Annotated in this window: 55 protein-coding genes (2 of these 55 running past the window's edge); 39 read left to right on the forward strand and 16 right to left on the reverse strand. The window is 71.6% G+C overall.

Going from position 1 to position 56,145, the window contains the following annotated elements:
* From GA0070607_RS25570 to GA0070607_RS25580, 3 genes are all read left to right on the forward strand, one after another.
* Window positions 1-197: the end of a low temperature requirement protein A gene (locus GA0070607_RS25570; protein ID WP_089020452.1), read on the forward strand. 1,003 nt of this gene lie to the left of the window's left edge; only the last 197 of its 1,200 coding nucleotides appear in the window; its start codon lies beyond the left edge, outside the window; the stop codon is at window positions 195-197.
* 197 nt (window positions 198-394) lie between these two features.
* Entirely contained in the window at window positions 395-1,327 is a 933-nt protein-coding gene (locus tag GA0070607_RS25575; protein ID WP_089020453.1) for an acetyltransferase, read from the forward strand.
* A 129-nt stretch (window positions 1,328-1,456) separates the two neighbouring features.
* A complete protein-coding gene (locus tag GA0070607_RS25580; protein ID WP_089020454.1) occupies window positions 1,457-2,473 on the forward strand; it encodes an alpha/beta hydrolase in 1,017 nt (338 codons plus the stop codon).
* A 63-nt stretch (window positions 2,474-2,536) separates the two neighbouring features.
* Here GA0070607_RS25580 and GA0070607_RS25585 read toward each other — a convergent pair whose 3' ends face one another.
* Window positions 2,537-3,640 (reverse strand): aldo/keto reductase, encoded by a 1,104-nt coding sequence (locus tag GA0070607_RS25585; protein WP_089020455.1) that lies wholly within the window; start codon window positions 3,638-3,640, stop codon window positions 2,537-2,539.
* A gap of 134 nt (window positions 3,641-3,774) precedes the next feature.
* Here GA0070607_RS25585 and GA0070607_RS25590 point away from each other — a divergent pair, with 134 nt between their 5' ends.
* From GA0070607_RS25590 to GA0070607_RS25645, 12 genes are all read left to right on the forward strand, one after another.
* Window positions 3,775-4,380, forward strand: a complete 606-nt coding sequence (locus GA0070607_RS25590; protein ID WP_089020456.1) for a TetR/AcrR family transcriptional regulator — start codon at window positions 3,775-3,777, stop codon at window positions 4,378-4,380.
* 193 nt (window positions 4,381-4,573) lie between these two features.
* Window positions 4,574-6,229: an ABC-F family ATP-binding cassette domain-containing protein gene (locus tag GA0070607_RS25595; RefSeq protein WP_089020457.1), complete on the forward strand. Its 1,656-nt coding sequence runs from the start codon at window positions 4,574-4,576 to the stop codon at window positions 6,227-6,229.
* Window positions 6,230-6,295: 66 nt separating this feature from the next.
* Window positions 6,296-7,387 carry a LacI family DNA-binding transcriptional regulator gene (locus GA0070607_RS25600; protein WP_231930353.1) on the forward strand — a complete coding sequence of 364 codons (1,092 nt, stop codon included), beginning with the start codon at window positions 6,296-6,298 and terminating at the stop codon, window positions 7,385-7,387.
* Window positions 7,384-8,319, forward strand: a complete 936-nt coding sequence (locus GA0070607_RS25605; protein ID WP_089020459.1) for a carbohydrate ABC transporter permease — start codon at window positions 7,384-7,386, stop codon at window positions 8,317-8,319. The genes GA0070607_RS25600 and GA0070607_RS25605 overlap by 4 nt, the downstream gene beginning before the upstream one ends.
* A gap of 1 nt (window position 8,320) precedes the next feature.
* A complete protein-coding gene (locus GA0070607_RS25610; protein ID WP_089020460.1) occupies window positions 8,321-9,160 on the forward strand; it encodes a carbohydrate ABC transporter permease in 840 nt (279 codons plus the stop codon).
* A gap of 34 nt (window positions 9,161-9,194) precedes the next feature.
* A complete protein-coding gene (locus tag GA0070607_RS25615; RefSeq protein ID WP_089020461.1) occupies window positions 9,195-10,487 on the forward strand; it encodes an ABC transporter substrate-binding protein in 1,293 nt (430 codons plus the stop codon).
* 2 nt (window positions 10,488-10,489) lie between these two features.
* Window positions 10,490-11,683, forward strand: a complete 1,194-nt coding sequence (locus tag GA0070607_RS25620) for an ADP-ribosylglycohydrolase family protein (RefSeq protein WP_089020462.1) — start codon at window positions 10,490-10,492, stop codon at window positions 11,681-11,683.
* Window positions 11,680-13,032: an ADP-ribosylglycohydrolase family protein gene (locus tag GA0070607_RS25625; RefSeq protein ID WP_089020463.1), complete on the forward strand. Its 1,353-nt coding sequence runs from the start codon at window positions 11,680-11,682 to the stop codon at window positions 13,030-13,032. The genes GA0070607_RS25620 and GA0070607_RS25625 overlap by 4 nt, the downstream gene beginning before the upstream one ends.
* A 31-nt stretch (window positions 13,033-13,063) precedes the next feature.
* The gene (locus tag GA0070607_RS25630) at window positions 13,064-14,002 is read left to right on the forward strand and encodes a ribokinase (protein WP_089020464.1); all 939 of its coding nucleotides are present in this window, start codon (window positions 13,064-13,066) and stop codon (window positions 14,000-14,002) included.
* Window positions 13,999-15,978, forward strand: a complete 1,980-nt coding sequence (locus tag GA0070607_RS25635) for an SUMF1/EgtB/PvdO family nonheme iron enzyme (RefSeq protein WP_172899104.1) — start codon at window positions 13,999-14,001, stop codon at window positions 15,976-15,978. The genes GA0070607_RS25630 and GA0070607_RS25635 overlap by 4 nt, the downstream gene beginning before the upstream one ends.
* The gene (locus GA0070607_RS25640) at window positions 15,975-17,162 is read left to right on the forward strand and encodes a CaiB/BaiF CoA transferase family protein (protein ID WP_089020465.1); all 1,188 of its coding nucleotides are present in this window, start codon (window positions 15,975-15,977) and stop codon (window positions 17,160-17,162) included. Before GA0070607_RS25635 ends, GA0070607_RS25640 begins: the two co-directional genes overlap by 4 nt.
* Window positions 17,162-17,983 (forward strand): HpcH/HpaI aldolase/citrate lyase family protein, encoded by an 822-nt coding sequence (locus tag GA0070607_RS25645; protein ID WP_089020466.1) that lies wholly within the window; start codon window positions 17,162-17,164, stop codon window positions 17,981-17,983. The genes GA0070607_RS25640 and GA0070607_RS25645 overlap by 1 nt, the downstream gene beginning before the upstream one ends.
* On the opposite strand, the gene GA0070607_RS25650 is transcribed toward GA0070607_RS25645, so the two are convergent.
* The 6 genes from GA0070607_RS25650 to GA0070607_RS25675 form a co-directional block, all read right to left on the reverse strand.
* The gene (locus GA0070607_RS25650) at window positions 17,971-18,663 is read right to left on the reverse strand and encodes a DUF305 domain-containing protein (protein ID WP_089020467.1); all 693 of its coding nucleotides are present in this window, start codon (window positions 18,661-18,663) and stop codon (window positions 17,971-17,973) included. The two genes, GA0070607_RS25645 and GA0070607_RS25650, sit on opposite strands and share 13 nt — an antisense overlap.
* A 70-nt stretch (window positions 18,664-18,733) precedes the next feature.
* On the reverse strand, window positions 18,734-19,627 hold the full coding sequence (locus tag GA0070607_RS25655; RefSeq protein WP_089020468.1) for a DUF1996 domain-containing protein: 894 nt from the start codon (window positions 19,625-19,627) through the stop codon (window positions 18,734-18,736).
* Between the two features lie 243 nt (window positions 19,628-19,870).
* Window positions 19,871-20,530, reverse strand: a complete 660-nt coding sequence (locus GA0070607_RS25660; RefSeq protein ID WP_089020469.1) for a C39 family peptidase — start codon at window positions 20,528-20,530, stop codon at window positions 19,871-19,873.
* A gap of 686 nt (window positions 20,531-21,216) precedes the next feature.
* Window positions 21,217-21,645 (reverse strand): hypothetical protein, encoded by a 429-nt coding sequence (locus GA0070607_RS25665; RefSeq protein WP_089020470.1) that lies wholly within the window; start codon window positions 21,643-21,645, stop codon window positions 21,217-21,219.
* Window positions 21,646-21,809: 164 nt separating this feature from the next.
* On the reverse strand, window positions 21,810-23,693 hold the full coding sequence (locus tag GA0070607_RS25670; RefSeq protein ID WP_089020471.1) for a Xaa-Pro dipeptidyl-peptidase: 1,884 nt from the start codon (window positions 23,691-23,693) through the stop codon (window positions 21,810-21,812).
* A 140-nt stretch (window positions 23,694-23,833) separates the two neighbouring features.
* On the reverse strand, window positions 23,834-24,370 hold the full coding sequence (locus GA0070607_RS25675; RefSeq protein WP_089020472.1) for a helix-turn-helix domain-containing protein: 537 nt from the start codon (window positions 24,368-24,370) through the stop codon (window positions 23,834-23,836).
* A 199-nt stretch (window positions 24,371-24,569) separates the two neighbouring features.
* Between GA0070607_RS25675 and GA0070607_RS25680 the strand changes: the two genes are divergently transcribed.
* From GA0070607_RS25680 to GA0070607_RS25735, 12 genes are all read left to right on the forward strand, one after another.
* Window positions 24,570-26,174: an ABC transporter substrate-binding protein gene (locus GA0070607_RS25680; RefSeq protein WP_089020473.1), complete on the forward strand. Its 1,605-nt coding sequence runs from the start codon at window positions 24,570-24,572 to the stop codon at window positions 26,172-26,174.
* A gap of 10 nt (window positions 26,175-26,184) precedes the next feature.
* On the forward strand, window positions 26,185-27,270 hold the full coding sequence (locus tag GA0070607_RS25685; RefSeq protein WP_172899105.1) for an ABC transporter permease: 1,086 nt from the start codon (window positions 26,185-26,187) through the stop codon (window positions 27,268-27,270).
* Window positions 27,267-28,184: an ABC transporter permease gene (locus GA0070607_RS25690; protein WP_089020474.1), complete on the forward strand. Its 918-nt coding sequence runs from the start codon at window positions 27,267-27,269 to the stop codon at window positions 28,182-28,184. The genes GA0070607_RS25685 and GA0070607_RS25690 overlap by 4 nt, the downstream gene beginning before the upstream one ends.
* Before the next feature lies 1 nt (window position 28,185).
* Complete coding sequence (locus GA0070607_RS25695; RefSeq protein WP_089020475.1) at window positions 28,186-29,163, forward strand: ABC transporter ATP-binding protein; 978 nt, start codon at window positions 28,186-28,188, stop codon at window positions 29,161-29,163.
* Window positions 29,160-30,140 carry an ABC transporter ATP-binding protein gene (locus GA0070607_RS25700; RefSeq protein WP_089020476.1) on the forward strand — a complete coding sequence of 327 codons (981 nt, stop codon included), beginning with the start codon at window positions 29,160-29,162 and terminating at the stop codon, window positions 30,138-30,140. The genes GA0070607_RS25695 and GA0070607_RS25700 overlap by 4 nt, the downstream gene beginning before the upstream one ends.
* A gap of 9 nt (window positions 30,141-30,149) precedes the next feature.
* Window positions 30,150-31,388: an amidohydrolase family protein gene (locus GA0070607_RS25705; RefSeq protein WP_089020477.1), complete on the forward strand. Its 1,239-nt coding sequence runs from the start codon at window positions 30,150-30,152 to the stop codon at window positions 31,386-31,388.
* Entirely contained in the window at window positions 31,385-33,028 is a 1,644-nt protein-coding gene (locus GA0070607_RS25710; protein ID WP_089020478.1) for a DUF885 domain-containing protein, read from the forward strand. Before GA0070607_RS25705 ends, GA0070607_RS25710 begins: the two co-directional genes overlap by 4 nt.
* A gap of 41 nt (window positions 33,029-33,069) precedes the next feature.
* Window positions 33,070-33,444, forward strand: coding sequence for a nuclear transport factor 2 family protein (locus GA0070607_RS25715; protein ID WP_089020479.1), 375 nt, complete (start codon window positions 33,070-33,072; stop codon window positions 33,442-33,444).
* A complete protein-coding gene (locus GA0070607_RS25720; protein ID WP_089020480.1) occupies window positions 33,441-33,767 on the forward strand; it encodes a TIGR04076 family protein in 327 nt (108 codons plus the stop codon). The genes GA0070607_RS25715 and GA0070607_RS25720 overlap by 4 nt, the downstream gene beginning before the upstream one ends.
* The gene (locus GA0070607_RS25725; protein WP_197701168.1) at window positions 33,764-34,756 is read left to right on the forward strand and encodes an LLM class flavin-dependent oxidoreductase; all 993 of its coding nucleotides are present in this window, start codon (window positions 33,764-33,766) and stop codon (window positions 34,754-34,756) included. Before GA0070607_RS25720 ends, GA0070607_RS25725 begins: the two co-directional genes overlap by 4 nt.
* Before the next feature lie 120 nt (window positions 34,757-34,876).
* Entirely contained in the window at window positions 34,877-35,077 is a 201-nt protein-coding gene (locus GA0070607_RS25730) for a hypothetical protein (RefSeq protein ID WP_089020481.1), read from the forward strand.
* 185 nt (window positions 35,078-35,262) lie between these two features.
* Window positions 35,263-35,703, forward strand: a complete 441-nt coding sequence (locus tag GA0070607_RS25735; protein ID WP_089020482.1) for a DUF1801 domain-containing protein — start codon at window positions 35,263-35,265, stop codon at window positions 35,701-35,703.
* Window positions 35,704-35,722: 19 nt separating this feature from the next.
* On the opposite strand, the gene GA0070607_RS25740 is transcribed toward GA0070607_RS25735, so the two are convergent.
* Window positions 35,723-36,223, reverse strand: a complete 501-nt coding sequence (locus GA0070607_RS25740; RefSeq protein WP_089020483.1) for a DUF2231 domain-containing protein — start codon at window positions 36,221-36,223, stop codon at window positions 35,723-35,725.
* A gap of 129 nt (window positions 36,224-36,352) precedes the next feature.
* Between GA0070607_RS25740 and GA0070607_RS25745 the strand changes: the two genes are divergently transcribed.
* Complete coding sequence (locus tag GA0070607_RS25745; RefSeq protein ID WP_089020484.1) at window positions 36,353-37,015, forward strand: HAD family hydrolase; 663 nt, start codon at window positions 36,353-36,355, stop codon at window positions 37,013-37,015.
* 54 nt (window positions 37,016-37,069) lie between these two features.
* Here the strand turns inward: GA0070607_RS25745 and GA0070607_RS25750 are convergent, their stop codons facing one another.
* Both GA0070607_RS25750 and GA0070607_RS25755 read right to left on the reverse strand, forming a co-directional pair.
* On the reverse strand, window positions 37,070-37,759 hold the full coding sequence (locus GA0070607_RS25750) for a LysE family translocator (RefSeq protein WP_089020485.1): 690 nt from the start codon (window positions 37,757-37,759) through the stop codon (window positions 37,070-37,072).
* Window positions 37,756-38,502, reverse strand: coding sequence for a metallophosphoesterase (locus GA0070607_RS25755; protein ID WP_089020486.1), 747 nt, complete (start codon window positions 38,500-38,502; stop codon window positions 37,756-37,758). Before GA0070607_RS25755 ends, GA0070607_RS25750 begins: the two co-directional genes overlap by 4 nt.
* A 90-nt stretch (window positions 38,503-38,592) precedes the next feature.
* On the opposite strand from GA0070607_RS25755, the gene GA0070607_RS25760 reads away from it, so the two are divergent.
* Entirely contained in the window at window positions 38,593-39,198 is a 606-nt protein-coding gene (locus GA0070607_RS25760; protein WP_089020487.1) for a CGNR zinc finger domain-containing protein, read from the forward strand.
* Window positions 39,199-39,207: 9 nt separating this feature from the next.
* Here GA0070607_RS25760 and GA0070607_RS25765 read toward each other — a convergent pair whose 3' ends face one another.
* The 4 genes from GA0070607_RS25765 to GA0070607_RS25780 all read right to left on the reverse strand — a co-directional run bounded on the left by GA0070607_RS25765 (window position 39,208) and on the right by GA0070607_RS25780 (window position 42,256).
* Window positions 39,208-40,257 (reverse strand): SEC-C domain-containing protein, encoded by a 1,050-nt coding sequence (locus GA0070607_RS25765; RefSeq protein WP_231930354.1) that lies wholly within the window; start codon window positions 40,255-40,257, stop codon window positions 39,208-39,210.
* A 4-nt stretch (window positions 40,258-40,261) separates the two neighbouring features.
* Window positions 40,262-40,822, reverse strand: a complete 561-nt coding sequence (locus tag GA0070607_RS25770; RefSeq protein WP_089020489.1) for a GNAT family N-acetyltransferase — start codon at window positions 40,820-40,822, stop codon at window positions 40,262-40,264.
* Between the two features lie 24 nt (window positions 40,823-40,846).
* Window positions 40,847-41,683 (reverse strand): aldo/keto reductase, encoded by an 837-nt coding sequence (locus tag GA0070607_RS25775; protein WP_089020490.1) that lies wholly within the window; start codon window positions 41,681-41,683, stop codon window positions 40,847-40,849.
* A gap of 63 nt (window positions 41,684-41,746) precedes the next feature.
* Entirely contained in the window at window positions 41,747-42,256 is a 510-nt protein-coding gene (locus GA0070607_RS25780; protein ID WP_089020491.1) for a helix-turn-helix domain-containing protein, read from the reverse strand.
* Between GA0070607_RS25780 and GA0070607_RS25785 the strand changes: the two genes are divergently transcribed.
* Both GA0070607_RS25785 and nhaA read left to right on the forward strand, forming a co-directional pair.
* Window positions 42,255-43,160 carry an MBL fold metallo-hydrolase gene (locus tag GA0070607_RS25785; RefSeq protein WP_089020492.1) on the forward strand — a complete coding sequence of 302 codons (906 nt, stop codon included), beginning with the start codon at window positions 42,255-42,257 and terminating at the stop codon, window positions 43,158-43,160. The two genes, GA0070607_RS25780 and GA0070607_RS25785, sit on opposite strands and share 2 nt — an antisense overlap.
* Before the next feature lie 203 nt (window positions 43,161-43,363).
* Window positions 43,364-45,298, forward strand: coding sequence for a Na+/H+ antiporter NhaA (nhaA, locus tag GA0070607_RS25790; RefSeq protein WP_089020493.1), 1,935 nt, complete (start codon window positions 43,364-43,366; stop codon window positions 45,296-45,298).
* A 41-nt stretch (window positions 45,299-45,339) separates the two neighbouring features.
* On the opposite strand, the gene fxsT is transcribed toward nhaA, so the two are convergent.
* On the reverse strand, window positions 45,340-47,874 hold the full coding sequence (fxsT, locus tag GA0070607_RS25795) for an FxSxx-COOH system tetratricopeptide repeat protein (protein WP_172899106.1): 2,535 nt from the start codon (window positions 47,872-47,874) through the stop codon (window positions 45,340-45,342).
* 151 nt (window positions 47,875-48,025) lie between these two features.
* Here fxsT and GA0070607_RS25800 point away from each other — a divergent pair, with 151 nt between their 5' ends.
* Complete coding sequence (locus GA0070607_RS25800; protein WP_197701169.1) at window positions 48,026-48,628, forward strand: hypothetical protein; 603 nt, start codon at window positions 48,026-48,028, stop codon at window positions 48,626-48,628.
* Between the two features lie 101 nt (window positions 48,629-48,729).
* On the opposite strand, the gene GA0070607_RS25805 is transcribed toward GA0070607_RS25800, so the two are convergent.
* Complete coding sequence (locus GA0070607_RS25805; protein WP_089020495.1) at window positions 48,730-49,425, reverse strand: NAD(P)-dependent oxidoreductase; 696 nt, start codon at window positions 49,423-49,425, stop codon at window positions 48,730-48,732.
* A 65-nt stretch (window positions 49,426-49,490) separates the two neighbouring features.
* On the opposite strand from GA0070607_RS25805, the gene GA0070607_RS33885 reads away from it, so the two are divergent.
* The 7 genes from GA0070607_RS33885 to GA0070607_RS25840 all read left to right on the forward strand — a co-directional run.
* Window positions 49,491-50,075 (forward strand): TetR/AcrR family transcriptional regulator, encoded by a 585-nt coding sequence (locus tag GA0070607_RS33885; protein ID WP_089020496.1) that lies wholly within the window; start codon window positions 49,491-49,493, stop codon window positions 50,073-50,075.
* A gap of 87 nt (window positions 50,076-50,162) precedes the next feature.
* Entirely contained in the window at window positions 50,163-51,839 is a 1,677-nt protein-coding gene (locus GA0070607_RS25815; protein WP_089020497.1) for an ABC transporter substrate-binding protein, read from the forward strand.
* A 6-nt stretch (window positions 51,840-51,845) separates the two neighbouring features.
* Complete coding sequence (locus GA0070607_RS25820; RefSeq protein WP_089020498.1) at window positions 51,846-52,802, forward strand: ABC transporter permease; 957 nt, start codon at window positions 51,846-51,848, stop codon at window positions 52,800-52,802.
* Entirely contained in the window at window positions 52,799-53,686 is an 888-nt protein-coding gene (locus tag GA0070607_RS25825; protein ID WP_089020499.1) for an ABC transporter permease, read from the forward strand. The genes GA0070607_RS25820 and GA0070607_RS25825 overlap by 4 nt, the downstream gene beginning before the upstream one ends.
* Window positions 53,683-54,732 (forward strand): ABC transporter ATP-binding protein, encoded by a 1,050-nt coding sequence (locus tag GA0070607_RS25830; RefSeq protein WP_089020500.1) that lies wholly within the window; start codon window positions 53,683-53,685, stop codon window positions 54,730-54,732. The genes GA0070607_RS25825 and GA0070607_RS25830 overlap by 4 nt, the downstream gene beginning before the upstream one ends.
* Complete coding sequence (locus GA0070607_RS25835) at window positions 54,729-55,730, forward strand: ABC transporter ATP-binding protein (RefSeq protein WP_089020501.1); 1,002 nt, start codon at window positions 54,729-54,731, stop codon at window positions 55,728-55,730. The genes GA0070607_RS25830 and GA0070607_RS25835 overlap by 4 nt, the downstream gene beginning before the upstream one ends.
* Window positions 55,727-56,145 carry the 5' end (the start) of a gamma-glutamyltransferase family protein gene (locus tag GA0070607_RS25840; protein ID WP_089020502.1) on the forward strand. Its footprint extends 1,372 nt past the window's final position, so 419 of the gene's 1,791 nt are visible here — the first part of the coding sequence; its start codon is at window positions 55,727-55,729; its stop codon lies beyond the right edge, outside the window. The genes GA0070607_RS25835 and GA0070607_RS25840 overlap by 4 nt, the downstream gene beginning before the upstream one ends.

Below are 56,145 nucleotides of genomic sequence, written 5' to 3' on the forward strand. Positions count from 1 at the left end.
TGGAACAGTTGTCCCCCGCCGGGCCGCGCTGCCGGGTGCTGCTGCTCGGCGCGCTGGCGCTGGTCGTCGCGGCGCCGCCCATGGTGTTCCTTCCGCCGATCGCCGCGGTTGTCACTGCCGCGTCGATCCTGGCCGCGATCGCCATCTTCGACGGGTTCGCCCATCGGCGCGGACCGGAAACCAATCCGCCGCTGTAGCCGTTCAATCTGCCCGGCCCCGCCTGGCACGACAGCCCGAGCGCCGTCTTGCGGGCGGCGAGCACCTCGGATAGATTTTCCAGCACGCCGTCGAGCCGGGAGGAGGTCAGAACAATGTCCGATGTTCTGCGCCCCCTCCGCGCCCCGGCGTTTACGCGGATCTGACCCGGGGCGCTCGCTCCCCGGAGGATCAACCTATGACCAACCTGGTCATCCGTCCGCTCGTCGCGGGCGAGGAACACCTGTTCGACTCCATGCCCGATCCGCTTCCCCAACTGCGCAAGGTCGGCTACGCCGACGGGATCACCGGCGGCGGCTACCGACCCGAGACCACCTGGATCGCCCTACGGAGCGGCCGCGTGGTCGCCCGGGCGGCCTGGCTCCTTCCGCCGGGCGCCGTCGGTGCGCCCTGGTTGGAGTGGTTCGACCTGGCCGCCGAGCCGGAGGTGGGCGCCGCACTCCTGCGCGCCGCCCACGAGGCGCTGGGCGGTCCCGGCCTGTACTTCGCCGCCATGCCGGCGCACTGGCGGCGGCGGCCCGAGGTGCTGGCCGTGATGGAGGCGCCGATGGCGGCGGCTCGACTCGTCGGCCTGGTCGAGCAGGGCGAGCGGCTGAGATGCTCGTGGACGGGCACGCCGTTGCCGGCCACTTCCGGGCGGTACGCCTTCCGCCCGGCCGCCGACCCGACCGAGATCAACGCCCTGGTCGCCCGGATCGCCGAGCCGGACGTGCTGACCGGCGTGGAGATAGCCCTGGCGGTCAGCGGCGTCGACCTGGCCACCGACCCGCTGGCCTGGCTGCGGGGTCCTGCGGGGGACTGGCGGATCGCACTGGACGACGGCGTGCCGGTCGGGCTGGTCGGACCAGCGGGCGACGCCTGTTACCCGCTCATCGCCTACCTCGGTCTGCTCGACGAGGCCGTCCGGAGTGAGCTGCTGGTCGAGGCGGTCCGGGTGTTGGCAGCCGGTGGCGCCCGGGAGGTGATCGCCGACGTGGACGCCCACCGGGTGGCGGTGCTGGCGGAGTTGGAACGGACCGGATTCCGACAGCTGCGCTCGCGGGTCGTCTTCGCACCGGCGACCGACACGCCGCCCGAACAGGCGGTCGCCGCCGCCGACCGTCTGGGCTGACTGATCGGGGTACGCCCTGGCGCGACCAGGGCGTACCCCGTACCCACCGCCGCATCGACCGAACTGTCGGTGGGAGGATCTGGCGGTGCCCAAGATCGTTGCCAACCCCTGCCACCAGGCCTGACGTCGATGGACCTGTTCGGTGGGCACCACACCTTCTTCGACTACTGGGTCGCCCTCATCGGCGACGGGCTGACGCTCATCGTGGCGGCGGTCATCGGGCGCCTTCTCTGGCCGTTGGGCCGCAGTGAACCGCGTGGCGCACCTGCGGACCCGCTCGACTTCGCCGCCGCCACCCGCGTCGCCGAGAACATCGTCTCGGCGGAGGCCGCGGATCCGCTGCTCAGGCCGGAGTCACGCAGCCGGTTGCTGAGCCACGGCTCTCGTACCGGTAGGTCGGTGCTGCTGCTGCACGGATACACCCACGCGCCGGACCAGTACGACGAGCTGGCTGAGGAGTTCTTCGCCCGTGGCTACAACGTGTGGGTGCCGCGCGCTCCCCACCACGGCACCGTCGACCGGCGGGCCCATCACCAGGTCGAGGCCGGTGAGCTGACCACGTACGCCGCCGAGTCGCTCACCGTCGCGGCGGGTCTCGGGGACGAGGTCGGTGTCGTGGGGATCTCCGGCGGCGGGGTCCTGGCCGCCTGGCTGGCCCAGGTCCGCGGTGACGTCGTGCGGCGCGTGCTGCTGCTGTCGCCGTTCTTCGGCCCCGACCCTCGTCAGGCGCCGGCGTTCGCCGTCAAGCCGCTCATCCTGCTGTACGGGCGCCGCATCCTGCCCGACCGCGTCACCGCGCGCGGCTACTCCCTGTCCGCGGTCGCCCAGTACCTGGCGATCGCGCGCGGTCTCCCGCGCCGACCACGACGGACCGGTCTGCTGACCGCGGCGGTCGCGATCAGTCCACTCGACGGGGTGGTGGACCGTCGGGCGGCGGTGACGGTGCCGGCCAGGATCGCCGAGGCGAACGCGATCCCTCTGCGGGTCTGCGAGTTGCCGGAGTCGTTGGGCGTCCGCCACGACGTGCTGGACCTCGCCGCGCTCGGCACCGACGGATCCGACCTGCGCCGGCGGTACGTCGAGCTGTACGAGGGAGAGTCCCAGCCCACGTCCGGACTCGCCCGGACGGCCGGCGCGAGCGAGTAGCCGCCGGGCGTCGAGGAGGGCCTGGAGACCGTACTCGAAGGCCCTCCCCATCGTCGTGCTCGTTCAGTTGGCCGGCTGGGCGGCGCCGTTGAACACCGGCGGGGCGTAGCCCGCTGGCTTGTCGCCGATGCCGAGGCCGGGGCTCACGACCCAGGACTGGTACTGCGGGGTGAACATCCCGTAGGGCATCCCGACCTGCGGTGCGCTGGCCTCCTCGAGCCGGCGACGCGCGTCCGCCGGGATCTCGAAGTCGAGCGCACCGAGGTTGCTGTCCAGCTGCTCCGGGCTGCTAGCCCCGATGACCACCGAGGCGACCGCCGGCTGGGTCGCCACCCAGTTGATCGCGACCTGGGCCATGCTGCGCCCCAGCTCCGCCGCCACGCCCTCCAGCGCGTCGATCACCTGCCAGTTCCTGGGATCGATCTCTCGACCCGGGGCGTCGGGGTTGGTCAACCGGCCGGTCCCGCTCATGCCCTCGCCGGTCCGTCGGTACTTGCCGCTGAGGAGGCCGCCGCCGATCGGGCTCCACGCGGTGAGACCCATGCCGAGGCTCTGGGCCATCGAGACGTACTCCGCCTCGATGTCGCGCGCCACCAGGGAGTACGGAAGCTGCACGGTGATCATCGGGGCGAGCCCGTGCGCCTCGGCGTAGCTCTGTGCCCGTGCCGCGTACCAGGCCGGTACGTCGGAGAGTCCGGCGTACCGGATCTTGCCGGCGCGTACCAGGTCGTCGAGGGTGTGCACGACCTCCTCGACCGGCGTGATCCGGTCCCAGGTGTGCAGCAGGTGCAGGTCGATGTAGTCGGTGCCGAGCCGGCGCAGCGAGGCCTCCACGGCCCGCACGATGTGCTTGCGACCGTTGCCGCTGGCGTTCGGGTCGGTCGGGTCGATGGTGTTGGTGGCCTTGCTGGTGAGCATGAGCCGGTCCCGGACACCGGCCCGGTCGATCAGGCGGCCGAGGATGCGTTCGCTCTCACCGGCGGTGTAGAAGTCCGCCGTGTCGATGAGGTTCCCGCCCGCCTCGAGGTAGCGGCGGAAAAGAGGTTCCGCCTCCTGCTCGGTCCTGCCGTACGCGGCGTGGAACCCGTCCACGCCGAAGTTCATCGTGCCCAGCGCCAGTCGGCTCACCCGCAGACCGGACCGCCCGAGCAGGTAGTACTGGTTCATCGTTGCGTCCTCCCGATCGCTCGCCGGCCCGGAGCGGACCGCGTGGCCCAGACTGTTGCTCGGCAGAAATGGACCCGCAAGTCCAAAAGGCGAGCTAGGGTTGGACTGCTGGTCCAGACGAGGACGGAGGTGCCATGAGGCGCGCGTTGACCCGCAAGGGCGAGGCGACCCGGGCGCGGATCGTCGCCGGCGCCGCCGCCGAGATCCGCGAGCGCGGCGTCGACGAGACGCGCCTCGAGGACGTGATGGCCCGCACCGGCACCAGCAAGGGCCAGCTCTTCCACTACTTCCCTGATGGCAAGGACGAGCTGCTGCTCGCCGTGGCCCAGCACGAGGCCGACCAGGTGCTCATCGACCAGGAGCCGATGCTCAGCAACCTGACGTCCTGGCCGGCGTGGCTGGCGTGGCGTAACCGGCTGATCGAGCGCTACCTCGCACAGGGCGTGCAGTGCCCGCTCAACGGTCTGCTCGGCCAGGTGGGCCGGCGTGGGCCGGGCGCGCAGGCGGTGGTGACCGGGCTCATGCGGCGCTGGCAGGAGGCGATCGTCGAGGGCATCCGGCACATGCAGTCGACCGGGGACATCGCCCCCGAGGTCGACGCCGACCGTGCCGCCGCGGCGCTGCTGGCCGGCATCCAGGGCGGCGTCCTGCTGCTGCTCGCCACCGGAAAGATCGACCACCTTGAGGCCACCCTGGACGTCACCATCGACTCCCTTCGGGTGGGTGCCCGCACCGCCTGATCGAGCTATTCTTCCGCCGAGTTGTGGGAGATCGGAGCAAGCGTGGCAGGTGACGACGACATCTCCGGGTGAGAGCCCGGACCGGCCGCCGACGGGCGCGTGATCGCGCCGCCGTCGCCGCGGCCTCTGTCGTCATGCCCTGCTCCCGCCGGGCCGCCTGTGTGCGCCCGGATCTTCTTCTCCGAGGTCCTCCATGTCTACTCGACCCGCCCTCATCGCCCATGACCTCCTGCGCGTCCGGGGTGAACGCCGGGTGCTCGATGGTGTCTCCCTGACCGCCGCGCCCGGCCACCGGATCGGCCTGATCGGCGAGAACGGCACCGGCAAGACGACCCTGTTGCGGGTCCTGGCCGGCGTCGACCAACCCGACTCCGGCACCGTCGCCCGCCCACCGAACCTCGGCTTCCTGCACCAGGAGATGCCCTACGACCCATCCGCGACGCTCGCCGCGATCCTCGACGACGCGCTGCGCGAGGCCCGAGCGGACCTCGCCGAGCTGGACCGGCTCGGCGCCGCGCTGAGCGACGCGCCGGAGGGCGCCGAGCGGCACGCCCAGCTGCTGGCCGCGTACGGCGAGGCCCTGGAACGGGCACAGGACCGTGACGCCTGGGACGCCGACCGGCGTGGCGTGACGGTGCTCGCCGGCCTCGGACTCGGCGAGATGGCACACGATCGGACGCTGAGCGAACTGTCCGGTGGGCAGCGTGGTCGCCTCGCGCTGGCCGCGATGCTGATCCGCCGGCCGGACGCATTGCTGCTCGACGAGCCCACCAACCATCTCGACGACGCGGCGGCGGCGTTCTGCGAGGACCAACTCCGCGCGATGCCCGGAGTGGTCGTGGTGGCGAGCCACGACCGGGCGTTCCTGGACGCGGTGTGCACCGACGTCATCGATCTGGACCCGGCGGTCGAGGGTCCGGTCCGCTACGGCGGTGGCTACAGCGCATATCTGGCGCAGAAACGGGCCGAGGCCGAGCGTTGGCGCCGGCGCTACGACGACGAGCAGGTGCGGCTCGCCGACCTGCGGCAGGCCGCCGCTGTGACCGGGCATCAGGTCGCACCCGGTCGCGGCCCCCGCGACAGCGAGAAGATGGGGTACGGGCACACCGCCGGCCGGGTGCAGAACCAGATCTCCCGCCGCGTCCGCGACGCCACCCGCCGGCTGGAGACGCTGGAGCGCGAGCAGGTCGCTGCGCCGCCGGAGCCGTTGCGCTTCCACGCACCTGTTCTCGCCACCGGCGCCGGCGACGACGTCATCGCCACCCTGCGCCAGGTGCGGGTACCCGGCCGGCTGCGGGTGGCGCATCTCGAGGTCACGGCGAGCGACCGGCTGTTGGTGAGCGGCCCGAACGGTGCGGGCAAGTCGACTCTGCTCGCCGTCCTGGCCGGGCGCGTCGGCGGCACCGGCGCCGTCTGGCGGCGGCCGGACCTGCGCGTCGGCCTGCTGGCTCAGGACACCACCTTCGACGATCCGCTGCGCACCGCCCGGGACGTCTTCGGTCGTGCCGTCGGTGCGGAGCGCGCCGAGGCGGTGCCGCTGTCATCGCTCGGACTGCTCGCGCCCGCGGACCTCGACCGAGCGGTGGCGGAGCTGTCGGTCGGCCAGCGTCGTCGGCTCGCCCTCGCGGTGCTCGTCGCCGACCCGCCGGAGTTGCTCCTGCTGGACGAGCCGACCAATCATCTCTCCCCGCGACTCTGTGACGAGCTGGAGGAGGCCCTCGGCACCGGTCCGGGCGCCATCGTCGTCGCCAGCCATGACCGGCGACTCAGGTCCCGCTGGCCGGGTCGCCAGGTCACTCTCGCCGTCGGGCCGTCCACTGTTGGAAACGTTTTCGTAACGAGCCCTTGACCTCTCCGCCACCGGCGGCGCAGACTCCCGGAAACGTTTACAGCTATCCGGGTGGAGGTGCCGAACGTGGGTCGTAAACGTTTACAGGAACCGGCTGACGGCCGGCCCACTGTGCACACGGTCGCCGCCCGCGCCGGTGTCTCCATCGCGTCCGCCTCGCGAGTGCTCAACGGCATCGGCGGCAGCCCGGAGACGATCCGCAAGGTACGCGCCGCGGCGGCCGAGGTGGGCTATGTGCCGAACGCGATCGCCCGTTCGTTGCAGTCCCAGCGCACCGGCCTTGTCGCGCTCGCCGTCGAGGACATCGGCAACCCGGTCTACGTCGAGATGATGCGCGCCATCGAGTCCGTGGTCGCCTCCTCCGGGCGGCAACTGCTGGTGCACGCCACCGGCGGACGGATCGACAACGAGACCGCCCTGCTGCGCCGGCTGGCCAACCGCTACGTGGACGGGATGATCGTCTCGCCGATCCGGGTCACCGACGACCACCTGACCGCGCTGGTGGACAGCCCGGTTCCGGTGGTGGTGGTCGGCCAGCTCGGCGCGGACGCTCCGGTCGACAACGTGCGTACCGACTCGCGGCACGGTGTGGCGCTGGCCGTGGACCACCTCGTCGCCAGCGGCCGGCGCCGTATCGGCTTCGTCAACGGCCCGCTCGACACCGTCCCGGGTACCGCCCGCGACGCCGGCTTCCGGGCCGCCCTGGCGCGACACGACATCCGGCTCGACGAGGACCTGATCGAGGTCGGCGACTTCCAGTACGCCGCCGGCCGGGCCGCCACCGAGCGGCTGCTCGCCCGCACCGACCCGGACGCCCTGGTCTGCGCCAACGACCTCATCGCGGTCGGGGCGCTGCACGCCCTGCTCGCCGCCGGGCGTCGGGTGCCGCAGGACGTCGCCGTCGTCGGCATGGACGACACCGAGCTCGCCCGGATGATGTTTCCCCAGCTCTCCAGCGTCTCGCTCGGGTCCGCCGCGCGTGGTCGCCGGGCGGCCGAGCTGCTCCTGCAACGCATCGCCGACCCGACAGTGCCGCCGCGGCGCGAGCAGGTACCTCCCAGCCTCGCCATCCGCGCGTCCAGTGGCCCGCCGCTGCCGGCACCCCGGCCGGCCGCCCCGGCGACCACCCACCCGACCAGCGAAGGGGTGACCGCATGACCACGCTGGCCGAGCGGCCGGACGTCGAACGGGCCGGACCGGCCCGCCGGCCGAACCGGTTCCGTTCCGACCGGACCACCATCTACCTTCTGCTCCTGCCGTCGCTGCTGCCGATCCTGGTGCTGTCGGTGTTTCCGCTGCTGCGCGGCATCTATCTCGGCTTCACCGACGCCCGGGCCGGGCGCAACGTCGAGGTGTCCTTCACCGGCCTGGCCAACTACCGCGAACTCCTCGGCGACGAGCTGTTCTGGAACTCGTTCAAGATCGGTCTGCTCTGGGCGGTCGGGGTGACGGTGCTCCAGTTCCTGCTCGCCCTCGGGCTGGCCCTGCTGCTCAACCAGCAGTTGCGTTTCCGGGGTGTGGCCCGGGTGCTGGCCGTGGTGCCGTGGGCGATGCCGCCGGTCGTGGTCGGCATCCTCTGGAAGCTCGTCTACCACCCGGACGCCGGCCTGCTCAACGAGTTCTTCCACCGGGTCGGCGCCGACGGGCTGCGGACCAACTGGCTCGGCGACTTCAGCACGGCACTGCCCGCCGTGATCCTCGTCGGGGTCTGGGCCGGTATGCCGCAGACCACCGTCGTCCTGCTCGCCGGCCTCCAGGGGGTGGGCCGCGAGCTGCACGAGGCCGCCGCGGTGGACGGGGCCAGCACGTGGCACCGGTTCCGGCACGTCACGCTGCCCGCCCTGGCCCCGGTGATCGTGGCGATCACGTCGCTGGACTTCATCTGGAACTTCAACTCGTTCGGGCTGGTGTACGTGCTGACCGCGGGCGGGCCGGGCGGCAAGACCATGCTGCCGATGCTCTTCGCCTACGAGGAGGCGTTCCGCTACGGCAACTACGGCTACGCCGCCGCGCTCGGCAACGTGATGGTCGTGCTCATCATCGCGCTGCTCGCCGTCTATCTCCGGCGCCGGCTGAGGGAGGCGAACTGACATGTTCGGAAAGCCGAGCCGTACCGGGCGGGCGCTGCAGTACCTGGCGCTCCTCGGCTACCTGATCTTCCTCGGATTCCCGCTGATCTGGCTGCTCTCCACGGCCTTCAAGCCGCCGAGGGAGCTGGTGCGGCTGCACCCCACGCTGATCCCGAGCGACCCGACCGTGCAGAACTTCGTCCAGGCCTTCACCGAGCAGGAGCTGGGCCGGGCGGCACTGAACAGCCTCCAGGTCTCGCTGTCCTCGGCGGTGCTGACCGTCCTGGTCGCCATGCCGGCCTCGTACGCGCTGGCCCGGTTCCGCTCCAAGCTCGGCACCGCGGCGTTGGGCTGGGTGCTGCTGTCGCAGCTCTTCCCGTTCGTGCTGCTGATCATCCCGATCTTCCTGGTGCTGCGGCAGGTCGGCCTGGCCAACACGCACGCCGGGCTGGTGCTGATCTACGTGGTCTGGGCGCTGCCGTTCGCGCTGTGGATGCTGCAGGGCTTCGTCCGCAACATTCCTCGCGAGCTGGAGGAGGCCGCCTCGGTGGACGGGGCGAGCCGCGTGCAGGTCCTGCGCCGGGTGGTGTTCCCGTTGCTCGCCCCGGGCCTGGTCGCGACCGCGCTCTTCTCCTTCATCTCGGCCTGGAACGAGTTCTTCTTCGCCCTGGTGCTGATCAAGACGCCCGATCTGGCCACCTTGCCGGTGGCGCTGGCCCGGTTCGTCGGCATCGAGGGCACCGCCCGACTCGGGCCGCTCGCGGCCGGCTCGCTGCTGGCCACCCTGCCCAGCCTGATCTTCTTCGCGTTCATGCAACGCCGGCTCTCGTCCGGGTCGCTCGCCGGCGCGGTCAAGGGCTGAACCGTCCCCCAACCACCACCAAGGAGGTACCCCCATGCTCCGTACCCGATTCCGTCGACTGGCCGCGGCCACCGCGGTCGCGGTCGTCGGCCTCGGCGCGCTCGCCGCGTGCGGTGACGGCGGCGGCGACGAGGCCACGTCCGGCCCGGTCAAACTGCGCTTCCTGAGCCTCGCCTGGCAGAAGGAGTCGCTGCAGGTCAACAAGGACCTCGTCGCCAAGTGGAACGCCGAGCACCCCGACATCCAGGTCGAGTACGTCCAGGGTGACTGGAACTCGGTGCACGACCAGTTGCTGACCTCCTTCGAGGGCGGCGACGCACCGGACATCGTGCACTACGAGGCGTCCTCGATCGGTGAGTTCAGCAAGCAGGGTTACCTGGCCGATCTCTCCGGGCTCGTCTCCGACGACCTCAAGGGTCAGATCGACAAGGGCGTCTGGGACACCGCGACCTTCGACGGCAAGGTCGCAGGTGTGCCGTTCCTGCTGGAGTCGCAGGTCGTCATCGCCAACAAGAAGCTGCTCGACGCCGCCGGCGTCGCGGTGCCGCCGGCCGACGGCGGCTGGACCTGGGACGAGTTCCAGAGCAACGCGCAGAAGCTCACCAAGCCCGGCCAGTACGGCGTGGCCTGGGCGTTGAAGTCGCCGACCAACCGGGTGCTCAACCTGGCGCTCAACTACGACGGGAAGTTCTTCTACACCGACGGTGGGCGCACCGAGGTCAGGGTCGGTGACGCGGAGAAGGAGATCCCGAAGCGGATCCACGACATGATCTACACCGCGAAGTCGGCGTCCCCGGAGGCGCTCGGCATGAGCGGCGCGGACACCCTCCCCGGCTTCTTCGGCGGCAAGTACGCCATGCTGCCCGGCTCGGTGTCGCTGCGTCAGCAGATGGTCGAGCAGGCGCCGGCCGGCTTCGAGTGGGTCACCCTGCCGCCGGTCAAGGGGCTCTCCAGCAAGCAGGCCGCGAACCCGCAGACGCTCTCGGTCTCCGAGGACTCCAAGCACAAGAAGCAGGCCGCGCAGTTCCTCGAGTACTTCCTGAACCCGACCAACATGGCCGCCCTGGCCAAGGGTGACTGGCTGGTTCCGACCGGCAAGCAGGCCAACGAGGAGCTGGTCAAGGTCACCACCGGCAAGCAGGGCTGGGACGTCGCCGCGGACAGCGCCGCGGACCTGACCGTCGCCCCGTTCCAGCAGGCCGACGGCTACCCGGAGTGGAAGACCAAGTACGCCACCCCGGCTCTCCAGCAGTACTTCGCCAACAAGATCACCCTCGATCAGCTCGGTACGCAGTTGGTCGACGGTGGCAAGCAGGTTCTGAGGTAGACATGTCACTCTTGCTCGACACATCGGTCGGCTGCCTGGTCGGCGCCGCGGTCGGAGACGCCCTCGGCGGCGCCACCGAGACGGCACTACCGGAGCAGATCCGCGCACGGTTCGGCGGTTGGGTCGAGGGCATCGTGCCCCCGTACCACGCCGACTGGGCCACCGCGCGACCGCTCGCGCCGTACCACAAGGGCGACGGGCACATCACCGACGACACGTTGATGACCCACGCCCTGGTCCGCGCCTACGCGGCCAAACGCGACCACCTCGACGCGTACGACGTGGTGGAGCTGCTGGTCCCCGACCTGATCGAGCGGGTGGTCTACATCCCCGACCTGGAGCGGGAGGGGGTGACCTTCCACCGGCTCGCGGCCGCCGAGCGGTGGCTGGTCACCCGCCTGCACCACGCCCACGCGGACCCGCGCGAGGCCGGGGTCGGCAACATCGTCAACTGTGGAGCGGCCATGTACATGGCCCCGGTCGGCATCGTCAACGCGGGCGATCCGGCCGGGGCGTACGCCGAGGCGGTGGAGATCGCCGGGGCGCACCAGCACAGCTACGGGCGGGAGGCCGCCGCCGTCTTCGCGGCGGCGGTCGCCGCGGCGGCGACCCCCGGCGCCGGCGTCGAGGATGTCGTCACCGCGGCGCTGGACCTGGCCCGCGACGGCACCCGGGCGGCCATCGACGCGGTGGTCAAGGAGGCCCGGAGCCACCACGACTGGAAGCAGGCGATTCCGGCGCTGCGCGCGGCGGTCGCCCCCTACGACACGGTGGGGGAGGAGTACCGGAGTCCGGGCCTCGGTGCGCGGCGGCCCAGCCGGCTGCACGCCATCGAGGAGCTACCGGTGGCCATCGGCATGCTCGTGGTAGCCGGCGGCGAGTTCCGCCCTGCGGTGCTCGGCGCGGTCAACTACGGCCGGGACGCCGACTCGACCGCGACCATGGCCGCTGCCATCGCCGGGGCGCTCGGCGGCGCCGCCGCGGTGCCGACGGAGTGGTCCGAGGTGGTCGCCACCGCCTCCAGGACCGACCTGGTGGAGCCGGGCCGGATCCTCGCGGCGGTGGCCGGCGAGGTCTTCGAGCGGGACCAGGCCCGGTTCACCCGGCGCGCGGAGCGCTTCGCCGGCCTGGCCGGCCTGGCCGGTGGCGCCGGGCGGGCCGTGCCGGACGCACCGGACGGGGAGCAGACCCGGTGAGGTTCACCTGGGTCCAGCCGGAGGACCTGCTGCCCCACGAGTTGGCGGCCGGCCGGGACGAGGGCCGCGACGTGGCGGCCCTCGCCCGGCGGTGGACCGAGGCCGGCGGGGACCTGACCCCGCCGGTCAGCGGAGCGTCGCCCACCCCGGCCTCGCCCGCGCTGCGGGCGCTCGCGGCGGAGCTGCTGGACGCCGCCGACGCGCTGCCCGCCGTCGCCACCGACGACGAGCCGGACGACCTGGCCGCGCTCCGGGCCCAGTGGCCGGACGCCTGGTCGCTGTCGACCGACGTGACGTACGACCGGTTGCACGGCGCGTGGCTCGGGCGGGCGGCAGGATGCCTGCTCGGCAAGCCGGTGGAGAAGATCCCCCGCGAGGGGATCCGGGAGATCCTCACCGCCACCGGCCGATGGCCGCTGCGGGACTGGTTCACCGCGAAGGGACTGCCGGCCGACGTCGCCGCCCGCTGGCCCTGGAACCGGCGCAGCGCGCCGACCAGCCTCGCCGAGAACATCGACGGCATGCCCGAGGACGACGACCTGAACTACCCGCTGCTGGCCCTGCGGGTGCTCGAGACCCAGGGGCGGGACTTCACAAGCGCCGACGTGGCGCAGGCCTGGCTGGACTGGCTGCCCGGTGGGCGGGTCTTCACCGCCGAACGGGTGGCATACCGGAACCTGCTGCTCGGGCTCGCGCCACCGCAGAGCGCCCGCCGGCACAACCCGTTCCGGGAGTGGATCGGCGCGCAGATCCGCACCGACGTGTACGGCTGGGTCAACCCCGGCCGGCCGGACCGGGCCGCGGAGCTGGCCCTGCGGGACGCCACAGTCAGCCACGTCCGGGGTGGCGTGCACGGCGCGCTCTGGGCCGCCGCCCTGGCCGCCGCCGCGCCGGTCGCCGACACCGTCGACGAGGTGCTGGACGCGGCCGAGGCGGTGCTGCCGCCGCGCAGTCGGTTCGCGGCCACGGTCCGCGAGGCGCGCGCCCTCGGCGCGGGCACCGACGACTGGGAACGCGTGGTCGACGAGCTGTACGACCGCCACGGTCACCTGCACTGGGTACACGTGCGCAACAACGCCGCGCTGGTGGCCGCCGCACTGGCGTACGGCCGCGGCGACCTGGAGCGGTCCATCACCGCTGTGGTCAGTGGCGGCTGGGACACCGATTCGACAGGCGCGACCGTCGGTGCGGTGACCGGGGCGCTCACCGGGGCGTCGGGGCTGCCGGCGCGGTGGATCGCCCCGCTGCGCAACCGGCTGGCCAGCAGCATCGCCGGTTTCGACGGGATCGGTTTCGACGAGCTGGCCGAGCGGACCCGGGCCCTGGCCGAGGCGGGGAGCGGGTCATGACGCAGCACGGGTGGACGAAAGGGAGCACGGCATGAGCGCGCGTGTGGCCGTGGTGGGCAGCAGCAACCTGGATCTGGTGGTGACGGCGTCCCGGCTGCCCCACCCCGGCGAGACGGTGCTGGGCGAGAACTTCCGGACCGTGCCGGGCGGCAAGGGCGCCAACCAGGCGGTGGCCGCCGCGCGGGCCGGCGCGGCCTGCGACTTCGTCGGCGCGGTCGGTGACGACGAGTTCGGTACGCAGATGCGGGCCAGCCTGGCCGGCGCCGGGGTGGGCGTTCGCGGCCTGCGGACCGTCGCCGGTGCCTCCGGCATCGCGCTGATCGCCGTCGACCGGGACGCGGAGAACTTCATCGTCGTCGCGCCCGGCGCCAACGGCACGTTGACCGAGCTGGACGCCGACGACCGGGCGACCATCGCCGCGGCCGACGTGCTGCTGCTCCAGCTGGAGGTGCCGCTGGCCGCGGTGGTCCAGGCGGCCGGCTGGGCCCGGGGGGCGGGCACCACCGTCGTGCTGAACGCCGCACCGGCCGCCGTCCTGCCGACGGGGCTGTTCGACCTGGTCGACGTGCTGGTGGTCAACGAACACGAGGCGGCGGTCGTGGCCGGGGTCTTCTCCGAAGATCCGTCGGTGCTGCTCGACGCACTGCTGGAGCTGGTGCCCCGGGTGGTGCTGACCCGCGGCGCGCGCGGTGCCGCGTACGCCGACCGACGTGGTCTGCGCCTGGCGGTCCCCGCCCCGCGCATCGACGCGGTGGACACCACCGCCGCGGGCGACGCCTTCACCGGGGCGCTCGCCGTCGGCTGGGCCGAGCGTGGCGGCGCCACCACCGACGACACCGTCCTGGCGAGCCTGCGCTGGGCGTGCGCCGCCGGCGCGGCCTGCGCCCAGCGGCACGGCGCCTCCACCGCCCTGCCCGAGCGGTCCGCCATCGACGCCCTCTACGACGCGACCTACCGAGGTACACCGTGAGCTTCAACCCGTACGTCCCGCGCCCGATCGACCGGCCGACCGAGGTGCCGCTCGGCGGACACGCCGACCTCACCACTCTGGACGAGGCGAAGATCTTCGCCGCGCCGACCGACCCGGCCGACTGGCCGGCCTGGCGGGAGCAGCTCACCCGCTGGCGGGCCGACGCCCGCGAGCGCATCGGCTACAGCGGCGCGCACTACGACGAGATCCCCGGCGACTGCTTCAGCGTCTGCCTGGCGTGGCTCTGGGACGAGGCGCTCTACGACCACGAGCGCGGCGTCTTCACGGTCGACGAGTTCCTCGACGCGGCCGCACGGGACTTCGGCGGCTTCGACGGGGTGGTGCTCTGGCACGCGTACCCGGTCATCGGCCTGGACGACCGCAACCAGTTCGACTGGTACCGGGACGTGCCGGAGCTGCCCGAGGTGGTGCGGGCGTTCCAGGAGCGGGGGGTGCGGGTCTTCATCGACTACAACCCGTGGGACACCGGCACCCGCCGCGAGCCGGGCAGCGACGCCGAGGAGGTCGCGGCCCTGGCCGGCAAACTCGGTGTCGACGGGGTCTTCCTGGACACCCTGAAGGAGGGCGCCGGGGAGCTGCGCGCCGCGTTGGACGCCGTCCGCCCCGGCATGGTCCTCGAAGGTGAGAGCCGGGTTCCGCTGGCCCGGATCGCCGACCACGCGATGTCGTGGGCGCAGTGGTTCGCCGACTCCGAGGTCCCCGGAGTGCTGCGGGCGAAGTGGTTCGAACGGCGGCACGTGCTGCACCACACCCGGCGCTGGCACCGCGACCACCTCGACGAGTTGCACTCCGCCTGGCTCAACGGCGTCGGGGTGCTGGTGTGGGAGAGCGTCTTCGGGGTCTGGGTCGGCTGGAACGACCGGGACCGGGCGGTGCTGCGCGCGATGCGCCGGGTGCAGACCAGCCACGCCGCGTGGTTGCGCGCCGAGGACTGGGTCCCGCTCGCCGACCATCCCGGCACGGGCCAGGTGTACGCGTCCCGCTGGACGCACCAAGGCAAGCCACTGTGGACGGTGGTGAACCGGGGCGCGGACCACGACGGACCGTGGCTGATCACCGAGGCCCGGCCCGGCCGGCGCTTCGTGGACCTGGTCACCGGCGCCGAGCTGGACGTCACCGAGACCGGTGACGGGCGGCTGGCGGTGGGCGGTCCGCTGCCGGCCAGCGCCATCGCCGCCGTGGCGATGACCGGCGCCGCCGTCCAGCGGCACGAGCCACCCACCGGCGACCCGTCCTTCCCCGCCCGCGCCGCGGTGCGCGTGCGGACCCCGTGGGCGCCCCGGCAGCAGCTGCCGCGAGGCATGGCAGCCGTCGAGGCCGGCCGGCGGGACATCGTCGTCCGGCACCGCGTACGGGAGACCGGGCTGTACGGCGAGGCGCCCTACGTCGACGAGTGGAAGCCACTGCCGCCCCGGCTGCACCACACCGGCACGCTGCGGCGCAGCATCCGGCTCGGCCGGTACGCCATCGCCACCCACGAGGTCACCCACGGCGAGTACGCCGAGTTCCTGCGGGCCACCGGCTACCGACCGGTGCGCCCCGAGCGGTTCACCGCGGGGCAGGGCCCGGCCCATGCCCCGGTCACCGGGGTGGAGTTGGTCGACGCCCGGGCGTACGCGACGTGGGCCGGGCTGCGGCTGCCCACCGAAGACGAGTGGCAGGTGGCCGCCGAGGCGGGGCTGCTCGTACGCCGGGAACCGCTGGTGTGGAACCTGACCGAGAGCGAGCACTCCGACGGGCGCACCCGGTTCGCCATCCTCAAGGGTGGCGCGGACCACCGGGCCGACGGCTCCGACTGGTACCTCGACGGCGGCCCCCAGTCGGCGGACGTCTCGGTGAAGCTGCTGCTCACCGGCGCCGGGCTCACCCGCTCCGACCAGGTGGGCTTCCGCTGCGCCGTGGACCTGGTGCCCGACTCCCGTGTGGCACCCGACGCGACGGAGGTGACCCGGTGACCGCGCCCCTGGACGGGATCAAGGTCGTCGACCTGGCCACCCTCTTCGCCGGGCCGCTCGCCGCCGCGTTCCTCGGCGACTTCGGCGCCGACGTGCTCAAGGTGGAGCACCCCACCAAGCCGGACCCGTCGCGGGGGCACGGCCCGGCCCGGGACGGCGTCGGCCTCTGGTGGAAGGTGCTCGGCCGCAACAAGCGGACCGTCACCCTCAACCTGTCCGACCCGGACGGCGCCGCGCTGCTGCGCCGCCTGCTCGCCGACGCCGACGTGCTGGTGGAGAACTTCCGCCCCGGCACGCTGGAGCGGTGGGGACTCGGCCCGGCCGAGCTGCACGCCGTCAACCCCCGGCTGGTCATCACCCGGATCAGCGGCTTCGGGCAGGTCGGCCCGTACGCCCGCCGGCCCGGCTTCGGCACCCTCGCCGAGGCGATGAGCGGCTTCGCCGCGGCCACCGGGGAACCGGACGGTCCACCGACCCTGCCCCCGTTCGGGCTGGCCGACTCGGTGACAGCGCTCGCCGCCGCGTACGCGGTGATGCTGGCCCTGCGCGCCCGGGACACCACCGGCACCGGGCAGGTGGTGGACCTCGCCATCATCGAGCCGATCATGGCGATGCTCGGCCCGCAGATCACCTGGTACGACCAGCTCGGCTACATCCAGCCCCGGCTGGGCAACCGGTCCAACAACAATGCCCCGCGCAACACGTACCGGTGCGCGGACGGGCGCTGGGTGGCCGTCTCCACAAGTGCGCAGAGCATCGCCGAGCGGGTGCTGCGGCTGGTCGGCCGACCCGAACTGATCGACGAGCCGTGGTTCGCCACCGGCAGCGGTCGGGCCGCCCACGCCGACGAGCTGGACGCCGCGGTGAGCGCCTGGGTGGCGAAGCGGGACCGCGACGAGGTGGTGACCGCGTTCGAGGCGGCGCAGGCGGCGGTCGCGCCGGTCTACGACGTGCGGGACATCCTGGCCGACCCGCAGTACGCGGCGCTGGGCACCGTGCGCAGCGTCCCGGACGAGGAGTTGGGTGAGGTGCGGATGCAGAACGTGCCGTTCCGGCTCACCGACACTCCGGGGGAGATCCGGCACGCCGGCCGGCGACACGGCCAGGACACCGACGCGGTCTTCGGCGCGCTCGGCCTGAACGCCGACGAGCTGGCCGCACTGCGCGAGCGGGGAGTGCTCTGATGCTGCTCAGCTGGCTCTACGTGCCCGGCGACCGCCCGGACCGGTTCGCCAAGGCGGTCGCCTCGGGTGCCGACGCGGTCATCCTCGACCTGGAGGACGCCGTCGTCGCCGGGCGCAAGGCGTACGCCCGGGACGCGGTCGCCGAGTTCCTCGCCGAGACGCACCAGGTGCCGGTGCAGGTTCGGGTCAACGAGCTGACCGGGCCGGACGTCGACGCCGACCTGGCCGCGGTGTCCGGTCGACCCGGACTGGCCGGGTTGCGGCTGCCGAAGGTGGAGTCGTCCGCGACGGTGGCGGCGCTCGCCGACCGGGTGAACGTGCCGCTGCACCCACTGGTCGAGTCGGCGCTCGGGCTGGAGGCCGCGTACCCGATCGCTTCCGCCCACCCCGCGGTGGCCTCGATCGGTCTCGGCGAGGCCGACCTGCGCTCCGACCTCGGGGTGAACGACGACGACGGGCTGCTCTGGGCGCGCGGCCGGGTGGTGGTGGCGGCCCGCGCCGCGGGCCTGGTCCCGCCGGCGATGTCGGTGTTCGCCGATGTCACCGACGTCGCCGGTCTGGCCGCCTCCTGCGCCGTCGGGCGGCGGCTCGGCTTCCTCGGCCGCGCGGCGATCCACCCGCGTCAGCTGCCGGTGATCGTCGAGGCGTTCCGGCCCGCCGACCGGGAGGTGGCCCGCGCTGCGGAGCTGCTGGCCGCCGTGGCCGAGGCGCTGCGACGGGATTCGGGAACCGTGGTGCTGCCCGACGGCCGTTTCGCCGACCGGGCGATGGTCGCCGCCGCCCGGCGCACCGTGGACCTGGCCGCCCGCTACGCCGCCTGAGCGTCGCCGGCCGTGTGTTCCCCGGTGGCGGTCGATGGCCTGGTCAGGCAGATCACCGGCATGGACCCCCGGATTTCGTCCACCCCGGGGTCGAGCCGGTCGAGGCGCGCGAGGTCGGTGGTGCCGGCCCGGACCACGGCCGCGGCCAACGCGATGGTCTCCGGGTGTACGCCGCCCCGCTGCTCCGCGGCGGCGATCCGGACCGCCTGCGTCAGGTGCGCACGCAGGTGCCCGGCGAGCAGCCGCTGGAACGCCTTCCCGGTGGCCGACCGCAGCGCCGCCAACTCGTCGGCGCTGATCATGCCAGGCATGTCGTGGCCCTCGTGCGGGTTCGTCGCCGGCGCACCAGAGCTGCCCAGCAGCCGACGCGACACGGTCAGGTCGGCGCGGTGGGTCGCCTCGACCTGGGCGGCCAGGCGCCGCCAGGCCGGGTCGGTGGTCCGGGCGGGCACCAGGTCGAGCACCGGCAGCACCCGTTCGGCCATCGCCACCGTCAGCTGGAGCCAGGCGGTGTCGGTCGGGCTGAACGGTCCTGCCGTACTCACGGGTGCCGCGACGCTCGGCGGCGCGACCGCCGTCGGCGCGGTGGTGCCGGCCGGGTCCGATGACCCGGCAGCGCACCCGGCGACGAGCAGGACGGCGATGAGCAGCGTGGGTGGTGCGGCGACGAGGGCTCGCATCCGACCTCCTTTCCGCCCGGGTGGGCGGGCCCGGCGCGACCGGGCCCGCCCTCGGGTTGACCGTCTCGACTCAGATCGGTCGACCGTCGTGCCCGCACTTGATCACCGGACGGATGCAGTCCTGGACGCGCCGCGCCATCTCCGCCACCGGCCAGGCGTTGAAGAAGTCGCCGTGCATGGTGTAGCCCGGCCCGGAGGCCAACCGGAACTGCGCGGGGTTGCCGTTGACCGGGTACCGCAGCACCTGCCGCAGCTTCGGCACGTGCACCGGGTGCGTCGCCGGGCAGGCCTGATTCACCGGGTACGCCATGTGGCTCTTGTGGTCGGGCGAGTCCAGGTCGCGGCCGTTCCAGCACTGCGGGAAGTCCAGGTACGACTCCAGCATCGTCCCGGCCGGGCAGGTGACGAAGTTCTTCGACGGCGGCACCTGGCCCGCGTGCAGGCAGGACCAGCGGGCGATGCTCTCGTTCGGCCCGGCCGCCTTGGCGTTGCCCGCCACGATCCGCAGCCCCTGCGGGATGGGCTGGGTGGCCGCGACGACATCGGCGCGCACGCCCTCACCCAGGTAGTAGAACGTGGAGATGGCCGGCTCGACCGGAACGTTGTTGTTGTACAGGGTGGGCACCCAGTACGACGACACATCCGTCCGCGGATTGCAGGTGGTTGGCGAGTTGACCAGGTCGGGAAGCGTGGTGTGGGCGTTCGTCACCGTGCTGCCGAAGAAGCTGTGCATGTGCGAGGCCCCGGGCAGCCCGGGAAAGATGATCGGGTCGTCCGGCAGCCGGTGGCTGTACGTGCAGTCGGCGGGGAACTCCGCGACCCGGATGACGTTGACGCCCGGGGCGGCGTCGGCCCGGGCCGTGGTGGAGACCATGTACGTGCCGAGTAGTGCCAGCAGGGCACCGATCGCCGTGGCGAGGCGCAGCCGGCGGGGGATGCCGGAGAGGGGTGCGGCCCTGTCCATCTCGTGACTCCTGTCGGGGGGACGGGTCAGGGACAGCTCCGGCGCCGCCGCCGAAGACATCGGAGTTTTCCCTGGCCAGACTGGTGGTGGTCTGTTGAGCCGGGAGTACGAGAGAGCGCTCTCACCGTCCAGCCTCACCTTGAAGTCGACGGTTGTCAATACGTGCCGCAGTTGGTGGCAATGACGACGCAGAAGGGCCGGACCCCTGGTGGGGGTCCGGCCCTTGTCGGTATTGGTTGGGTGTCAGCTGGTGGCGTAGCCGCGGGTGGCGATCCAGTCGGCGAGGTGCTCGATGGTGACCTCGTAGGAGGCGGTGTTGGCATCGGCGGAGTCGGCGATCTTGACGATGTTGCCGCCGTCGCGGTAGCCCACGACGCTGATGTAGTGCCCGCCCTCGAAGGAGTGCATCGCGCCGTCGGTGTCGGTGCTGGTGCCGGCGATGTTCGCGACCACGGCCCGGCCGTCGTTGACGGTGCGCACGACGTCGGCGCGCAGGGTGTCGGTCTGCTTGTCGTCAGCGTTGGGGCTGCTGATCTCGACCGAGTGGTAGGCGTTGTTCTTGCCGGTCTCCTTGTTCAGCACCGGGGTGATGTCGTTGATGGAGTTGGTGCCGGCCTCGGTGGTGCCCATCTCCTTGGCCATGGCGTCCACGCTGATGTCCTTGCCCTGCACGGACAGGGCGTTACGCGTGGCGGCGGGGCCGCAGTAGTAGAAGTTGGGCTGCGCCTCGTAGCGCACGCCGAGCTGACGCTCACCGGCGGGCTTACGGTCGCTCTGGGTCTGGGTGGTCGGCTTGGCGTCCGACGCGGCGTAGGCGGCGGTGACGGGGCCGGCGATGGCGCCGCCGGTGAACGCGAGGCCGGCAGCGGTCAGGGCGGTCTTGCGGATCAGATCGGTACGCATGATGGCGTGCTCCTCTGCGATGGGGGATACGCGTGACACCCCAAGCGGGGGCGGGTGTCGCACGGGAAGTTCGAAGGGGATCTGCCCGGCGGCCGGGGGGCCTGCTCGGGTGTCCGGGGGATGTAACCGCGGCGGGCCGGCGGGTGTTCCCGGCGGCTGCCGCACCGGCCCCGACGGGGGCGCGGTGATCTGCCAGGTATAACCACCCCGCCCGGCCCCCGATTCCAGCCCACGGGTGGCCCCGACCACGGGACGCCCACCCCGAAACCGGACACCGGCACCCAGCCGTGCCCACCGCGAACCGGACAGTCAGGTCGCCAAGGCTTCAACCCGGCGGGCTCCACGGGGGCGCACCTCGGGGGACAGTGCTGTCAGTCGACGCGCCGAGGCCGGAAAAGTCGCGCAGCTCGACCCACCCCGCGCAGGCACAGGAAGGGCGCAAGGGGCACGCGATCCGACGTGGTCAGGCGGGTCAGGCGCCGAGGGAGGGGCAGGACCCTTTCCGAGCGGGCGGGACAGTGGGCGCGAAGCCGTATACCTGTGAGGTATCAATATGACTCTGAGGTATCACGCTCTCTGGTGCGGATGCGGCCCGTGACGTCCGCGCGCGCCGCCCGCCCGAAGTCACCCGCAGGGTAGCGGGTGCCGGGCCGGGCGGTGGGCTTCGCGGCGTCGCCAGGGAACGGTCAGGCCTTGCGGGCCGTACGCCGGTTGCCGAACGACTCCATCGTGGTCGCCTTCTTGGCCGGCGCCCTGGTGGCGGATGTGGTGCGGGCCCGGGCCGGCGCGGCCTTCTTCGCGGGGGCCTTCTTGGCGGCGGCTCTCGTCGCGGGAGCCTTCTTCGGCGGAGCGTTCTTGGCCGCGGCCGCCTTCGCCGTCGGCCTGCGCGTGGGAGTGGCTGTGGTGGCGGAGGTGTCCTTCTTGCGGGCGACGCGGGGCGTGGTCGGCGTGGGCTTCTCGCCGGGCGTCTTGGCCGCGCTCGCGCCGGTGGCCCGCTTCGTGGCAGCGGCGACCTTCTTCGCCGCGACCTTCCGGCTCGGCGGCATCTTCTTCGCCTCGGTGGCCTTGGCCGGCCCGGGCGACCTGCGCGCTGGGGTGAACGTCCTGCGGGTCATCGTCACTCCTCCTCGGGTAACGCCGGCGTCGCCAGCACTGCCGGGCGACAGGTGTCGGCGGGCCGCCCGGCCCGATCGGCGAGGTCTTCCCGCGCCCCAGCCCCCCAAACGCAGGTGGGGCAGCCCGACGCGTCGGACTGCCCCACCTGTTCGGAAAGACTGACTCAGAACCCGAGTACGCCGCGCCCCCCGACCACCGGCAGCCGCAGCTCGCTGTCGTTCGGCGCGACCCGCAGCTCGGTGCCACCGGCCGGCAGCAGGGTGTACTCCTGGTCACTGGAGAAGACGACCACGCCGATCCGGTGGCCCGCCGGGAAGATGTAGTCCTTCGGCTCCAGGGTCCACCGGTAGTCGTACAGCTTGCCCTGCTTCACCGGCTCGGTGCGGGCCGGGCCCTTGCGGTTCTGCGGGTCCATCCAGCCCCGGGTCACCACGGTCGGCGCGGCGGTTGAGCCGACCGGGCCATAGTCGACCAGGTACGCGGTGAGGTTCGCGTCCGGCTTGTTGTCGATCGCCATCCGCAGCCGCATCTCCGGGCGTCCGGAGATGCGGACGTTCTGGGTCAGCGCGGGGGAGCGGTAGGCGAGCCGGTTCGGGCTGGCGGTGTCCGGATTGGCCACCAGCGTGTCCGGGTGGATGGTCCGGCCCTCGTCGACGAAGCCCTGCTCGACCCGCGCCTTCGGCGACTTGCCCGAGGTGAGTGCCCCCGGGGAGGTCACGTCGGTGGCGGCGAACCGCAGTGCGACCGTACGGGCGGCCGGGTCGGGCCAGTTGGCGTACGTGGTGTAGGCCCGGTCCTCCCGCTGCAGCACCGCGGTCGGCTCGTCCATGATTCCGTTGCGCACGTTCCACAGCCAGAAGTCGAACCAGCGGTTCTCGGTCTGCTTGTACGTCCACGTCCGCCCGTCCGGCAGGGTCACCGACGCGTTGCTGCCCGGGCCGCCGTGCCCGCCCTGGTGCAGCCAGATCTTGCGCGGTACGTGGCGCTTGGCGAGCTCGTCCCACCAGCCGGCGAAGTGCTCGGTCTTCACGTTCCAGTCGTTGAGGCCGTGCACCACGAAGACGCTCGCCTCCACGTCCCGGGCGTCGAGGTAGTCACGGTCCTGCCAGAACTTCGAGTAGTCGCCGGTGACCCGGTCCTGCTCCTCGGTGATCTTCGCGATCTCGTCGGCGCAGGGCCCCTCGGCTCGTGCCTGCCCGGCGGTGTACTGGGCCAGGATGTCGGTGTCCTCGCCCTGGAACGTTCCGGGGGCGACGACCAGACCGTTGGCGCGGTAGTAGTCGTACCAGCTGCTGATCGCGGAGACCGGCACGATGGTCTTGAGGCCCCGGACGCCGGTGGTGGCCACCTGGTTGGGCAGCGTCCCGTTGTAGGAGACGCCGGTCATGCCGACCGCGCCGGTGGTCCAGCCGGCGGTGATCGCTGCGCCGTTCGCGTCGTACCCCTTGGCCCGGCCGTTCAGCCAGTCGATGACCGCCTTGGTGCCGAGCGTCTCGGCCTGGTCGCCGCTGGTCGGGCAGCCGTCGGAGTCGCCGGTGCCGACGCTCTGGCCGAGCACCACCGCGTACCCCCGCGGCACGTAGTAGTCGTCGAGCGAGCCGGGCAGGTTGGCCTTCGCCTGCGCCCGCTGGGCTCCCGCGTCGAGCGCCCGGCGCCCGGAACGGTCGGTCAGGCCGTTCTGCGGCAGGTCGTCGACCAGCACGCTCGGGTAGGGCACGTCGCCCCAGGTGCCCTTGCGGTACGGGCTGTGCTCGAAGATGACCGGCACCTTGAAGCCCTGGGTGGCGGTCTCCCGGGGCCGGGAGATGTCGATCGCCACCCGATCGAGGCGGCCGTCGTGGTCGGTGTCGACAGGGGTCTGGACGAACACCCGCTCCTCGATCGCGTCGGCGAGCGAGAACACCGGCTGCGTCATGCCGTCGCTGACCACGATGCCGGTGGGTGTGGCCGCCGTGGGTGGGGCAGCCGTCGCCGCCGGTGCTGCGCTGAGGACCAGTGCGCCGGACACACCGACGCTGAGCAGTGCCAGATGGCGGGGTCGACGCATGCGCGTCTCCCTTCGGTTGGGCTGGTTGCCGGGGTGGGCAGTGGCCAATCTCGAAGATCCATTCGCCGCCATGCTAGGACCGGGCCGCTGTCCCGTCGATCCCTTCGGACCGGGATGCGCCCTTCGTCCACAAAGTGCGGTCAGGGGGTGGGTGGCGTCACCGCGATGATCAGGTGAGCGCGTTGCTTGCTGGCGTTGCGGTAGAGGTGCGCCAGACGTGAGTCGAAGGTGACCGACTCGCCGGCGGTGAGGGTGTAGGACTCGCCGCCGATCTCGGCGACGACCTCGCCGGTGACGACGATCGCGCACTCGGTCGACGGGTGGGCCCACGGTTCGGCCGAGCTGGCGTCACCGGGGGCGAGGTGTGCCTGAAGCACCTCGAGGTCACCGCGGCCGGGGGTGAGCCGCTCGTAGGTGATCTGGCCGGGGGGAGCCGCCAGTCGGGTGCGGGCGCCGACCCGGCTGACGTGCACCGGCGGCGCCTCGGGCTCGGAGAACAGCTCCGCGATCGAGGTGTCGAAGACCTGGGCGAGTTTGCGCAGGGTGGACAGGCTGGGGTCGGTCGCGCCGTTCTCGATCTGGCTCAGCAGCGCGGGGGACACGTCGGCGGCTGTGGCGAGCTGACGCAGCGTGAGGGAGTGCTGCTGACGCAGGTCGCGGAGTCGGTCACCGAGCATCTGTCCTCGTTCCCAAAAAACAGTGTGGCTGAATCTTGATTGACCGCACTATACGGCTCTGTTTAGGATCACTGAACATCAGCCGGTGATGTTCGATCGTACTGGACAAGCCGCGTTGAGGCGCGAACCGGACGACTGACAGTCCGGCCTACATGCGGATCCCGCACGGCGGGCCGCGCGATACGAAGGTAGGAACAGCATGTCGGTGTCCCCCCGCCGGCTCCTCGCCGGAGCGTCCGCTCTGGCGACGCTGGCCGTCCTCTCCGTCAGCGCCTGCAGCGCCGGCGGCAGTGGTGGAAACGCGAACGGTGCGGCCAAGACCCTCACCGTGAACACGTCGTTCGTGCTCAAGACCCTCGACCCCGGCCGGGTCTACGAGGCGACCGGCCTGACCGCCGTGCACGCCCTCTACGACACGCTGCTCACCTTCAAGGGCTCGGACGTGAGCAAGCCGACGCCCGCGCTGGCCGAGTCGTACGAGGCGTCGCCGGACGCCAAGACCTTCACCTTCAAGCTCCGGCAGGGCGTGACGTTCGCCGACGGCAGCCCGCTCACCGCCGACGACGTCGTCTTCTCACTCAACCGCCTGAAGAACATCAAGGCCAGCCCGGCGGTCACCGTCAGTGGCCTGACCGTGACGAAGACCGACGACAGTACAGTCGTGGTCGCCTCGGCCACCCCCGACCCGAACATCCCGGTGGTGCTGTCGATGCCGTCGACCGCGGTGCTCAACTCGAAGGCCGCGAGGGAGCACGGCGCCCGGGACGCCGCCGACGCCGCGCAGAGCGACACCGCGCAGCAGTACCTGGACACCAACTCCCTCGGCAGCGGCCCGTACGTGCTGAAGTCGTACGACCCGTCAGCGCAGGTGGTGCTGGAGGCCAACCCGAAGTACTGGGGAGCCAAGCCCCAGTTCGCCCGGGTGGTGCTGCGCAACATGGACGCGCAGACCCAGAAGCTGACCATGCAGCGCGCCGAGGCCGCCGAGATCTCCCTGGACATCTCCGGCAAACTCCTCGACGGACTGCCAGGTGGTCTGCAGACCTCCGGGGTGCAGGACACTGTCTACTTCCTCTTCCTCAACGCCGACCCGGCCGTGTCGAAGGTGACCTCCAACCCGAAGTTCAACCAGGCACTGCGCGCCGCCATCGACTACCAGGGGATCGCCGCCCTGTACGGCAAGGGCGCCGCCCCCGGAGCCGGGCTGGTCGCGCCCGCCTTCCCGGGCGCGCTGCCGGCCGGCGAGGAGTCCAAGCGGGACGTGGCCAAGGCCAGGGCGCTGCTCGCCGAGGCCGGCCTGACCAACCCCGCTGTGAAGTTCAACTACCCGGCCATCACGTACAAGGGGGTCGACCTCGGCACGGTGGCCACCAAGGTGCAGGGAGACGCCGCCGAGGCCGGCATCAAGCTGGAGCTGAACCCGCAGCCGCTCACCACGTTCCTCGACGAGATGCGCGGCGGGAAATCTCCCCTCGGGTTCACCCCGCAGAGCCTGAACTACCCGGTCGCCGACTCGCTGATCAACAACATGGCACCCGGGCAGGCCACAGCGCTGCGCTCGGGCTGGACCGTCGAGCGGGCCGACCCGGCGATCGTGGCCGCCGGCAAGAAGGTCACCGCGACCCTCGACCTGGCCGGTCGGGCCGCCGCCATGCAGGAGTGGCAGCGGCTGATGAACGCGTCCTCGCCGTACCTCGTGCTGGCCAGCAACTCCTCCATGGTCGTGGCGACCACCGACCTGACCGGGGCGGACTACACCGCCGCCGGCTGGCAGGTGGACCTCGCCGCGGTCGGCCGCAAGTAGTCACGACGACATGACGACAGTCCACAACGGCGCCCCGGACGCGGTCTCCACGACCGCGCCCCGGGCCCGGGGTGCCCACCCGCTGCTGACCTTCCTGGCCAAGCGGGTGGCGATCACCGCCGGATTGCTGCTGGGCGTCACGGTGGTGACGTTCGGGCTGGTCAACGTGGTCCCCGGTGACCCGGTCACCGCCAACCTCTCCGACCAGGCTCTCAACGACCCGGCCGCGGTGGCCGCCTTCCGGCAGAAGTGGGGTCTGGACCAGCCACTCTGGGCGCAGTACCTGCACTACCTGGGCAACCTGCTGCACGGCGACCTGGGCCAGTCCCAGCAGACCGGCCGAGCCGTCCTGGACGATCTGCTCCACTACGTGCCGGCTACCCTCGAGCTGGCCATCCCGAGCATGGTGCTGGCACTGCTGATCGGCACCGGGATCGGCATGCTCGCGGCGATCCGAAACGGCCGGCTCACCGACCAGCTCGTCCGGGTCGGCGCTCTGCTCGGGCTCTCCACCCCGCCGTTCTGGCTGTCCCTCGTCGTGCTCTACGTCTTCTTCTACCAGCTCGGCCTGGCACCCAGCGGCGGACGGCTGTCCCCGGACTTCAGCCCGCCGCCCACCGTCACCGGCATGTACACCGTCGACGCGGCGCTCGCCGGGCAGTGGGACGTCGCCTGGGACGCCGCCCAGCACCTGTCCCTGCCGGTGCTCGTGCTGACCTCGCTGACCGTGGCGATGCTGGTCCGGTTCGTCCGCTCGGCGATGCTCGAAGTGCTCCAGCAGGACTACATCCGCGCCGCGTACGCCAAGGGCCTGCCGACCCGGGTGGTGCTGCGCCGGCACCTGCTGCGCGCCGGCCTGGTCCCGGTGGTCACCGTCTCCGGGCTGGCCTTCGCCTCGCTGCTGTCCGGAACGGTGCTGGTCGAGAGCATCTTCGGCTGGCCCGGCGTGGGCCAGTACGCCTACCGCAGCGCCACGGCGCTGGACCTGCCCGCGATCCTCGGCGTCAGCCTGTTCGTGGCAATGGTCTACACGCTGGTCAACCTGACCGTCGACCTGCTGTACGGGCTCATCGACCCGAGGATCCGCCTGTCATGACCACACTCGCGCCCGGTCCGGTGACCCCGGACCCGAAGGCGGAGCGCGCCCTGACCCGGCGCCGTTGGCTCGGCCGCCTGCGCGGCGCACCGACGAGCCGGCCGGTCTGGCGCCAGCCGATCGCCGTGGTGGCCCTGGCCATCCTCGGCGGATGGTTGCTGGTGGCGCTTCTCGCCGGCGTTCTCGCCCCGTACGATCCGCTGGCGCAGAGCCCCGACGCCTACGCGCCGCCGTCCGGGGCGCACTGGTTCGGCACCGACTCGCTCGGCCGGGACATCCTCAGCCGGGTCGTCCACGGTGCCCGCCTGTCCATCCCCCTCGCGTTGGCCATCGTCTCGTTGGCCCTGCTGGTCGGCGGCCTGCTCGGGCTCGTCGCCGGATACGTCGGCCGGTTCGTCGACGAGGCGTTGATGCGCCTCACCGACCTGGTGTTCGCCTTCCCGCAGATCATCCTGGCCATGGCGGTGACCGCCGCGTTCGGCCCGAACACCCGCAACGCCGTGCTGGCTCTGGTCATCGTCTCCTGGCCGGTGTACGCCCGGGTCATCCGCAGCGCCGTGTTGAGCATGCGCGGCGACGACTACCTCAACGCCGCCCGGCTGCTCGGCGTCGGGCCGATCCGCGCGTTGCGCCGCGACGTGCTGCCCAACAGCATCGGCCCGGCGATCGTGCTGGCGACCCTGGAGCTCGGCAACGCGGTGCTGCTGCTCGCCGCGCTGTCCTTCCTCGGCCTGGGCCCCCGCCCACCGGCCGCCGAATGGGGCTCGATGGTGGCCCTCGGCGCGCAGGACCTGTCCATGTGGTGGGTCAGCGTGTTTCCCGGTCTGGCGATCCTCACCGTCGTGATGGCCTTCAACGTGCTCGGCGACGCGCTGCGTGACCGGCTCGACCCCCGCTACGCGAAGGGACGCTGAGGTGGCACCGCTGCTCGACGTCGATTCCCTGGCCGTCACCCTGCCCTCGCCGCGTGGCCCGCTGCCGATCCTGCACGACGTGTCGCTGACCGTCGGCGAAGGGGAGTTGGTCGGCATCGCGGGGGAGAGCGGCTGCGGCAAGAGCCTCACCGCGCAGGCCCTGCTCGGGTTGCTGCCACCGGGTGCGGCCGTCAGCGGCTCGGCCCGGTTCGCCGGCACCGAACTGCTGGGCCTGGATGCTCGGGGCTGGCAGCGGGTCCGCGGGGCCGGCATCGCCATGGTGTTCCAGGATCCGACCGCCGCCCTGCACCCGATGCTCACCGTCGGCCGGCAGCTCACCGAACACATGCGGGTGCACCTGCGGTTGGACCGCCGGGCCGCGACCCGGCGAGCTGTCGAACTGCTCGACCAGGTCCGCATTCCGGATCCGGAGCGGGCCCTGCGCGCGTACCCGCACCAGTTCTCCGGGGGGATGCGCCAGCGGGTGGCCATCGCCATCGCCCTGGCCGCCCGCCCCCGGCTGCTGATCGCCGACGAACCGACGACCGCCCTCGACGTCACAGTGCAGGCCGGCATCCTCGCCCTGCTGGACCGGCTGCGCGCCGAGACCGGGCTGGCGGTCGCGTTCATCACCCACGACCTCGGGGTGCTCAGCGCCCTCACCACCCGCGCGTACATCTTCTACGCCGGGCGGGTCGTGGAGACCGGTTCGACGGGCGCACTGCTGACCGCACCCACCCACCCGTACACCGCCGCGCTGCTCGGGGCCCGCCCGCACGGCACCCAGACCGGCGGGACGCTGCGGCCCATCCCGGGTGCCCCGCCGGCACCGGGCGAGGCGCCGCCGGGATGCCCGTTCGAACCCCGGTGCGGGTACGCCGAACCGTCCTGCGGCACCGCCCCGCCCCCGCTCATCCCCGCCGGTGTCGACCGGTCGGTGGCCTGCGTAGTCCGTCCGCAGCTGGAGGTGGCCGCATGAACGTCCCCGCGCCAACGAGCCGGCTGTGCTTCAGCGACGTGGAGGTCGAGTACCGGTCCCGGGGACGCGGGCGGGTGCGTGCCGTAGCCGGGGTCAGCCTGGAGGTGTTGCCCGGCCAGATCGTCGGACTGGTCGGCGAGTCCGGCTGCGGCAAGTCCTCGCTGGCCCGTGTGGCGGTTGGGTTGACCGCGCCGAGCGCCGGCAGCGTCCGGTACGCCGACCGACCGGTCACCCCGCTGGGCTGGCGGCCCCGCCCGGGCGCCGAGGTCGGCCTGCAGATGGTCTTCCAGAATCCGTACGCCTCGCTGAACCCCCGGCGCACCATCGGCTCCCAGCTCCTCGACGGCGTGCCGGCGACGATCACCGGGGCGAACCGCCGGGCCCGGGTGCGTGACCTGCTCGACCGGGTGGGCATGCCGGCCACCGCGGCGGAGCGGTACCCGCACCAGTTCTCCGGAGGCCAACGGCAGCGCCTGGCGATCGCCCGCGCACTCGCCCCGGAACCTCGGATGATCATCGCCGACGAGCCGGTCACGGCGCTGGACGCCTCGTCCCAGGCCCAGGTGGTGAACCTGCTCGTCGGGCTGGTCCGCGACCTGGACATGGGCATGCTGTTCATCTCCCACGATCTCGCGCTGGTGCACGAGATCGCCGACGTGACAGCGGTGATGTACCTGGGCCGGATCGTCGAGGCCGCGCCCACCGGCGAGCTGTGGCGCGAGCCCCGGCACCCGTACACCCGGGCGTTGATCGACGCGGTGCCGCAGATCGGGCCCACCCCGCGCCTGCCCGCCATCCTCCCCGGGGAGGTGCCCGATCCGGCCAACGCGCCGGCCGGATGCCGGTTCCGGCCGCGCTGCCCGCACGCGTTCGACCCGTGCGGCGACCAGCCGCCCACCGTCGACCTGGGCGGCCGCAGCGTCGCCTGCTGGCTCACCGACACCGCGGCGGCGCCCGACGTCGCGCGCTCACTCTGAGGACACCCCATGCGCATACCCACCGAGCAGGTCCTGGTCAACCTCGCCCTCTATGACGGCGTCGAGGACGCCGTCCAGCGGGACCGGGGTATCTGGATCGACGCCGACGGGATGATCCGTGCCGTCGGCCAGGTCGACGACGTACTCGCCGAAGCCGGTGACGCCCGCGTGGTCGACCTCGGCGGCGACCACGTCATGCCCGGTCTGACCAACATGCACGTGCATCTCTCGCTCGGGCTGCCCGGCCACCTCGCGGAAACGGTGCACGGCTCCAACCTGGCCGAGTTGGTGCTGCTGATGGCCGACTCGGCCCGGCGCACCCTGCACGCCGGCGTCACCACCGCTCGGCTGGTCGGGGAGAGCCGGTACGCCGACTTCGCCCTGCGCAAGGGGATCGAGGCCGGCGCCGTCGACGGACCCCGCATCTTCACCGCCGGGCACGCGCTCTGCTGCACCGGTGGGCACGGCTGGGAAGCGGACGCCCTCGAAGCCGACGGCGCGGACGGTTTCCGCCGGGCCACCCGGGAACAGATCCGCGCCGGAGCTGACCTGATCAAGGTCTGCATCTCCGGCGGTATCGCCGGCCAGTTCGAGGCGATCGACACGCCACAGCTGCTCGACGACGAGATGGCGGCGGTCATCCGCGTCGCGCACGACTGGGGGCGCAAGGTCACCGCGCACGCCGGCCCAGCCGACTCGGTCCGCCGCGCGGTGGAGCTCGGCCTCGACTGCGTCGAGCACGGCTACGAGCTGACCGACGAGGTCACCCGACTGATGGCTGAGCGGAATGTCTGGTACGTGCCGACCATCGTGGTGAGCCGGTGCGAGCAGTTCTTCCGCGACTCCGGGGTGCCGGGCTGGCTGATGGACCGCGCCCTGGCCGCCGGCCCACGGCACTGGGAAAGCCTCCAGCACGCCATCGGCAACGGCGTGCCGATCGCCCTGGGCAGCGACATGCCCCCGCACGCCGGCTACGACGAGACCACCGCGACCGTCCGCGAACTGGAGTTCATGGTGGACGCCGGGATGCCGGTCCCGGACGCGCTCAAGGCCGCCACCACCCGCCCCGCACAGTGGCTGGGTCGGGCCGACACGCTCGGCAGCGTCGAGGTCGGCAAGCACGCCGACCTGCTGGTGCTGCGCGACGACCCGACCCGCTCCGTCTCCGCGCTGCGCACCCTGCACGTGGTGATGAAGGGCGGCGTCGTGTACCGCGACGACCACGGACGTACCCGGGCGCCGCGATGACCAGCATCACCGCCGTTGCCGACGGCTACCTCGACGCGCTCGCCGACCTGGACCCGCAGGCCGCCGAGGCCGCCGGGCGTACCGCCGACTCGCAGGTCCCGGACCTGTCGCCGGACGGGTTCGACGCCCGGGCCGAGCTGGCCCGACGCGCCGCGACGGCCGCCGCCGCCGCGACCGCGCACGGCCCGGCCGAGCGCGCGCTGGCCGGCGCCCTGCTCGACCGGCTGGCCAGCGAGGTCGACCTGTACGACGCGGGCTTCACCACCCGGCTGCTCGCACCCCTCGCCACCCCGGTGCACCTGGTCCGGCAGATCTTCGACAACCTCCCTCGGAACACCGAGGACGACTGGGCCGTCGTCGCCGCCCACCTGCGTCAGGTGCCCGCGGCGCTCGACAGGTACGCCGCGACGCTGCGCCGCTCAGCGCAGCGCGGACACCTGGTCGCCCGCCGTCAGGTGCTGGTGGTCGCCGAGCAGTGCACCGCCTGGACCACCGCCGACTTCTACGGCCGGTTGGTGGCCGGCTACCCCGGTGGGCTGCTCGCCGGGCAGCTGCACCTCGGCGCGCGGCTGGCCACCACCGCCACCGCGGACTTCGCCGCCTTCCTCCGAGCCGAGCTGGCTCCCGCCGCGTCCGAGGTCGACGGCGTCGGCAGCGATCTCTACAGGGTCACCGCCCGCAGTTTCCTCGGCGCTGCCGTCGACCTCGACGACCTGTACGCCTACGGCTGGGAGGAGCTGGACCGCACCGCCGCCGAGCTACGCGCGGTCGCGAACGAGCTGGGCCACGCCGACGTGGCGGCGGCCCGGGCGGCGCTGGACGCCGACCCGGACGGTCGCGTCCCGGCTGGTCCCGCCCTCGAGCAGTGGTTGCGACAGCGGACCGCGCAGCTGACCGACGCGCTCGACGGCACGCACTTCGACATACCGCCGGCCACCCGACGGGTGGTGTGCCGGATCAGCCCCGCCGCGTCCGGCGTCATGTACTACACGCCTCCGGACCCGGCGCTGACCCGTCCCGGCGCGATCTGGTGGTCGGTGCCCACGGGCCAGTCGACAGTGCCGGTGTGGCGGCACGTCGGGACGCTCTGCCACGAAGGGCTTCCCGGTCACCATCTCCAGCACGCCATCACCCTCACCACCGCCGATCTGCACCCCTGGCAGCGCAACCTCTGTCAGGTCCACGGGTACGCCGAAGGCTGGGCGCACTACGCCGAGCGGCTCGCCGACGAGATCGGCCTCTACACCGCCCCGGCCGAGCGGCTCGGGATGCTCGACGGCCAGATGTGGCGCGCCGCCCGCGTCGTCATCGACCTCGGCCTGCACCTCGGCCTGTCGATCCCGGCCGGTAACGGGTTCACCCGGGAGCGGCGGTGGACCCGTGCGCTCGGGGTGGACATCCTCACCCGCGTCGCCGGGCTGGACGCCGAGACAGCGCGTTTCGAGGTCGACCGGTACCTCGGCTGGCCGGCGCAGGCCCTGGCGTTCAAGGTCGGGGCGCGGCTGTGGCAGCAGGCCCGCCGGGACGCCGAACGGCGTGCGGGCGCCGCGTTCGACCGCAAACGGTTCCACCACACCGCGCTGGCGCTCGGACCCATGGGACTGGATCCACTGCGCGCCCGTCTCGCCGACCTGCCCTGACCACCCTTACCGCCCCCGGCTCCGATCGGAAGTGACCGCCGATGACCACCGATGAGCTCACCACCACCATCACCGGCCTGTACCGGTCGCTCGGCGACCGGCCGGCCTTCGACGCGCACCTGCATCCGGAGGTGACTATCTGGGAGTCCGACGCCGACGGCCTGCTGTGCGGCCTGACCGCGCTGGACGACCTGCGGGACCGACGGGCGGCCCGGGCGGCGGGGTCGTCCCCGGTCGCGGTGGCGCCGGAGGATCTGCGCGCCGAGGCCTGGGGCGACACCGGCCTGGTCCGCTACGTGTTGCGAGCCCGGTACGACGGCGCCCGGCCGGACGAGTGCTTCCGGGTGACCGACGTGCTGCGCCGCGAGGGAAACGCCTGGCGGATCGTGCACCACCACGCGGAGGCCGTGCGATGAGCGCCGACGAACCGACCACCGACCTGTACGACCTGCGGGTCGTGGTGGAGCGGATCGAGGGCCGCTCGGTGTGTGGTCTGAAGCCGGGCGACCATATCGACCTGACCGGTTCCAGCCGGCTCACGATCCCCGCCGGCGGGCACTTCTGCCTGTACGCCCTCGCCGCGTGCCTGCCCCTGCTCCCGGCCAAGCAGCGGGAGTTGGCCGAGGGTGACTGGCTGGCCCGGGACAGTCACGTCGCCTGCCCGGACCCGGAGGAGCGGGTCATCCTGCGCATCGAGCGGACCAGCCGCCGGCAGATCCCCACCGGAGAGTTGACGTGAGCGCAGGGCTGGTCGGCATCGGCCTGCAGTCCGACAAGTCCGCCGACGAGTACGCCGAGCTGGCCGAGCTGACCGAACGGCACGGGTTCGACGTCCTGTCGGTCTTCGGTGACCTGATGTACCAGCCGCCGATCTTCCCGCTGCTGGTGGCGGCGCGGCACACCCGGCGGATCCGCCTCGGCGCGGCGTGCCTCAACCCGTTCACCATGCACCCGGTGGAGGTCGCCGGTCAGGTGGCCGCGCTGGACCTGGCCTCGCACGGTCGGGCCTACCTCGGGCTGGCCCGGGGCACCTGGCTCAACGAGATCGGCGTGCCGCAGGTCCGGGCCATCCGGCGCATCGTCGAGACGGTCGACGTCGTCCGACTCCTGCTCGCCGGTGATGACAGCGGCTTCCAGGGTGGAGAGTTCAGCGTGGCGCCGGGCACGTCGCTGCGGTACACGCCGGCCCGTGCCGACGTACCGGTCCTGGCCGGCACCTGGGGGCGGCAGACCGCGCGGGCGGCGGCGGGGTTCGCGAGCGAGGTCAAGGTCGGCGGGTCGGCCAACCCGGCGATGGCCCGGATGATGCGGGCCTGGCTGGACGGCGCGACGCTGACTGGGGGCGATGGCACAGGTGTCGTGCTCGGGGCGGTCACCGTCGTCGACGAGGACGGTGCGCTGGCACGTCGGATGGCCCGCCGTGAGGTGGCCATGTACCTCGCGGTGGTCGCCGCCCTCGACCCGACCATCGAGGTGGATCCGGAGCTGCTGGCACGGATCCAGCAGCACGTCGGCCGCCGGGAGGACGACCTCGCCGGCGCGCTGATCGGTGACGACCTGCTCGATCTGTTCGCCTTCTCCGGCACCCCCGAGCACGTCGCGGCGCAGGCCGCGGCGGTGTTCGACGCCGGGGCGAGCCGGGTGGAGTTCGGCACTCCGCACGGGTTGACGCCGCGCCACGGGATCGATCTGCTCGGCCGGCGGGTGCTTCCGCTGTTACGCGGGTGAAAACTCCTCATCAAGGACTCTCGAAGATCACGCACTCGCGCATCTGATCTTGCAGAAAGCCGCCCGAAGAGGCGCTTTCGTCCACATTGGACGAGGAGGCACGGCGTCAAGGCGCAGAAGGTGACCTCGTTCCAGGTGTGGACCTCGACCGACGACGGTGCCACCTGGAAGACGGCGCGGGTCACCGGCGCGGGGGACAACTACCGGGTCGAGCTGCCGAAGGCCGCCGCCGGGCAGCCCGTCTCGCTGCGGGTGAAGGCTGCCGCGAACGGCGGTAGTGGTATCGACCAGACCATCATCCGGGCGTACAACGCCGGCTGATCGTCACCGGAGCTGGTGCGGCCCGGCCCTGCGCCGGGCCGCACCAGCACCACGGACCGGCCGACGACCGACGCTCGGCAGGGCTTCCCGCGCGGGCCAGCACGGGCAGCATCTCTCCTGGCGAGCGCGCGAGGACGTGGCCTGACCGGGGTGGCGGCGTCGTACGGGAGTGAGAGCATCCCGTCATGGCGACAGCGAAAGAGCCGGTGACGGTCCCGACCGAGGTCAGCGTCGATGACTTCCTGGCCGCGGTTTCTGATGAGCGTAGGCGGGCCGACGCGGGGCGGCTCCGCGCGATCATGGGCGAGGTGACCGGCGAGCCGGCGGTGATGTGGGGTCCGAGCATCGTCGGCTTCGGCAGCTACCACTACAGCTACGACAGCGGGCGTACGGGCGAGGCGCCACTTGTGGGTTTCTCGCCGCGCAAACAACACCTCGTCGTCTACCTGGTGGGCGGTTTCGAGCAGCGGTACGGCCGGATCCTCGAACGGCTCGGCCCACACCACGCCGGAAAGGGCTGCCTCTACCTGAAGCGGCTCGACACCGTCGACGAGAGCGCGCTGCGCGAGCTGCTCGACCGCACCGCGCGGGTGCACCAGGGCGTCGACCGGGCCAGCGGACGCTGACCCGCACCGCCGGTTCTGGTCACTGACCCGTCCAGACCGCCTTCGCGCCGGAGTCGCCGGTGCGGATCACGTAGTAGAGGGCGACGCCGGCGGCCACCAAGGACAGCACCTGCAGCGACAGGGTCAGCGCTCGGCTGGTGACGCCGCCTGCGGTCGCGCTCGCCTCGGCCGCGCGGGGCGGGACGAACCAGACCAGTGCCAGCGCCACGATCGCCAGCCCGATGGTGGCCCAGAGCGTGAAGTCGCCGAACTGCTGGTGGGCCTCGATCGTTGGGACGAACTCCGGGGTTACCCGGTTGGCGGCCCGCATGCGGTCGAAGAAGGCGTCACCGGTGAGTTTCGCCAGCAGCGCGGCGAGCGGTGCGCCCAGGGCGAGCAGCCCCAGCACCCAGCGGGTGTGCGGCCGGAGCGGCGCGACGAGCGCGTAGGCCACCGCCAGGAGGGCCAGCAGCGGCACGAACACGACCGCGGCGTGCAATACGAGAGGATGGGCGGGGATGCCCATGAACTCCTCGAACATCGGCGTCTCCTACGGCGGTGGCGGGCGGACCGTGATCGTCCACCGATGGACGCTATCGGTACCGGCTGGGTGTGTCAGCCCCCAATGTGCGAGCGCTCGGCGGCAGGCGGGGATGCATAGGGTGCGACGGTGCTCAAGGGACTGCTGCTCGACTTCTACGGCACGGTGGTCGAGGACGACGACGCCATGATGGCGGCGATCGCCGACCAGGTGGCCGCCCGCGCCTCGGTGCCGGTCTCCGGCAGCGATGTCGCCACGGCCTGGGCAGCGGAGTACGAGGCGGTGGCGTCCGGGCCACGGTTTCGCTCTTTGCGGGACAGCGCGATGGCGAGCCTGGCCTCGGTGATGGCCGAGGTCGGCTGCGCCCGTGACCCGGCCGCCCTGTGCGCGGAGCAGTTCAGGTACTGGCGCTCACCACCACTGCGGCCCGGCACCGCTGAGTTCCTGTCCCGCGTCACAGTGCCGATCTGCCTGGTGTCCGATGTGGACACCGATGACGTGCGTGCGGCGATGGCACACCACGGCCTGGCCTTCGCGGCCGTGGTGACCAGCGAGGCCACCCGCGCGTACAAGCCGGACCGGGCCATGTTCGGCCGGGCGCTCGCCGCCCTCGGGCTGGAGGCGCACGAGGTGCTGCACGTCGGTGACTCGCTCACCGCCGACGTGGGCGGGGCGCACGCGGCGGGCATCCGGGCCGTCTGGGTCAACCACCGGGGGCAGAGCGCGCCGCGCGATGCCCCGGTCGCGTACGAGATCGCCGACCTGTCCGAGCTGGCCGGGATCCTCCGATAGCGGCCGTCCGGCCGGCAACCGTCCTGGCCGGTGCTCGGCGGGCGGGCGCTCGGCTCAGGTCACCACGGACCGCACACCGAGGCCGAGCAGGATCACGCCGGTCAGCCGATCGAGCATGCGTCGGACGCTGGCCGTGCGGAGCAGCCGGGCGGCGGCACCGGAGACGGCGGTCCATCCCGCGAGCCAGCAGGTGTGCAGCGCGGCGTGCGCCGTGGCGAGAAGCAGCATCGGCACCAGCACCGGTCGGCCCGGTTCGAGGAACTGCGGTGCCAGGGTGAGGTAGACGGCGGCTGCCTTGGGATTCAGGACGTTGCCCAGCAGTCCCTGAAGGTAGGGGTGGTGCACGCGCCACGGCAGCCTCCGGGCGCGGACCGGAGCCGGCCGGCCCGCCGCGGCCGTCGCCTCCGCCGTGGCCACGTCCGACGCCCCTGACCTGGTCGCAGTGCGGCGGTAGGTCGCGGACCAGAGAAGCCACAGCCCGAGCCCGATCAGGTAGGCGGCACCGACCAGCTTGACGACCCAGAACACCTGCGACGAGCGAAGCAGCAGCGCGGCCAGGCCGGCGGCGGCCAGGGTGGCATGCACGTAGATCCCGGTGACCGTACCCAGGATCACCCACCATCCCTGCCGCCGCCCGCCGGTGGCCACCCGTGAGACGACAAGCGTCATGCTCGTTCCCGGTGTGGTGGTGATCGGCGCGACGGCGGCCAGGAAGCTGAGCACCGCGACCCCGTGTGTGCTCATACCACCACCCGGTAGTGGGTCGTGAGCAGTCCGGTGTCGTCGTACACGTGGAATGCGACGCCGGGCGGCTGGGTCTGGGTGGTCAACGGTCCCTGGCCCTCCCAGGGCATCCGAAGGGTGGAGACCACGCCCGGCGCGATCCGCAGCGGGCGGCCGGCGAAGGTGCTCGCGGCCGCGGTGTGGAAATGCCCGGTCAGCACGGCGACGACCTGCGGGTGGGCGGTGACCAGGTCGGCCAGGGGGTCGGCGGGCAGTAGCCGCATCGGGTCGATGACCGGGTGGTGCAGCACGACCGGCGGGTGATGAAAGGCGATGAACGTCGGCGTGTCGGCCGGCACCGAGCCCAGTTCGTCGGCGAGCCACGTCACTGTCTCGTCGTCCAGGTGGCCGTCGTCCTGGCCGGGTACGGAGGAGTCGGCGAGGAGGAAGACCGCGCCGGCCACGTCGTACCGGGTGTTGATCGGGCCGGTGCCGCCACCGCCGTCGCCGAGCAGACCCTTGCGGTACGCGTCGCGCACATCGTGATTGCCGGGACAGATCATGACCGGCAGCGGGGAGTCGAAGAGCTTCGCGGCGGTCTCGTATTCGGCCACCTCGCCATGGTCGGCGATGTCCCCGGTGATCAGGATCGCGTCGACCGGTCGTGGCAGGGCGTGCAGGTGGTCCATCACCCGGGCGGTCCGTTCGGCCGATCGGGGGTGATGGTCGATGTGAGTGTCACTGAGGTGCGCGATGACCAACACGACGACCCCTAATGGTTATCGACGGCAAATGCATTAGGGAAGTTACACTGGGCGGCGTCGGCCACACAAGCCAGAACAGGAGGGGCCGCGATGTCAGCCCAACTCGCGCTCGCCCTGGTCAGCACGATTCGACACGACGGCAACGGCGGCGTCGCCGATGACCTCGCCGACCTCGCCGGCCTGAACGCCTGGCTCCGCGAGCAGGCCGAGCCACTGCGGGAGTACGTGGGCGGGTTCGAGATTCGTGGCGGCGTGGTCGACGAGCGGACCCGGCTCGACGTGGTGGCGGTGCGCCGCGCCGCGCGTACGCTCTTCGCGGTGGCGGTCCGCCCCGGCCCGCCGAGCCGCGCCGACTCCGCCTCGCTGCTCCCTCCACAGGAGGCGGTCGCCCGGCTCAACCAGGCCGCCGGGGCGTTGCCGGTCCGGCCGGTGCTGAGCTGGGCGGAGGAGGACACGCCGTCCCTCGCCTGGCGTGGCGAGGCGGCTGACACGCGGCTGGCGATCACCGCGGGGCTGGCACGTGCCGCCATCGAGTTCATCGCCGGTCCGGCCCGCGACCTGTTGCGGGCCTGCCCCGCGCCACGCTGCGTACGCTACTTCGTCAAGGACCACCCGCGTCAGGAATGGTGCAAGCCCTCCTGCGGCAACCGTGCCCGCGTCGCCCGCCACTACCAGCGGCACACCGCAGGTCGATAGCTACCGCGATCAGCTACGGGAGCGTGGCAGGCAGTCCTTCTTGTACTTCAAACCCGAGCCGCACCAACAGGGGTCGTTGCGCTCGGGTGGCCAGGGAATCCGTGCGCCGGGTCGAGCCGCGAGTTCGCTCGCGTAGCCGGCCCGGATCTGTGGGTCGGCCAGATCGCCGTTGAGTCGGCTGGCATGGGCGCCCAGGCCGGCAACCGTCGCGCTGAGCACGCTCAGGCCGGTCCCGCCGGCGCTCGCCAGCCGGACCAGCTCCTTCTCCAGCCGGGCCCGATGCTCGTCCCAGTCCGGCCCGTACGCCTCGCTCAGGGCGGGGTGCTCGGCCAGCAGGCGGTCGAACTCGGCGCGGGGCCAGAAGAGCAGGTCCTGCTGACCGCCCTCGCGCTGCGCGGCCCGACGGACGAGCTGGGTCTCCAGCCGGTCCGCCAGGTCGTCGTGCCGGTCGTGCGGCAGGTTGAGGTCCCGGCGTACCCGGTGCCGCTGTTGCAGCAGGAAGAACAGGACGCCGGGCGATTCCGGGGGGCCCACCTCGACCGGAGGCTCCACGGCGGTGATGGCCTGCGCCGACGCTCCGGCGGCGGTCGCCCGCTCGCCGAGCAGCGTGTCGACGGCCTCGCTCAGCCATCTCTCGGCGATCGCCGAACGACCACCGGAGTCCAGCGCCGCGCTCACGTAGGCGGGGGCGTCGGGCTGGATGAGCAGGAACGGGCGAAGCGCGGTCAGCTCCGCCATCGCCTCGTCCTCCCGGCCGGCGGCCTGGAAAAGGGTCCGGGCCCGCAACGCCCGGGCGAACCCGGCCCGCGGGTCGTCCCCTGACGGGTACGCCGCCAGGGCGCGGTCCGCGTACCGGAGCGCGGCATCTGACTTCCCCCGGATCTCGGCGATCTCGGCGGCCAGGGTCAGCGCGTCGCCGGCGTCGTCCGGGTCCTCCAGCCTGTCCTGCTGCGCCGCGTCGGCCAGGTCGGCGGCGACACCGAGCGGGTCGGCCATCCCGAGCGCCGAGCGGCGAATTTCAGCGAGGTCAGCCTTGGTGAGTACGTCTTTCGTCGGCACGATCTCACGCTACGTCGGGGTGCTCCCGGTGTGCCGGCAGATCAGCTGTAACGCCGCTCTCACGTTGGTGCGAGGTGAACATGATGCTCGGCGCCGTGGCCGGGCTCTCGGTGTCGCGCACGGCCACGCCCGCCTCGCGCACCATGAACACGTCCACCGGATCCTCGGTCTCGAGTCTGAACCCGTGCCGTTCGTACAGCCGCCGGGCCGGACTGCCCTGCAGCACGTTCAGCCGGACCGGGGTGCCATCGCGGTCGCACTGCTCCAGCAGCCCGCGCAGCAAGGCCCCACCGATGCCGCTGCCCTGCAGGTGCGGGGCCAGGTAGAAGTGCTCCAGCCAGTGGGCGTCCCCGGCCGGCCGCAGCGACACGCAGCCGGCGAACGCGCCGGCCACCTCGATCACCCAGGTGTGCGCCGGCGCGAACCCGTCCCGCAGTCGTTGCCGCACCCGCTGCTCGTCGTACCGCCCGAGCCGCTCCAGATCCGCCCGCAGCACCAGGGCCCGCAACTCAGCCACCGCCTCGACGTCCGCCGCCGACGCCGGCCGGATCTTCCAGTCCGCCATGGTCGGCAGACTACTGAGGGCCGCTCAGAACTCCTCGTACACCGCCGGGTCCTGGTCCGCCAGGCGCCCGTCCGGGCGGCCCAGCGCGGTGATGGCCTCGACCTCCGCGTCGGTGAGCTTGATCCCGAAGACGTCCAGGTTCTCGAGCTGCCGCTGCGGGGAGGCGGCCTTGGGCAGCGGGATCACCTGGCGGGTCACGTGCCAGGCGAGGATCGTCTGCGCCGGGCTGACGCCGTGAGCGGTCGCGATCTCCACGATGACGGGGTGCTGTTGCAGGTCGTTGCCATGGCCGAGTGGGCTCCACCCCTGCACGAGGATGCCGTGCTCCCGGTGGTAGTCGATCGCCTCCTGCTGCGGGAAGTACGGATGCACCTCGATCTGGTTGACCACCGGAGCAACCCCTGTCTCGGCCACCAGCCGGTCGATGTGCTCAGGTAGGAAGTTGGAGAGACCGATGTGCGTGACCAGGCCGCGCTCGCGGGCCTCGATCAGCGCCTGCCACGCCTGCACGTACAGGTCGACAGTGGGGTTCGGCCAGTGGATCAGGTACAGGTCGACCCGGTCGAGGCCGGTGCGGAACACACTCTCCTCGATGGTGGTAAGCGCCTCGTCGTAGCGGTGGTGCCGTCCCGGCAACTTCGAGGTGACGACCAGCGCGTCCCGTACGTCGCCCGCCGCACGCGCGGCCCGGCCGACCGCGCCCTCGTTCTCGTAGTTGACCGCCGAGTCGAGCAACCGGTATCCCGCCCGGATCGCCTGACCGATCGCGTCGACACCCGCCGAGCCGTTCAGGCGGTAGGTGCCGAGCCCGATCGCCGGCAACGTAGTGCCGTCGGCGGCCGTCAGGTGAGGAATTGCCATGGTTGATCTGCCTTTCGTCGACCGTGGCTGGACCCTACCCGCACCAGTTGCGCACCGCCCTTCTCAACGATGGGAGGCCGGTTCTGACTGGCTGGTGTCTGATGCCGACCTGGCAGCGAAGCTGCTGCACTCGGGGCAGGTCGACACCACCGGGTGCGCGCAGGCGAGTACGTGATCGAGGAAGTCCTGCGCGGCGTGCAACCGGCGGATCTGGTCGGCGATCCGGTCCCGCCGGTCACGCACCAGCGCTGTGCGGCGCTGGCCGTCGCCGCGATACAGGTCTCCGATCTCGGTCAGTGACATGCCAGCCCGCTGGCAGAGCCGGATCAGACGCGCCCGCGTGATCGTCTCGTCGTCGTAGATCCGGTGTCCGTTGGCAAGCCGGGCCGGTTCGAGTGCCCCGACCTCCTCCCAATGCCGCAGGACATGCGTCGGGACGCTGACCAGCGCCGCCGCGTCTCCGATTCGCCACGTCGTCACACAGGCTCCTTGGGGAATTGACTTCAGGTCGACCTGAACTTCTACGGTGCTCCCCGCGGCGCGCGATGCGCCAGGGTAGGGGGAGAAGTTCATGATCCACGCGATCCGGGAGGCCGCGGTGGCGGCCGGTGCGTTGGCTGCGGTGCCGTACCGCCTGATTCGGCCGCGTCCGATCGACCGACACTTCCTGGCCGGGCTGTCCGACGCCGGTACCCCGCGCGGGGATGTCGAAGTCGAGCTGATCACATTGAACCAGACGGTGCGGTCGGTGCCGACGCCGCTGATCGCCGAGGCCGTCCGGAAACCGCGCCGGGTCGGCAACGCCCTGACCACGTACGTGATCCGGCATCCGGAGGTCACCGTGCTGCTCGACCCGTCGGTCTGTACCGACGTCGGCGCCCGGGTGATCGGCGAGCTGCCGTGGACGTTGCGGCCGGCGGTGCGGCCGCGCTATCAGGTGCTGCCGACCACGACGGCGCTGGAGCGGGCCGGCATTCCGGCCGACACGATCAACTTCGCACTACCCACCCACCTGCACTGGGATCACGTCTGCGGCTTGCTTGACCTTCCCGGCCTGCCGGTCATGGTGCGGGAGCGGGAACGGGACTGGATGATGTCCGGCGACACCGCACCGGCAGGCGGCGTCCGAGCTGCCCTGCGGGGCCGGCGGCTGGACAGCTACGAGTTGGAGGGGCCGCCGGTGCTCACCTTCGAGCGCAGTCACGACCTGCTCGGCGACGGGTCAATGATCATGGTCGAGCTGGCCGGGCACACGCCGGGGAGTGTCGGCGTCCTGCTACGTACCCCCAACGGACCGGTGCTGGTCGCTGGTGACGCAGCCTGGCACGGGCTGCAGATCGAACACGTCCGGCAGAAGGCGCCGTACCCGGGACGGCTCGTCGACGACGATCGCGACGGAGCCTTCCGTGCACTGCACCGGCTGCACGCCGTCCGGAACAAGGTCCGCATCATCCCGACCCACGACCCGAGCGCCTGATCCCTGATCCGAACCTACGGGATCGATCCAGGTCCGATGAGCCAGCGGTACGTCGACCGGACTCTTCCCGATGTCGACTCTCACCGGGAGCGCACCACAAGATCGACACGCCGTCCCGGTGGGTCCGGACATCAACGTGACCATCGGTCGCCTTGTGTCCGAATCCGAACCACGGGGCGATCAGGTCAACGAGGATTGTCCCCGTGACGAGCGACGACCCGCGCCGGCGATGGTCCGCCCGGACCGCCTGGGTCGGCCGGTTCAACTCTCCGCTGCGCGCGTTCCTGCACACCGAGACCGGCGGCGCACGGGTGGTGCTGGTCGCCGCGGTGGTGGCGCTCCTGTGGGCCAACATCCACATGTCGTCGTACGAGTCGCTCTGGAGCACGTCCCTCTCCGTCCAGCTCGGCGACTGGCACGTGTCCCACGACCTGCGTACCTGGGTCAACAGCGGACTCATGACGTTCTTCTTCCTGGTCGCCGGGCTGGAGCTGCGCCGCGAGTTCGACATCGGCGAGCTACGGGATCGGCGTCGGCTCGCGTTGCCGCTGCTGGCCGGGCTCGGCGGGATGCTCCTGCCGATCGCGATCTATCTCGTGATCAATGCCGGGCGCACCACCGCCGCGGGCTGGGGCGCGGTGATGGCCACGGACACGGCGCTCGCGCTCGGCGCGCTGGCCGTCTTCGGCCCGCGCTTCTCGGATCGGTTGCGGGGTTTCCTGCTGACGGTCTCCGTCATCGACGACCTGGTAGCGATCGCGGTGCTGGCGGTCGCCTATCCGAAACATCCTTCGGCGCCGGCGCTGCTCGCCGCGGCGGGGATCTTCGTCGTCGTCCTGCTCGTCCGGGCCCTGGGCGTGCGGTTCGGGCCGGTCTACGCGCTGCTGGGGGTGGCGGCCTGGCTCGCGGTCTCGGAGTCCGGTGTCGATCCGGTCGTGGTAGGCCTGGTGATGGGGTTGCTGTCCTTCGCCTACGCCCCCGGTCGCAGTGAACTGCAGCGGGCGAGCGACCAGTTCCGCCTCTTCCGGGAACAGCCCACCCCACAGCTCGCCCGTTTGGCCCGGGCCGGGCTCACCTCGGCGCTGTCGCCGAACGAGCGGCTGCAGACCCTCTTCCACCCGTGGGCGAGCTACGTGATCGTGCCGCTCTTCGCGCTGGCGAACGTCGGGATCATGATCGACGGCGAACTGCTGGGCAGGGCTGTGGCCTCCCCGGTCACGCTCGGCGTCGTGACGGCGTACATCGTCGGCAAGCCGGCCGGGATCGTGGCCACCTCGTGGCTGATGGCGCGGCTGAGCGGCAACCGGTTCCGGCCACCGGTCGGGTGGGTCGCCGTCGCCGGGGTCGGCACGGTGTCCGGCATCGGGTTCACCGTCGCGCTCCTGATCGCCACCCACGCGCTGCACGGCCCGGCTCTGGAGGAGGCGAAGCTCGGCATCCTCGTCGCGACGGTTGGCTCGTCCGTCATCACCTGGCTGGTGTTCCGCTCTGCCGCCCGGCTCCCGCCGGCCCGGCGTGCCCACGCGATGCTGGGCGTCGCCGAGGCCATCGTCGACCTGATGCCTCCGGTCGATCTGGAGCGCGACCACGTGCGCGGGCCGCGCGAGGCACCGGTGACGGTCGTGGAGTACGGCGACTTCGAATGCCCCTACTGCGGGCAGGCCGAGCCGGTGGTCCGGGAGCTGCTGGCCGACTTCGCCAACATCCGGTACGTCTGGCGACACCTGCCGCTGACCGACGTCCACCCGCATGCCCAACTCGCCGCCGAAGCGGCCGAGGCGGCGGGCGAACAGGGCGCGTTCTGGGAGATGCACGATCTGCTGCTCGCGCACCAGGACGCCCTCAATCCCGACGATCTGCTGAACTACGCCGAACAGATCGGCCTGGACCTGGACCAGTTCCGGGAGCACATGGTCAAGTTCAAGGGCGTCGACCGGGTCGCCGGGGACATCGAGTCCGCCGACCTCAGCGGTGTCACCGGCACCCCGACCTTCTTCATCAACGGCCGGCGCCACCACGGCGCGTACGACATCGCCGCGCTCTCCGCGGCGGTGAAGTCGGCGTTCGCCAGCGCGAAGCTCCGCCCCGAGTACCGTCGCGACCCCGGGCACCGCGACGAGGGCGAACCAGCGACCTGAACGCCGGGCACGACAACCACCCCGTGATGACGAACGTGGCGTCAGGGCGACTCCAGGGCGTCACCTTCCGGAACCCGGCGACGCTGGGTCGAAATCTGGTCTGTCAACTGGCGGGACCGCTCGTCGTCGCCAAGAGCGGCCAGATTGATGGCAAGGCCGGCGGCCGACTTCAGGGTGTCGGGGTGATTCGTGCCGAGCACGCGCCGACGACGGTTCAGGGTGTCCTCGTTCAGCTGGCGAGCCTGTTCGTGATGCCCCAGAACGGTCAGGTCATAGGCCAGGTTGTTGGCCGCGCTGAGGGTGTCGGGGTGATCGTCGCCCAGGACGCGGCGTCGGCGGTTCAGGGTGTCCTCGTCCAACTGACGGGCCTGCTCGTCCTCACCGAGTGCGGTCAGGTTGACGGCCAGGTTGTTGGCCGCGCTGAGCGTGTCGGGGTGATCGTCGCCCAGGACGCGGCGTCGGCGGTTCAGGGTGTCCTCGTTGAGTTGTCGGGCCCGCTCGTGATCGCCGGAAGCGGCCAGGTTGATCGCGAGGTTGTTGGCTGAGCGCAGGGTGTCGGGGTGATCGTCGCCCAGCGCGCGGCGTCGGCGGTTCAGGGTGTCCTCGTTGAGTTGTCGGGCCCGTTCGTGATCGCCGAGAGCCGCCAGGTTGACGGCCAGATTGTTGGCCGAGGTCAGGGTGTTGGAGTGATCGTCACCCAGGGCGCGGCTGTGACGGCTGAGCGTGTCCTCGTTGAGTCGGCGGGCCTGCTCGTGGTGTCCAAGGCGATGGTGCGCGGTGGCGACCTGGTTGGCGGCCCACAGGACGTGACGATCATCCGGGCCGGCGGCTGCCAACCAGTGCCGGTGCCATGCTTCCGCGAGCGAGAGCGCGGTCTGGTACTCGCCGCGCATGACCAGGTAATACAGGGCGTTGCAGGCCACCGTCCAGACGCGACGGCCGGCGGTGGCCGGGTCGAGGGTCAGGAGGTGGGGTAGCAGCGTTGCCCACGCAGGCCAGGAGGCTGGGTCGCTGCCGTCGTTGTCGGGTTCGACGCTTGCGATGAGGCCCTCGACGCGCTGGCGGGCCATCTCGCACTCTTGCGGGGTGCCTTGGTCGCGCAGGACGGCCTGGGTCAACCGGTGCAACTGCATGCCATCATCGGTGAGGCGGGCCAAACCGACGCGTGCCAGCCGCCGAAGGCTGAGGCGAAACGCCAACCGCGCGGTGACCACTGTGGCAAGGGGTTCGTCGAGCGCGTCGGCGCCCGCGGCGGTGAACCAGTCCAGCGGGATGGGCTCCGGGGCCAGGTAGGCGCAGAGGTTCAGCAGCTGAAAAGCGGCCGGGTCTTCTGTCCTGAGTTGGCTCGTCGAAAGCTGGACCGCGGCGGCAAGTGGCGCGGTATATGACGCCGGTTTGCTCTCCGCCAACACCATCGCGGCACGCACGTCGAGTTCGGCCAGATATTCAGGAACAGTCATCTTGGTCTCGACAATCAGGCCGCCGGCCTGCGCCAACCCCAGAGGGAGATCTCCCAGTGCGTGCGCCAACCGGTCGGCCTCCCGATCGCCCAGCAGTGGCAGATATTGCCTGAGGAGGGTAATCGACTCACTCCGGGTGAACACATCGAGTTCGACAGGAATGGCGACGTCGGCAAATGTGCTGCTTCGCGACGTGATGATGACGTGACCGTTCTGCGGCGGCAGCCATGACGCGAGGTGCTCAGCGGACTCGGCGTTGTCGAAGATCATCAGCCACCTGGACACCGCCCGTAGCCGCTGCATCGTGGTTGTCAGGGCAGTCGTCACGATCGTCTCCGGGTCGACCCAGCCCGCCGCGACCGCCAGGGCGGAAATCTGTTCGCCAATCAGGTCAGGGCGCTCCGCATCGATCCACCACACCAGTTCGTAGGCGCCCCCGAACAGGTGCGCGTACTCGATGGCCACCTGCGTCTTGCCCACACCGCCCCACCCGTGCAGTGCCTGCACAACGGCACGGTCGCCGGATGTCAGTCGCTCCCGCAGTGAGGCCAACGCGGCTTCGCGTCCGGTGAACGCGGGATGCCGATGGGGGACGTTCCAGACCGCCGGGTACGTGCCGGGCCTCCGGGGGCCGTCCCCACCGGAGAACGCCCGTCTTCCGGGAAAGTGCGGTGAAGTCGATGGTTTCCCCGCCACACCCTCGACTGCTTTCAGCAACACCTCGAGGGCATGCTGCTCATCCAGCCCGAACAAGTCCCCGTACACCAGCGGCGCCAGGATCGTCGGCGGATTGACGGCCTCCACCCGTACCGGCACCAACCTGCGTCGGCCATGCGCATCCGGGCGTTCCGCCAACACCGCAGTCCACTCATCGAGGGAGAACCGGTTCCGCTCGAAGTAGGCCGCTGAGTATAAGGCCACCACCCGCCTGGCCCGGTTGAGCGCACCGTCCATGTTCAATACGGCGTTGCTGCCGACTGACCAATTCCAGACATCCAACTCGACCGAGTACCCGGCGGTGAGCAGTTGATGAGCCACCCACTCCGCCCATGGACGGTCAGGGCCCGCATAGCTGACGAACACGTCAACCGGATCGGCGGTCGGCGACACATTCACGCAGTCCATAATGCCGCGCACCTGCAGCGGTCGCGACCACCAAACGGGCAGAGCCCACCACATCCCGTTACTGGACGACGATCGGAAGGGGTCAGCGCCTGGGAATGTCAGCCGGAATCGTCAAGCGATGGCGACCGGGCTCGTCCTCCGAATGGCTACGGGAGTAGCGCAGCGGGAGTTCCTGTCCACCGCGTCACCGCAGGTCGCTCAGGCGCTCGCCGGGCTGCTGAACAGCGGGTGCACCGAACCCACCCGGCGTGCGCGTACTGGCCGAGGGCAGCCACGGGTTCGCAACCTCGTCGGCGACGCGCCGCAGTGGCCGATCGGCGAGGTGTGGAACTACCACGACTGGTCCACCATCGGTAACCAGCGCGTCGGCACCTACCAGGCCGCGATCGACGCGCGGCTCGGCGAGTCCGGCTCGCTCGGCGAGTTCGCCGCCCGGGCACAGTTCGTCAACTACGAGAGCCACCGCGCGATGTTCGAGGCGTGGAACGCCAACCTGTGGCAGGACGCCACCGGCCTGCTGCTGTGGATGTCGCACCCGGCCTGGCACAGCACAGTCTGGCAGACCTACGACTACGACCTCGACGTGAACGGCGCCCACTACGGAGCCCGCAAGGGCTGCGAGCCGCTGCACGTCCAGGCCGACCCCGGCACCTGGCAGGTGGGGGTGGTCAACCAGCCCGCGCGGTCCGGTCTCGCCCGTCAGGTCAAGGTGACGGCTCAGGCGTACAACTCGGCCGGCAACTAGGGCCTACACGGTGGGAAGCGGCGCCCGGGCCGCTTCCCACCGCGATCGCGGCGCCGGCGAACACTGCTCGGCCCGCCGCGTCCGATGCGGGCCGCGGCGCGTCACTTCTTCTTCAGCACGGCCTCGCGCCAGATCAGACCCGCGATACTCGGCCTGACCTCGGTGGTGATCACCGCCATCGCCCGGCGGACGAACCGGGCGTCGGTCAACTGCGCCACCATGCTCGCCGCCAGATCGGCCCGTGCCGTGAACAGGCCGTCCGCGACGTTCTCGGCCACCTGGTAGCGCGTGACGGCCGGGTGGTCGAACAGCCCGGAAGGCCGGGCGATGGTCCAGTCCAGGTCGCTGTCGCGTACGAGGGACTCCATGCGGCGCATGTCGTCGTGCGCGGTGCGGCCCACCCTGCGGTTGAAGAGCGGATCCAGCACGTTGTTGAAGAAGAACTCGCCGGTCGGTCGCCAGGTTGGATCCATGACGCTGGAGCTGACCGTGACAAGGCGCTTCACACCGTGCCGGTGCATCGCGGCCAGGATGTTGGCGTTGCCCCGCGAGTACACGGTGATCGGCTTCGAGGTGAGCGGGACACCCAGGCTGGACAGGACCGCGTCGCTGCCGCCGACGGCCCGGTGCACGGCGTGCGGGTCCGCGACGTCGGCGCCGACCACGGTGAGACCGGGGCGGGGTTGCACGGTGTGTGGGCGGCGGGTGACCGCGACGACCTCGTGGCCCGCGGTCAGGGCCTGCTCGGTGATGTGGCGGCCGGTGGGACCGGTGGCGCCGAAGACGACAGTGCGCATGTGCTCGCTCCTCGTTGCGGGTTGATGGCGTTGACCGTCCCACCGCGCAGGAGCATTATTCAACCGTGTTGAATAAAACCCGGGGTCGGCCCCGCGGCAACCCCGATACCAAGGCCCGCATCGCCGAGGTCGCCCGCGAGCTGTTCCTGAAGCACGGATATCCGGGTACGACCGTCCGGGCGATCGCCGCCGCGGCGGGCGTCGACTCGGCGCTGATCAGCTACCACTTCGGCTCCAAGCAGGGTCTCTTCAGTCAGTCACTGACCCTGCTGTGCGTCGATCCCGCCGCTCTCGACCAGGCTCTGCGGGGTGACCGGGCCGGGCTGGCCGACCGCCTGCTCGACTCGGTCACCGGCCTGTGGGATGCCACCGCGCCCGCCGGGAACCGGATGGCGGTGCAGGACGACGACACGATGCGCGCCCTGCGTGACTACCTGGACGGTGAGCTGCGCCTCCGCATCGCTGAATTTCTCGGCGGGCCCGATGCGACGCTGCGCGCCACCGCTGCGGTAGGCGTGCTGGGTGGGCTGATCTTCACGCGGTACCTCAACCCGATCCGCTCGATCGGTGTGCTGTCCCCGGCCGACGTCCGGCGCGTCTTCGGGCCGGCGCTGCGGGCCGCCCTGTCTGGCCAACCCCGACGGGCGTGAACCGCGGCGAGAGGCATCCACGGAGGTCTTGCGTGGGTCATCGTATACAACATACGCTCCCCGAATCGTCCACTCGAGGAGCTCCCCATGACGAACCTCTCCCTCAGCGAAACGAGCCTGCCCCGGCGCCGTTCACTCCGGGCCGCAGTGGCGGCGGTCGCTGTTGCCTGCGCGGTCGTTGCCTGCTCACCGGTGTCGAACGGCGGGGATGACAACCAGTCCGGCGACAACCAGTCGGCAGGCCAGGATTCCTTCGGTACGCCGGCAGACCCCGCTGCCGTGAAGCAGGGCGGCAAGCTGGTCATCGCCCTCTCGGCAGAACCCGACGCGCTGGACCCGACACTGTCGCGCAGCCTCTACTCCCGCTACGTCTTCCAGGCGATGTGCCAGAAGCTCTACGACGTGAACGAACAGGCGCAGGTCGTACCGCAGCTCGCGACCGCCCTGCCCACCACGAGCAGCGACGGCAGGACGGTCACCATCCCGCTGCGCCAGGGCGCCCGCTTCGCGGACGGGACACCGTTCGACTCCGCCGCGGTGAAGGCCACCATCCAGCGTCACCTGACCCACGCCCGGTCGGCGCGCAAGAGCGAACTCGGTCCCATCGACGGCGTCGACACCCCCGACGCGCAGACAGTCGTCCTGCGGCTGAAGCAGCCGTTCGCACCCCTGCTCGGCGCCCTCGCCGACCGCGCCGGCATGATCATGAGTGCGAAGGCGTTGCAGAGCCTCGGCGACGACTTCGCCTCGGCGCCGGTCTGCGTCGGCCCCTTCAAGTTCGCCAAGCGGGTGCCGCAGAACTCCATCGAGGTCGTGAAGGACCCGAACTACTACGAAACCGACAAGGTCCACCTGGACGGCATCTCGTGGCGCATCCTCAGCGACGCCAGCATCCGCGCGGCCAACCTGCGCGCCGGTGACGCCCAGGTCGCCGACAGCATCTCCACACAGGATGTCGCCTCCCTGCGGCAGGAGGCCTCGATCTCCGTCCTGCAGTCGCAGTCCCTCGGCTACCAGGGCCTCACGATCAACATCGGCAACGTCGACGGGATCGGCACCGCGCCCAAGCCGATCAACCGCCCCCTTGCGCAGAACGCCAAGGTCCGGCAGGCCTTCGAGCACGCCATCGACCGGAAGGCGCTGGTCGACGCGGTCTTCAACGGCATCCACACCGCTGCCTGCTCACCCATCTCTCCGGCCAGCCCGTTCTCGTCTCCCGAGGCGCAGACCTGCCCGGCGCACGACCCCGCCAAGGCCAAGCAGCTCCTCACCGAGGCGGGCGTGCAGATGCCGTACACGATCACGATGCTCGCGTCGAATACGCCCGACACGCTGCGCCTCGCGCAGGCACTGCAGTCCATGCTCAAGGACGGCGGATTCGACCTGAAGATCAACCCGGTGGAGTACTCCTCCCTCCTGGACGAGCAGGACCGCGGCAACTTCGAGCTGCTGCAGCTCGGCTGGAGCGGGCGGATCGACCCGGACGCCAACATCACGAACTTCGTCGGCACCCGCGCGAGCCAGAACGTCTCCGGCTACAGCAACCCCCAACTCGACACCCTGCTGACCCAGGCCCGCCAGGCCGGCGACATCGAGGAGCGCAAGAAGCTGTACGGGCAGGCTGTCACGCTGCTCCAGCAGGACGACGCCCTGATCTACCTCTACCGGCAGCGGAACCTCACCGCCGTCAGCAAGCAGATCCAGGGCCTGCAGGTCTTCCCGGACGGCGTGATCCGCGCGGCCTTCGCCGGTTTCACCAAGTAGGTCGCCGTGGCCCGATATCTCCTCACCCGAGCCTGGCAGTCCGCGCTGACCCTGCTGTTGTCGACGATCGTGGTGTTCTTCGGCGTACGGGCGCTCCCCGGTGATCCGGCCCTCGCGCTGGCCGGCGAGGACCGCTCGCCGGAGGCCCTCGAAGCCATCCGTCGGCACTACGGGCTCGACCAGCCGCTGCCACTGCAGTTCGCGCAGTACGTGGAACGCATGGTGCAGGGCGACTTCGGGGTGTCGATCCGCACCGGTACGCCGGTCTCGTCGATGCTCACGACCGCCCTGCCGGTGACCGTTGAACTCTCCGTCCTGGCGATCCTGCTCGCCACGGCGCTCGGCGTCGGCGCCGGGGTGCTCGCGGCGGTCCGCCGCGGGCGCCCGGCGGAGTGGGTGGCCAACGGCATGGCCCTGATCGGCCTGTCGGTGCCGCACTTCTGGCTCGGGCTGCTCGCGATCCTGTACCTGTCCGTGGCGACCGGGTTGTTTCCCGCCTCCGGCTTCGTGCCGATCCTGGAGGATCCGGTGGACAACCTGCACCACATCGTCCTGCCGGCGGTGATCCTCGGGACCGGCCTCGCCGCCATCATCATGCGGCAGACCCGGTCGGCGGTGCTGGACTCGCTCTCCTCGGACTACGTACGAACGGCGAAGGCGAAGGGCCTGCGGCCGCGCGCCGTCATCACCCAGCACGCCCTGCGGAACAGCCTGATCGTGGTGGTGACCGTCGTGGGCCTCCAGCTCGGGGGCCTGATCTCGGGTGCCGTCGTTACCGAACAGATCTTCGGGCTGCCGGGCTTCGGCAAGATGACCATCGACGCGGTGTTCCAGCGGGACTACCCGGTGATCCAGGCCGTCGTCCTGCTCACCGCGACGGCGTACATCGTGATCAACTTCTTCGTCGACCTGCTCTACTCGGTCATCGATCCACGCATCAGGGTGACGGGAGATCCGGCATGACCGTCCTCACCGTTCCCATGGCGGAGACCGGTTCGGTCAGCATCAGCCGGCGTACCCGCGTCCTGCGGCGGTTGCGACGCAACCCGCTCGCCGTCGTGAGTTTCGTCGTGCTCGCGCTGGCAGCCGTCATCGCGCTGCTCTCGCCCTGGATCGCGCCGTACTCCGTCGACCAGACCGATTTTGCCCGCACGTTCGCACCCCCCGGCAGCCCCGGCCACCTGCTCGGCACCGACGACCTCGGGCGGGACGTGCTGTCCCGGATCATGCTCGGGGCGCGGGCGTCGCTCCAGGTGGGGCTCCTGGCGGTGGCCACCTCCCTGGTCATCGGTGTTCCGCTCGGGCTCGCCGCCGGTTACTTCCGGGCCTGGGACGCCGTCATCTCACGCTTCACCGACCTGCTGCTCGCGTTCCCGTTCCTGATCATGGCGGTCGGGTTGGCGGCCATCCGGGGCGCCAGCCTCGGCAACGCCGCCGTGGCCATCGGCATCGCCCAGATCCCCGGCGTGATCCGGGTGGTGCGCTCGGACACGCTGCGGCTCAAGTCGCTGGACTTCGTCGCCGCCGCCGTCGTGGACGGCGCGAGCGACCTGTGGGTGCTCGCCCGGCACATCCTGCCGAACGCGACATCGGTGATCCTGGTGCAGGCGACGGTCGCGATTCCGGCCGCGATCCTCGGCGAGGCGGTGCTCTCGTTCCTCGGCCTCGGCATCCAACCCCCGAACCCCAGCCTGGGCACCATGCTGGCCACCGCCCAACAGTTCGCCGCCCGAGCCCCGTGGGCGGCGGTTCTTCCCGGCGTCGTGATCATGGGGCTTGCGCTCGCGTTCAACGTCTTCGGCGACGCCCTCCGGGACGCCCTCGACCCGAAGGGAGACCGGGGATGACCACAGCCGAACGGGCGGGACCCGCCGCCGCGGTCGCCACACCCGTCCTGGCGGTACGCGACCTCTCGGTCTCGTTCCCCACCGAGACCGGGACCGTCTCGGCGGTCGACGGGGTCAGCCTCGATCTCGCACCCGGAGAGATCGTCGGGATGGTGGGCGAGTCGGGATGCGGAAAGAGCGTCACCGCGATGAGCATCGCGGGCCTGCTCCCCGGCAGCGCCCGGATCTCCGGATCGGTGCGACTGAACGGCACCGAACTCGTCGGCACCCGTGAGGCGGCGCTTCGCCGCGTACGCGGCAAGGAGATCGCCTACATCTTCCAGGAGCCCATGACGTCGCTCAATCCGGTGCTCACCGTCGGGCGGCAGATCGGCGAGGTGCTCCAGATCCACGAACGGATGTCCCGGCGAGCCGCCCGGGCCCGTGCCGTCGAACTGTTGACGCTCGTCGGGATCCCGTCCGCCGCGAAACGCGTCGACAACTATCCGCATCAGCTCTCGGGAGGCATGCGCCAACGCGTGATGATCGCGATGGCGGTGGCCTGCGGCCCCAAGGTGCTGGTGGCCGACGAACCGACCACCGCGCTGGACGTCACGGTCCAGGCCGGCATCCTGCAGGTGCTGCGGGACCTGCGCGACCGGCTCGGCACGAGCATCCTGGTCATCACGCACGACCTCGGCGTGATCGCCGACATCGCGGACCGCGTCGTCGTCATGTACGCGGGGCGGGTGGTGGAGCGCGCACCGGTCACGGACCTGTTCGCGCACCCCTACCACCGGTACACCGCCGGGCTCCTGTCGGCGTCACCGACGCCGGGCAGACACGCGGGCACCGACCGGTTGCAGGAGATCCCCGGTCTGGTGCCGGTCCTGTCGGTCCAGCCGGACGCGTGCACCTTCGCGGACCGGTGCCCCGCAGCAGACGCGCGGTGTCGCGAATCCAAGCCGCCCCTGGAGGTGGTGGGAGCCGGCGGCACCGACCACCTCGCGGCATGCTGGCACCCGTGCCCATCGCCCCGATCGCACCCCGAGGAGGCGCACCGATGACGGCCCAGCCGGACGCCCTGGTGATCGAGGACCTGGTGATGCACTTCGGCCCGGTACGGGCCGTGGACGGAGTGTCCCTCACCATTGCGAGGGGCCGGGTCACGGCCCTGGTGGGGGAGAGCGGCTCCGGAAAGTCGACTGTGGGCCGCTGCGTGGTGCGGCTCGTGGAACCGACAGCGGGTGTGGTCCGGATCGCCGGAACGGACGTCACGCACCTGTCTCGGCGACAGCTACGCCCGCACCGCAGTGCGGTGTCGATCGTCTTCCAGGACCCCGCCGCCTCGCTGGACCCGCGCATGCTGGTGGGCGAGGTCGTGGCCGAGCCGTTGCGACTGTCCGGGAAGCGGATCCCGCGGCGTGACCGGGAGGCACGGGTCGCCAGCGAACTCGAGCGGGTGGGTCTGCGTGCCGAGGTGGCCCGCCGCTATCCCCATGAGCTCTCCGGCGGGCAGCGCCAGCGGGTCAGCATCGCGCGGGCCCTGATCTCCGAGCCCCGGTTGCTCATCGCGGACGAACCGACGAGCGCACTCGACGTGTCCGTGCAGGCGTCGGTGCTCAACCTCCTCGCCGACCTGCAACGCGACATCGGGTTCGCCTGCCTCTTCATCACCCACGACCTGTCCGCCGTCGAGTACCTGGCCGACGACATCGCCGTCATGTACCTGGGCCAGCTCGTCGAGAAGGGTTCGCGCGAGCGGATCTTCGCTCGGCCCGCCCACCCCTACACGCAGGCGCTGCTGTCGGCCGCGCCGGTGGCGGACCCGGTCCGGCAGCGGCAGCGTCAGCCGGTGCTGCTCGGCGACGACCTTCCGTCCGCGCTGGATCCGCCGTCCGGTTGCCGCTTTCGCACCCGGTGCCCGCTCGCGTTCGACCGGTGCGCGACGGAGGTACCGGCGCAGGTGGGAATCGGCGACGGCATGGCCGCGTGCCACCTGGTCAAGCCGGACGGCACCGGCCCCGACGTCCGGACCGCAGAAACGAGTGAGGTGTTGTCATGACGTTCACCACCAGACCGACGTTGCAGGGAACCTTCGGCATGGTGTCCTCGACGCACTGGCTCGCCAGCCAGGCGGCCATGGGGATCCTCGAACGCGGTGGCAACGCCTTCGACGCCGCGGTCACCGCCGGGTTCGTCCTGCACGTCGTCGAACCACACCTCAACGGGCCGGGCGGCGAGGTGCCGGCCATCGTGGCGACCGCCCAGGACCCGACCCCGAAGGTCCTGTGCGGGCAGGGGCCGGCGCCGGCCGGCGCCACCATCGCGCACTTCCGGAACCTCGGGATGGACCTCATCCCCGGATCCGGCCCGCTCGCGGCGGCCGTGCCCGGCGCCGTGGACGCCTGGCTCCTGCTGCTGCGCGACAACGGCACGCTCTCCCTCGACGAGGTGCTGGAGCCGGCGATCGGCTACGC

This window comes from Micromonospora coriariae, from assembly GCF_900091455.1.
Classification (GTDB): domain Bacteria; phylum Actinomycetota; class Actinomycetes; order Mycobacteriales; family Micromonosporaceae; genus Micromonospora; species Micromonospora coriariae.

Bases quoted from the DNA above. Each gene is read 5' to 3' on its own strand.
- GA0070607_RS25830 (WP_089020500.1), top strand. From the start codon at position 53,683: ATGACCACAGCCGAACGGGCGGGACCCGCCGCCGCGGTCGCCACACCC.
- GA0070607_RS25665 (WP_089020470.1), bottom strand. From the start codon at position 21,645: ATGACCCGCAGGACGTTCACCCCAGCGCGCAGGTCGCCCGGGCCGGCC.
- GA0070607_RS25780 (WP_089020491.1), bottom strand. From the start codon at position 42,256: ATGAACTTCTCCCCCTACCCTGGCGCATCGCGCGCCGCGGGGAGCACC.
- GA0070607_RS25710 (WP_089020478.1), top strand. From the start codon at position 31,385: ATGACCAGCATCACCGCCGTTGCCGACGGCTACCTCGACGCGCTCGCC.
- GA0070607_RS25750 (WP_089020485.1), bottom strand. From the start codon at position 37,759: ATGAGCACACACGGGGTCGCGGTGCTCAGCTTCCTGGCCGCCGTCGCG.
- GA0070607_RS25610 (WP_089020460.1), top strand. From the start codon at position 8,321: ATGTTCGGAAAGCCGAGCCGTACCGGGCGGGCGCTGCAGTACCTGGCG.
- GA0070607_RS25800 (WP_197701169.1), top strand. From the start codon at position 48,026: ATGGCTACGGGAGTAGCGCAGCGGGAGTTCCTGTCCACCGCGTCACCG.
- GA0070607_RS25580 (WP_089020454.1), top strand. From the start codon at position 1,457: ATGGACCTGTTCGGTGGGCACCACACCTTCTTCGACTACTGGGTCGCC.
- GA0070607_RS25720 (WP_089020480.1), top strand. From the start codon at position 33,441: ATGAGCGCCGACGAACCGACCACCGACCTGTACGACCTGCGGGTCGTG.
- GA0070607_RS25705 (WP_089020477.1), top strand. From the start codon at position 30,150: ATGCGCATACCCACCGAGCAGGTCCTGGTCAACCTCGCCCTCTATGAC.
- GA0070607_RS25605 (WP_089020459.1), top strand. From the start codon at position 7,384: ATGACCACGCTGGCCGAGCGGCCGGACGTCGAACGGGCCGGACCGGCC.
- GA0070607_RS25675 (WP_089020472.1), bottom strand. From the start codon at position 24,370: ATGCTCGGTGACCGACTCCGCGACCTGCGTCAGCAGCACTCCCTCACG.
- GA0070607_RS25835 (WP_089020501.1), top strand. From the start codon at position 54,729: ATGACGGCCCAGCCGGACGCCCTGGTGATCGAGGACCTGGTGATGCAC.
- GA0070607_RS25700 (WP_089020476.1), top strand. From the start codon at position 29,160: ATGAACGTCCCCGCGCCAACGAGCCGGCTGTGCTTCAGCGACGTGGAG.
- GA0070607_RS25615 (WP_089020461.1), top strand. From the start codon at position 9,195: ATGCTCCGTACCCGATTCCGTCGACTGGCCGCGGCCACCGCGGTCGCG.
- GA0070607_RS25575 (WP_089020453.1), top strand. From the start codon at position 395: ATGACCAACCTGGTCATCCGTCCGCTCGTCGCGGGCGAGGAACACCTG.
- GA0070607_RS25815 (WP_089020497.1), top strand. From the start codon at position 50,163: ATGACGAACCTCTCCCTCAGCGAAACGAGCCTGCCCCGGCGCCGTTCA.
- GA0070607_RS25630 (WP_089020464.1), top strand. From the start codon at position 13,064: ATGAGCGCGCGTGTGGCCGTGGTGGGCAGCAGCAACCTGGATCTGGTG.
- GA0070607_RS25650 (WP_089020467.1), bottom strand. From the start codon at position 18,663: ATGCGAGCCCTCGTCGCCGCACCACCCACGCTGCTCATCGCCGTCCTG.
- GA0070607_RS25760 (WP_089020487.1), top strand. From the start codon at position 38,593: ATGTCAGCCCAACTCGCGCTCGCCCTGGTCAGCACGATTCGACACGAC.
- GA0070607_RS25645 (WP_089020466.1), top strand. From the start codon at position 17,162: ATGCTGCTCAGCTGGCTCTACGTGCCCGGCGACCGCCCGGACCGGTTC.
- GA0070607_RS25590 (WP_089020456.1), top strand. From the start codon at position 3,775: ATGAGGCGCGCGTTGACCCGCAAGGGCGAGGCGACCCGGGCGCGGATC.
- GA0070607_RS25690 (WP_089020474.1), top strand. From the start codon at position 27,267: ATGACCACACTCGCGCCCGGTCCGGTGACCCCGGACCCGAAGGCGGAG.
- GA0070607_RS25620 (WP_089020462.1), top strand. From the start codon at position 10,490: ATGTCACTCTTGCTCGACACATCGGTCGGCTGCCTGGTCGGCGCCGCG.
- GA0070607_RS25670 (WP_089020471.1), bottom strand. From the start codon at position 23,693: ATGCGTCGACCCCGCCATCTGGCACTGCTCAGCGTCGGTGTGTCCGGC.
- GA0070607_RS25805 (WP_089020495.1), bottom strand. From the start codon at position 49,425: ATGCGCACTGTCGTCTTCGGCGCCACCGGTCCCACCGGCCGCCACATC.
- GA0070607_RS25595 (WP_089020457.1), top strand. From the start codon at position 4,574: ATGTCTACTCGACCCGCCCTCATCGCCCATGACCTCCTGCGCGTCCGG.
- GA0070607_RS25770 (WP_089020489.1), bottom strand. From the start codon at position 40,822: ATGGCGGACTGGAAGATCCGGCCGGCGTCGGCGGCGGACGTCGAGGCG.
- GA0070607_RS25685 (WP_172899105.1), top strand. From the start codon at position 26,185: ATGACGACAGTCCACAACGGCGCCCCGGACGCGGTCTCCACGACCGCG.
- GA0070607_RS25585 (WP_089020455.1), bottom strand. From the start codon at position 3,640: ATGAACCAGTACTACCTGCTCGGGCGGTCCGGTCTGCGGGTGAGCCGA.
- GA0070607_RS25715 (WP_089020479.1), top strand. From the start codon at position 33,070: ATGACCACCGATGAGCTCACCACCACCATCACCGGCCTGTACCGGTCG.
- GA0070607_RS25735 (WP_089020482.1), top strand. From the start codon at position 35,263: ATGGCGACAGCGAAAGAGCCGGTGACGGTCCCGACCGAGGTCAGCGTC.
- GA0070607_RS25785 (WP_089020492.1), top strand. From the start codon at position 42,255: ATGATCCACGCGATCCGGGAGGCCGCGGTGGCGGCCGGTGCGTTGGCT.
- GA0070607_RS25660 (WP_089020469.1), bottom strand. From the start codon at position 20,530: ATGCGTACCGATCTGATCCGCAAGACCGCCCTGACCGCTGCCGGCCTC.
- GA0070607_RS25655 (WP_089020468.1), bottom strand. From the start codon at position 19,627: ATGGACAGGGCCGCACCCCTCTCCGGCATCCCCCGCCGGCTGCGCCTC.
- GA0070607_RS25775 (WP_089020490.1), bottom strand. From the start codon at position 41,683: ATGGCAATTCCTCACCTGACGGCCGCCGACGGCACTACGTTGCCGGCG.
- GA0070607_RS25740 (WP_089020483.1), bottom strand. From the start codon at position 36,223: ATGTTCGAGGAGTTCATGGGCATCCCCGCCCATCCTCTCGTATTGCAC.
- GA0070607_RS25680 (WP_089020473.1), top strand. From the start codon at position 24,570: ATGTCGGTGTCCCCCCGCCGGCTCCTCGCCGGAGCGTCCGCTCTGGCG.
- GA0070607_RS25825 (WP_089020499.1), top strand. From the start codon at position 52,799: ATGACCGTCCTCACCGTTCCCATGGCGGAGACCGGTTCGGTCAGCATC.